Below are 57,671 nucleotides of genomic sequence, written 5' to 3'. Positions count from 1 at the left end.
CCCCGAGTCCACGAAGCATGGTCACTGCCATGCCTAACCTCGCATTCGCTAGCCCATGGCGGACAGCCACCGTCATTTGTGTGACGAAGCCGGTATCCGGGGCCTGCCTCATTGCGTGTGGCCCCCGACCGTCGCTGCGGTGGCGCCCTGAAGAAACTGCTACGTATGCGTGAACGTGGAGCGAGGCTGATAGCTGTCGTCAGGTCGTCGAAATCAACGTGATAACGGTGCGGACAGTCACCTGCTTTGAAAACCTTGAGTTTCAACATACGCGCCACAGTACCTTCGGTCAATGCAATTCTGGTAACAGTCTCGGCCGCCCGACGCTGTCCGTTCCACGGTATAGTGGGTCCGCCCCTAGGGAGTGAGTCCTCCCCTAGGGAGTGAGCACCATGCCGACACACCCGTTTCTTCTCTACAAGGGGTACGAACTTCATCCCTTCGTATTTCCCCGCACTTTCAGTCGGTCGCTTTGACGGACATTCCCGTTACGCCGAAGGTTATGACATTGCGGTGCGGATATGTCGTCCGGCGGTGACAGCAACCCCCGCCGCAAGCCGGGTCTTCAGGCTCAACCAGCCGCATGCGCTCTCCGACTTCGGTACGGCAAGGCGAGCCGCCCGGCAGCAGGGAAAGGACATCGTCGACGGAAAGGTGAGTGGCGCTTCGGTCATCGACATATGAAAACGCTGCTGAAGCGCGGCCCTAACTGATGTGCCCAGGCGACGGGTCGCTCTTTGCCTGGTCTCCGATCTAACTGTCGTTGCATCAGAAAGGTGGCCAGTGGCTGAGAGCAATCTTCTGCATGCCACGTGCTGGCCGTCGGCCGCGCGTCCGGAACGCTGACCGACATTTCCTGCGCCGCGAGGCAATCCTTCTGTCGCGAGCGTTCGCGAGAGCCTGACGCGGGCTCCGCTCAATTAGCACTCCATGCACACGGACATGCGGGTGTGCGCATCAGTTCGCATGCCTGAATGAATGTCAGGTCGAATTGGCCGCCGCCCCCTGACTGGGCCAGCGCGTAGTCCTTGTCGACGGGAAGCTCGTCCGCTGGCACGTGCACCCGTCGGTCGCCTCCCTGCGCGTATCGATCCATCAATCGGAGCGCTCGACAATGGCGTGGTCGTGGGTGCGTACGCGTGAGCCAGATGCGTCGTTTCGCGGTGGTTGAACAGTTGAGGTGGAGACTTCCTGACTCGCATGTCGAAATGGCGCATTGTGCGTCGCTACCTGACGAGCCCGAGAAGAGAAGCAGTCGGATGCGGATCATCGGACTACCACAGTCCACCGGCACTACGGTCATAAGTACCGACCTGACTTGCACGTTCCCCCGTGCTTTTCCGACGGCGCCCAAAGCACGGGTTCTTCTGTACAAATCTATCAATCGGCGTAGCATGAGATCTGCGCTCGACCTGCAGCCGTTCCCGGCATCCTGATAGTTGCTTCCCTCCGCGGAACGGGACTTTCCCGCTTTCACCCATGACCACTCGACGTGGCCGAACGTGTGAAGCGCTGCCGATGCAACGGCTCACATCTCTACGCTTTCTCTCCTGCGCCGTACGGTGATGCGGCCTTCAAGGTGCCTCATGACAACGCGGTCCCGTCTCTACCGCGGGCTGGACCTTCACCCGCTTGTCGTGGACAGCGCGCCATTGCACACATTGGAGTTTGATATGCAAAGGAATGACCTGCTGAAATGGATCCGGTGCAATGGCTCGGGCATCGTCGACCAGTTTCTGCCGCCCGGCGCGGAGGCGGAACTGGATAGCGTCATCCGTGACTGTCGTCACGAGGTCAATTCAGACGCGTTTCTGATGTTCGTGTCGATTCGTGCGTTGCTGCGTGAACACGGCATGACAAGCTGCGAGTCGGATTACGAGGCCGGACAGATCATGGCCAGGCTTAGCATCTGAGTCTCGCTTTTCGACGCCCCTATGCGACAGCGCAATCGGGCGACAACCCTGAAGGAACCCCTATGCGCTTCAATTCCACTTTGATCGTTGTCGACCCGACACCGCGTAGGGCCGACGGGGAGTACATGGCTCACGCGCGCATCAGCGGCAGCCGTGCGGACGGCACCGGGTACGAGATTCACTCGAGCGGCGATCTGGCCGGCTTTGACGCACGCGAGGACGCGATAGCCTATGCGAAGAACTGGGCGCAGGACTGGCTGGAGGCGCGCTTCGGCTGACAGACGCTACCATTCGATGAATGTATCGCAGTCGTCAGCTCGCGACAGCGGGCCTTTTCAACTGCTTCATCGGTTGATCGCTTAGCGAGTTCGTCAAATCAACCAACCGCTCAGGATGGGCAGGAGCACTGGGAGGATAAACGCCGACATAGTGCCGTTCATCGCCATGCCCAGTCCCGAGTAGGCGCCTGCTTCTTCGCTGATCTGAAACGCCCTGGCAGTACCTATGCCGTGGGAAGCAACACCCATTGCAAAGCCGCGCACGTCGTCACGCCGCACACCAACGGTATCCAGGACCACGTTGCTCAGCGTCGCACCGGTAATGCCGGTCAGGATGACGATCGCCGCGGTGAGCGAGGGCAAACCACCGATTTTTGCTGAGATCAGCATTGCTACGGCCGTAGTGACCGACTTCGGAGCGACCGACGCGACCGTCACAAACGGACAATGTAGCCAGACACATATCGCAATCGCAGAGGCAACAGCCGTGGCCGAGCCCGCGATCAGCCCGCCAAGCAGCGGCACAAGCGCGCGTCTGAGCCTGGGCGTCTGATGGTGTAGCGGAATAGCCAATGCAATGACCGACGGGCCCAGTAGAAAGTGAATCAGTTTCGCGCCCGCGAAATATGCGCTGTAGGAGGTGCCTGTCAAATACAGTATCGCGATCATGAGCAACACGGAGATCGCTACCGGGTTGGCCAGGGGATTCTTCCGCGCCAGAGTGTGAAGGCGGCAGGCAACGATGTAGACGCCGACGGTTGCCGTGAGCGCCGGCACAGGCGACGCGCCCACGATCGCATTGACAGACACGGGCAGTTCACCGATTGACATGGCCCCTCCTCCTTGCGGCGGCAGAATCTGCCTAACAGGCTGTTGAATTTGGATCCCGTGTAAACGGGGTTTGAAGGACGGGCGTTATGGATATCGTGTTCATGATCTTTGGCAGCGGATGCGATGCGCGGAATGGACGAGATGCAGGAACCCCTGTTCACGACGGTCAAGCTCGAGGACTTCGTCCCGGCAGATCACCCGTTGCGACCGATCCGGTTGCTGGTGAATGATGCGTTGAAACGGCTCAACGGGCTGTTCAGCGTCATCTACGCGGACACCGGTCGTGCCTCGATTGCGCCTGAGAAGCTGATGCGGGCGCTGCTGTTGCAGGTGTTCTACTCCGTACGCAGCGAGCGCATGCTGATGGAGCAGATGCGCTACAACCTGCTGTTCCGCTGGTTTGTCGGGCTGGCGATTGAGGACGCCGTGTGGGACCACTCGGTGTTCTCGAAGAACCGCGACCGGCTTCTGGAGCATGAAGTCGTGGAAGCGTTCTTCACCGAAGTCATGAGCACGGCGGACAAGCGGGGCTTGCTGTCGAGAGAGCATTTCTCGGTGGACGGCACGCTGATTCAGGCGTGGGCCAGTCACAAAAGCTTCCGCCGCAAGGACGGCCCGGACGATGGTCCGCCAGCCGGCGGTGGCCGCAACGCCGACACCGACTGGAAAGGCGAGCGACGTAGCAATGCCACGCACGAGTCGACTACTGATCCGGAGGCGCGATTGTTCAAGAAGAGCCACAAGAGCCCGGCCATCCTGTGCTACCACGGGCACATCCTGATGGAGAATCGCTCGGGGCTGGTGGTCGGCGCCGTGGTTAGTCACGCAGATGGTTTTGCCGAGCGGGCCAGCGCATTGCAATTGCTCGATTGCGTGCCAGGTACTCATGCGAAGACAGTTGGCGCCGACAAGGCGTATGACACCCGTGACTTCGTGAACGATTGCCGCGCTCGCAACGTGACACCGCATGTCGCGCGCAACGATGAGCGTTGGGGCGGCAGCGCCATCGACGGTCGCACTTCGCGGCATGCGGGCTACCGGACTAGCCAGATCATCCGCAAACGAATCGAAGAGCATTTCGGCTGGGGCAAAACCATCGGGCGGATCCGGCAGACGGTCTATCGCGGCCTCAAGCGCGTCGACCAGCACTTCAAGCTGACGATGGTTGCGAGCAATCTGACCCGCATGGCCCGAATGCCAGGGATGGTGCCGCGAGGAGCGACGCGATGAGCCGCCAATGCGCGAAGACTGCGCGCCAGACGAGCCGCATGCGTGCGCCTGCCCCGCGCAGATCGCGCGGTGAACCGTTAATTCAGCGCAATATCGCACGCGCAAGTCTCCTGAACATAGCTTCGGTCGTCATGACGGGGCGCTTTTCAACAGCCTGCTAAGCGCGTGGCGCCGTCGCAGCCTTGTGTTGTGATTGCTTTCTGTCGAGCCTCGTCAGCAACATGCCTGTCACTAGCGCAGCAATCGCCATCGAAAGAATCGTGCTGATAACGATGGCAAGGGCGAGTGCGGACAGTTGGCCTTTCAGCTGCGGCGCGAAGACCATGACGCCCACACCGGCGGGTACAAAAAACAGTGAAAGGTGATTCAACAGTCCGCGAGAGACCTGCTCGACGGCAGGCACGACAGAGGGTTTGGCCGAGAGCAGGCAAAGCAATAGCACCATGCCAAGCACGGGTCCGGGAACAGGAGCTCGCGTGACATAGGCGATCAACTCGCCGAGACACTGAAACCCAAGGAGGATTGCAAACGATCGCGCGACCCCACTATCTGGCGTCGACGCCTTTGGTGCAGCAGATACGCCGCTCTGCGTCGGTGCCGCCGGGCCGGTTTCTGTGCTCATGTCCATGGACTGTCCTCATTTTGCGGACCGTTCAGGGCCGAATCGAGCTGGTAGCTGTCGTACTATGTACAGCCATGACGCCCCGACGATCCAGAGGCACGTTACCCGGATCGTCGGCGCGGTGTCGGGCGGCCCATCAGCGGTCAATTACCGAAGAAAAGGTTGCAGTAACTTGCGGGACCAATGCACGAAGACGGCGAGGGCTTCGACACATGCTGGGCACTGCCGGAAGCTGAGGTGCCAACGGTCGTGCCGCCAACCTCATTGCTGCCCGCCTGCTGGCTTGCCTGTGCAGTGGCGTTGGTCGTCGCGCCGCCAAGGTCACTGTGGGCCGCCTGCTGGCTGTCCTGTGCAGCGATCTTCGCTTCGGCAGCCTGAATGTCCGCGGGATACTGGGCATCGAGCGCGTTGGCCGGGTTATAGCCATTCTGCTCAAGCTGCAGAATCTCCGCCTTGACCTGCGCGCGCGTGACCGGCTGCTCCGATTGTGCGAAAGACGCGATCGGCGCGACGATCGCGGCCGCAAGCCCTACTGCCTGCCAAAACGACTTCATGATGCACCTCCACACAGTTGTTTATCCGGTACTGCGGCGATGCGGGTGCGCATCGACGATGACCAGAAAGTCAAGAACGTCCTTTATCAGGACAGGCCCCGGCTCGGCGTTACGGACGAAAAGCGGGTCTGGCGGCCAGTCGTGTGCCAGACTGACGTAATTCGCCAGACCGACTCCCAGCAGCACTGCGACGAGTGTGAGCGCAACTACGGGTTTGAACTTGCGCATGCGACCTCCTCACGTAAGCACGGTCACCATTCCCGGCCGTAGCGTGCTTCGGAAACATCTGGTCAGCGTGCCAGTTTTCTCGAAGTGCTGGCTTGGGCGCATCAACCTCCTCGATACATGGGATCGATGGAGTCGCCCCCGGGGACGCGTTTGCCGGACTGCGACGGGGTCGGCAAGCCACCGTTGACGCCGCCATTGTTCTTGTGAACCACGCTGGCGTGGTGCAACGGCATCGTTTTACCGCTTTGCGTTGCTGTCGCTGCGCTGCCGGAGCGACATGGTACGTACGCGCCTGCGAAAGCAGGTGCAGCCAGCGATGCTGAGCATGCGACCAAAAGGTACGCGACAGTTTTCGCAACTGCGTGGTAAGGCGACTTCATCATGGCCCCCTCATAGTGGTCTATCCGGCACTGCGGCAATACGGGTGCCGACAGACGATAGACGGCAGACGATGGCAAAAAATGAACAACGTGCGCCACGAGGACAAATCCCAGAGCGGCGCTAAGGACGAAAACGACCCGCAGCGGCGGTATCGTCACGGCAGGCCGTTCACCACGCGTCATTGACCGTCCGGATTAACCACCATCGGATGTTGGCCAGAACCGGATTGCGACGAGCCGCCCAGCGGCGCCCCATATCCCGACGTATCCTGGCCATTTGCGCGCTGCGCGGCCACGCGCGCTTCGGCAGCCTGAATATCCGCGGGATATTGGGCATCGTTTTTGGCAGCAGGGTTATAGCCATTCTGTTCGAGCTGCAGCAACTCTGCCTTGACCTGGTCACGCGTGACCGGCTGATCCGATTGCGCGAAAGACGCCATCGGCGCGGCGATCGCGCCCGCTAGTGCAACTGCCTGGATAAGCCACTTCATGATGCACCCCCTCATGGTTGTCTATCCGGCACTGCGGCAATACGGGCGCCCGTACGCACTGCGTTTTCCGCGCCGGCCGGTTATGGAGACGTACTCACAATAGGAACTCGACAGGAGAAGAAGGCGGCCCAGTTGTGCAGTCATTAACGCCCTCCTTGTGCAAATTATGTTGCGTTATTTCGCCGTGAAACCGTGTCAGTTGTAATTGCGTCGATAGTTTGATGTTCGGTATTAAATGTTCCTTTGCTGGAGAACAAATGTTCGGTGTCGTTTTACGATTGTTCGGCATGATGCCGTTGTCAGAGTACGGAGCGTGCCCGGTTACGGAAGTAGTTCGACGCGGCATACATGAAGCGACCAATATCGCAACTGGCGAGCCGTGCTTGCTGGTACTGCGGGCGGTTGGAACCACCTGCGTGGATCACGAACATTTGTTCGGCCTAAAACAGCACACTTGTCATCGACTTGCTGGCGGACTGCTAGCACAATAGTCTGTAGCTGCCCCTGATTCCAGCCCGGAGGCCTTATGGCGTCCTGTTCTCGAACATCAAGTGATTCCGACGCGAGCGAAAATGTCAGGGCCAGTACACCAGTGGGCGTGAGTGAAACGATTCAGGAAATCGTGCGCCGCAGGTTCGCTGAATTCAGAAAATTCTTTGTCGGACCGGTTGCCGTTGCAGCACTCAGTGCTGAACAGAATCTCCTCGTCAAACGCAAGTTATTGCAATCGCTGTCCCGCCGGTCGGTATATTGGATCGCGCTTTTGTTGGTCGTCAGCCCGTTCTGGTTCGTAGTTGGAGCCTGGACCAAAACGTCGGATATCTATCCATGGTTCCGTGTCGTCTGGATCATGGGACTCTGGGGGCTGGCCGCTCCTTTCGCAGCATACTTACTGAAAAAAACAGTGATGCTCCCGAAGCACGCCGGCGTCAGCGCGGTCGGGCAGCTGCATTGGGCATGGGCTGCATTGGTCATGCTGACATCGTTCTGGTGGGCTGCGGCCAGCTTTGGGCTAATACCACCCACCTACGTGATCGGCGTCATCGTCCATAGCCACCACTTCAAATTTGCCAGGTATGGCTTCATGGAACTGACTATGATCGGCCAGGCAATTACGTTGCTGCTGCTCGCACCCAGTTTTCGTGCGGCTTTAGGTGCACTGCTGGTCGGCACGATCCCATTCGCATTTGACATGGCACCGGGGTTTTTTATTCACCGGCCGGGAATGTTTGACTGGTATACGGCTCAACTAATTGGCTATTGCGTCGTCGCCTGGTACATCTGCAACGATCAGCAACTCATATGTGTAAAAGAGGTTGTTCTCGAGGAAGCGCGAGCTCAGGCGGTAGCGGCAATGCTGGAAAAGAACCAGTTTATGGCTGCCATAAGCCATGACTTGCGCCAGCCGCTCACCACGCTCGGCCTGAAGTTAGGTTTTATCGAGCGATGCGTTAAATCGACCAGCCTGGCCGTAGACGTCTCAATTGCGCAAAGGCAAGTGGCTGCGATGGAAGGAATGATTAACGGGGCACTGGATATTTGCCGCCTCGAGTCCCGCACCTGGAGTGTGGAAATTCAGGAGGTAGCGCTGACTTCCCTTTTACGCGGCATAGTTGCGGATATGCAGCCGCTGGCTGAGGCGAAGGGGCTGAGGTTAAGACTCCATAGTCGCCCCTATCTGGTCCGCACCGATCGGCATGCGTTGGACAGGATCGTGCGGAATATGGTGACCAATGCGGTCCGTTACACGCCTTCCGGGCAGGGAGGAAAGAACGGACATGTTCTGTTGAGTTGCCAGAGGCGTGGCACCTGCGTAAGGATAAGTGTCTGGGACAACGGGATCGGTATCCCGGAAGGTAGACAGGCGGATATCTTCAAAAGCTATGTACAGGTCGACAATCCCGAAAGGAATCGCGATAAAGGGTTCGGACTGGGTCTGGCCATTGTCCAGGGGCTCGCGAACCTTCTTGGTCACAGACTGGATGTGAACTCGGCACCCGGGCGGGGATCGCGTTTTTCCGTGATGGTCCCCTTCGTGGAACGCATACCGCCGGAGTTGCTCGGCGAGGTTCAAACGGTTGAAGACGGCGAAGCGGACCTGACCGATATGGTCGTGGCGATCATCGAAGACAACAGCGACCTGAGAATCGAAATATCGATGCGCCTGATCGAGCATGGCTGCTACGTCGTGGCGGGGGAATCATCATCCGACGTCATCGAACAGTTGCGCATTGAAGCGCTGGCAAGTGGTCCTCACTTCATCCTCTCAGACTACCGGCTGGAAAACGAGGACGGTATTGCTGCGATTCTGGCGGTCCGCGCGGCTACCGACGCTTCGATCCCGGCAATCCTGTGGTCGGGGGACACCTCGTCAGCCGTGCTCAAAAAAGTCGCCGCCAGCGGCATGAAGCTTTTGTCGAAACCGGTTTCCGAACAGACCTTATTGACCTTACTTGCAGAATATAAGCCAAAAAAATTGACCGATGACGGGAGAAAGAGAGGGCAGGCAAACACGAAGCCAGCACAACGGAGCGAAGCCGCACCTGATTGCCGGCCTGTTATGGCTTCCTGTACTCGAACACCACGTGATTCTGACGCGAGCGAAACGCCGCCCCGGCCCAGAACATCACGATTAGTGGATGAAAAGGCCCACTCAACCGGGCGCCGCAGATTCGCTGATTTTGTGAATCTTTTTGTGGGACCTGTTGCAGCACTCAGTGCTGAGCAGAATCTCTACGTCAAACGCGAGTTATTGCAATCGCTGTCTCGGCGAGCGCTATGTTGGACCGCGCTGGTCTCGGTCGGAGCCTCGCTGCTGTGCGTGTATGGCTCGTGGATCAAAACGTCGGATAGCTATCTTTGGTTCCGCGTCGTCTGGCCCCTGGGACTGTGGGGGGTGGCGACTCCCATGGCAGCATACTTACTGAAAAGGACCATGGCGCTCCCGAAGCACGCCGGCGTCAGCGCGGTCGAGCAGCTAGATTGGGCATGGGCTGCATTGGTCACGCTGACATCGTTCTGGTGGGCAGCGGGTAGCTTTGGGCTAACCCCACCCGATTTCATCTCGCCGCAAGCTCGCTACGTCAAATTGGCCAGTTCTGGCTTCCTTGAGTACACGCTAATCAGCCATACATTTACCTTGCTGCTGCTCGCCCCCAGTCTTCGCGCGAATTTGGGTTCATTCGTGCTCGGCGCTATCCCGTTCGGATTTAGCCTTGGCCCCCCCCTGTTTATTCACCGGCCATTTATGCTGGTCTTTTATACGGCTCAACTAGTTGGCTATTGTTTACTCGCGTTTTTTGTTTTTTACAATGAGAAACACGCATATGTCAAAGAGATTATTCTCGATGAGGCGCGAGAGCGGGCTGAAACTGCGAAGGAGGAGAAGAGCCTGCTTGTCGCTGCGATAAGTCATGACTTGCGCCAGCCGCTCACCACGCTCGGCCTGAAGTTAAGTTTCATTGAGCGGAGCATTGAAGCAACCAGGATGGTCGATGACGTCTCGATGGCGCAAAGGCAGGTGGATACGATGGAAGGGATGATTAACGGGGCACTGGATATCTGCCGCCTCGAGTCCGGCACCTGGAGTGTGGAAATTCAGGAGGTAGCGCTGACTTCCCTTTTACGCGGCATAGTTGCGGATATGCAGCCGCTGGCTGAGGCGAAGGGGCTGAGGTTAAGACTCCATAGTCGCCCCTATCTGGTCCGCACCGATCGGCATGCGTTGGACAGGATCGTGCGGAATATGGTGACCAATGCGGTCCGTTACACGCCTTCCGGGCAGGGAGGAAAGAACGGACATGTTCTGTTGAGTTGCCAGAGGCGTGGCACCTGCGTAAGGATAAGTGTCTGGGACAACGGGATCGGTATCCCTGAAGATAGACAGGCGGATATCTTCAAAAGCTATGTACAGGTCGACAATCCCGAGAGGAATCGCGATAAAGGGTTCGGACTGGGTCTGGCCATTGTCCAGGGGCTCGCGAACCTTCTTGGTCACAGACTGGATGTGAACTCGGCACCCGGGCGGGGATCGCGTTTTTCCGTGACGGTCCCCTTCGTGGAACGCATACCGCCGGAGTTGCTCGGCGAGGTTCAAACGGTTGAAGACGGCGAAGCGGACCTGACCGATATGGTCGTGGCGATCATCGAAGACAACAGCGACCTGAGAATCGAAATATCGATGCGCCTGATCGAGCATGGCTGCTACGTCGTGGCGGGGGAATCATCATCCGACGTCATCGAACAGTTGCGCATTGAAGCGCTGGCAAGTGGTCCTCACTTCATCCTCTCAGACTACCGGCTGGAAAACGAGGACGGTATTGCTGCGATTCTGGCGGTCCGCGCGGCTACCGACGCTTCGATCCCGGCGATCCTGTGGTCGGGGGACACCTCGTCAGCCGTGCTCAAAAAAGTCGCCGCCAGCGGCATGAAGCTTTTGTCGAAACCGGTTTCCGAACAGACCTTATTGACCTTACTTGCAAAACATAAGCCTCAGGAAAATCGGCCGAAGGCGGGTCCTAGTGTTCGCAGCGCAACATAAATCGCGGTATAGCAGAGATCTTCATGACGGTCCCTTGTCTGGCCCGCTTCCACCGCCCAACTCGGCATTGACTCTAAGTGCCGCTTCTACGCGGTTTCTGACTCGAAGTTTGTCGTAGATAACACAGGATACCTGTCTGACATGTCCTTCGGTGACGTTAAGCTCTCTAGCGATCTGTTTCCCCGAGAGGCCACGTGCAATGCAACGCCCCACGTCCCACTCTCGAGGAGAAAGCCCAAGATGGTGCTCATTCCGGCTAGCTGAGGGCGCTTGTGTCGAGCGGGCAAAGCGGAGCAGGACTTCTTCCGGAATCCAGAGTTCACCTCCCAGGATCCTGCTCAGTCCAATGAACATTTTTTTGTGCGCGCCTCCTTTCAACAGGATTCCCCGAGCGGCGTAGTCACGCATGCACATGCGCAAAATTTCAACTTCCTGATCGTTCCCGGGAGTGAGTCCTGTGCAGACGACCACGGGAACTTTAGATGGATTTCCCGCCTGGAAATGCTCAAGTGTCGCGGCGCCACGGTTCTCATCATCCAGATTAAGATCCAGGAATACCAGATCGGGGGAAGGTGTCTTGTTGACTTCTTCAAGCGCGCGGGCAAGCGTAAAGACGGGCGTGACATCGATTGGGGTTGCGCTCAGCTCCGAAGCGTGTGTTTGTAAATATTCGGAAAGAGCGACGCAAAGAAGTTCGTGGTCATCGACCCACAGGATTTTCATGGTCGCTTCTCCTCTTCGGACATCCGAGAAAAGCAATCGATCGCCGCTACGTTTGTCCCCAGCACCACTCTGACAGCGTAGCCAGCGTTGCGGAGCAACGGTCTCTACCCCGCAGGATGTGCCATGTTCGCGCCGTGCGCCGCGGCGGAATTTCACGCGCTTCTCCCTTGGGGGAAAATCGGCGCAGGTAAGTCGTATTGCGCTGCTCGACCTGGGACGTGCATCCCTGCAAGGAAAATGCTATTGATTTTACAGCGTCCGCGATCGCGAATGACATCATCGCAAAGCGCCCAAGGGTGAAACGGTCTTGCGAAGTATAGGCTCGCGAAACTATGCCAGCGATGTTGCTTTGCACCATTCTTGCCTTTGGCGTGTCAGTACTGACTTGGGGAGCGTCATGCTGCCTGAGCAACCGAGGCTGGCCGGTGTGGTTGGGACTGCCGCGACGTACCGCTAACCGCCAAGATCAACGCTTTTCGCCTCGTCTGAGCGTGTGCCTCAAGCCTCGTGGGCCATTTCACATGAGCGGTTATTCGCGGTTGACCACACATCCGCTTGACAGTGAGCTGACGGTAAAGCGAACGGGTTCGAGCGGTGGAAAAGTCCAAAAGCAGCTGTGGACGGCGTGGGCGGACGTCCCGCTAGACTTCGACAAGCGACTTTTAAACCGTGGGCGCTGGGAGACGGCTTAGGGTCGAACTCGGCCGACTCCAGTATGCCTCGTTCGCCGATAAGCTTTCGCTCGCTCTTTCTGGCGAGCACCCACGCCCGGTGGTATTTCTGGTGGTATCTGCACAGGCAAAATTCCGCAAACGTGCTCCAGCAAGGCGATAGCAGGAATTTTTCGATTCCGGCCCCGGCACCAAACACTCTTCAACCGGTTTCAACGGTTCCCCACGAAGCCCCGACAGCCAGCGCTGACCGGGGTTTTTGTTTGCTATGGTCTCCAAGGGTTCATCAGCGATTGCAACCCCCTTCAGGGGGTCGTTTGGCACGTTGCCAAGATCCATAACACGAAACCGGGCGAAAGACTGCAGAAGCAGTACGGCGGCGGCCTGCTGCTCGTCACGCCAACGAGCAGCGAGCAATGCATTTTCAAGCACCGTTTTGCCGGAAAGCTACGGGTTCCCAGGCGCATGCGATATCAAGCGCCCGATGAGTGAAGCGGCTACCAATGCCGCGCTTCGGCGACTTGGCTACGATGCGCGCACGGAGATAACCGGCCGCCGCTTCCGGGCGATGGCGCGCACGATCCTGCATGAAGAACTGGAAGAGCCCTTTCCGTTTCTGCCTCAAGGCAGCGGAAGCTTGCTGTCATCGAGCCGGCGCGGAGGATTGGCTCCCCAACGTGCTCTTATCTGTTCCGGAGTCTCGGGAGGCCATTTCACGCCCATCCTGATGATGCGATCCCGGATTTCGACCAGCTTCCTGTAGGCCGGTGAATCAGGCGCGAAGGTATTAATGTCGTCCCAGATCCCTAATGGGAATGACTCGCCGTTAATGTTGTAGGTGTTGGGATTCGCCCCATGATCCAGCAAGTAGTCAATCTGATCTAGCGCGCGATTTGCCAGCGCCTCATACAGCACTGAATTACGCAACGAATCGCGCCGGTTCACATCTGCGCCACGCTCCACCAGCAGTTCGAGTGAGCCAGATGTCGACTCTTTTGCAACAAAGAAAATGATGGGTCTGCGGCCCTCGATCATGGTGTTGGGATCAACCCCGCCGTCCAGCATCGCGCTCAGGAATTCCGGGTGCGAGCTGTTGAGCACGACTCCGAGGGGACTACCAAAATCCGGTACGGTCTGCAAAGGATCGGCCCCGGCCCTCGCCACCTCCGACGCAACCGCAAGCCGATGCGGGTCGCGCTGCAACGCCTCCTGAAACGCAAAAAACAGCATCGTCATGTTCTTGCGCCCGGGCGTGTTCAGGTCCGTCTTCGGAGCCAGTCGCCGGACCTGCTGCATGTCAGCTCGCTCGATGGCCTGCGCCAGTTCGAGTTGCGGGCCGCTAAAAAAATCAGTGGCGGGAAATTTTTTCATTGCATGAACCACAGGGAATATCGCCAGTAACAGCACCGGCACGATAAGGATTCGGCTGAGTGCTTTCATCGCTTTCAGCCTCGCTATGACAGTGTTTCAAGTACGGTGATGTCCTCCGCCTTCTGCTGCTCGATGCCGTCTATTGCCTGCGTGATGAAGTGCCGCGACACGGGCGAGCCGCTGCCGGGAAGGAGATAGGGAGTACCGGCTGCACCGGGCAGCGGCGTCCACGTCTGTGCGACGGTCAGAATGTCGCCGTTCACATGGTAGGCATTGATGTTCGATGGCGTGACCTGGCCGCCGTAGTGTTCGACCGTCTTCGGGTGCAGGCCGGCGGCGTTGAAGCTCCAGCAGTCCTTGCCGCTGGCCAAAGAAGCGGCAGAACACAGACCGCCACCTAGCGAGTGTCCGGCAATATCAATTGGCGCCTGTGTGCGGCGCATCTTCCATCCAATATCTACGGCACGCTCATAGTAAGGCGATTTCCAATCCACGCTCTGGTTAAAGTTGTTCGACCAGTCGCTCAGGCTCGTCATTTCGGTTCCCTTGAACGCGAGTGTGGGCTTCATCTCTCCGCCAAAGACATCAGGATCGGGTTCATATAGCTGCGCCCGGAAATTTGAACCTTCTATTTTCAGATCAAGCGGATCAAGTCGATATTGATCCAGAAATCCCGTATCCCCGCTGCGGTTCGCCCACCCTTCGGGCACCGGACTGGACGGCTCGTAGACATGATCGGAGAGTCTGGCCTTCTCCACCGCGACATTGTTGCGCGCGAGCCGTTCAGCCGCTGCCCGCGCGCGCCCTGACATGGCCGCATTGCCCGTCGCAATCAGCGCCTTGCGCGTCTGCCACCGCTGCGCCTTGGTCAGTGCCTGTGGTATCTCGATGTGTGGCGATGTCGCCCTGGCTGCGCGCGCAGCGGCTAACTGGGCTTGCCAGGTGGCCGGATCATACTCGACGGACCGAATGGGTTCGCCGTCCGGATGAGTGCCGGTCCTCGCTACGGGATTCCTTAGCGGAATGCTGCGGTAAGGTGACGGAAACAGGCCATTACGCGGACCTCTAATGGCAAGCAGTTTGCCCCGGCGAACCTCTTCGAGAAGAGCCACGATAACCCACCAGCCATCGGTGTCAGGGTTGCGGTGCCGCGCGCTATGGAAAAACAGCCAGCCACTCTTCTGGATCCGCCTGACAAGCTTCCGGTCCTCCTCCCACTTCCTGTGATTCAGTGCGGCAATCTCAAGAAATTCCCGGGTCTCCGCCCTGGCCCTCTGACGGTCTGCGGCCTTTCCAAGGCACGCCTTATAGTGCCGCTCGTCACAGATGACAAAACAGGCACCTGGTGGCCGCTGGCAGAACAACTCCACGGAGTGCATCTCAAATACGGACAGGGACATAGGTGTGTCGTTGGTCTATCTGAAGTCGCTGCCGGGGTTGGCAGCATTCAGATAATTACCGTGCGACAGGCAGTCCGTACATGGGCGACCGCCCAAAATGTCCGCCTTCCGAAGAAACAGAAAAGCCCCCGCAAGAACATGGAGGCTCTCCGCGCCCGCAGGCTCACGAACTTTGCATCCTGCTCCGCGAGCAGTTCTCTGATTCCCATTGCACCTTCATGCAAAGCCCTTATGAGGAGCCGCGCCACACCAGGATCGTTCATCCAGGCTGGTAAGCCCGCTCTCGCCATCCCACCTCTGACGGTGGAAAGTATCTTGCAACACAGAGTCCGTAAATGACGAGCGCCGCGACCGTGTACGACACAAACCGAGCCGCAAAGAACAGCAAGACCACGACGACCGCGACCAGCAGCATCTCCAGTCTCGGACCGAGCGCCGACAACTGCACGTCGCGCGCTTCGAATGCGGTGCCCAGCAGAATCAGCAACGGGATCAACGCGAGCACCATGTGGATCGGCTCGAGGATCGGATAAGCCACGAGCATCGTCATCGAGGCGAGCGCGTAGTCGATGCGGCTGTCCCGATGGCGGCGAAACACCAGATACGCGGACAGCAGGCAGACAGCCAGCACCAACGCATGCGAGACAATCGACAGCAACGTACCGGACATCGGCATGCCGAGCATCGCCGATAGCGTCTGCAACGCGCCCCGCACGGCGTTGTTCATCGGCGCGCCGCCACCGCTCATCGCCAGTGCCATGCCGTTCAGGCGCGGCATGTCCGACACGAAGTAGTGCCACAGAACGTCGAAGCCGAGCCGCGCTCCGGTAATCAGCGTCAAGGCAATCGCAACGACGCTCGCCATCACGAACGTCCGCCATTCTCGGCGCAGCAACAGCAGACCGGCGACGGCGAGAGGCGTGAGCTTGATCGCGATCGCGAAGCCCAGAAAGAGCCCAGCGGCATAGCGTTTGCCACGCTCGATCAGCGCGAAGGTCGCAACCAGTAGGAAGAACAGCAGTTCGTTGGACTGGCCGTCGTAGGTATCTTCGACGAGCGGAAAGCTCAACAGCGCGACCGCCACCAGCAGCAGGCTAACGCTGCGCTCCGCGCCGCGGTACGCCATCGTGACGACGAGATACAAAGCCAGCGCGAACAACACGATCGACGCACTCACCCAGACGATTTTCGCGGCGAGCGGCGTCAGCAGCGCGAGCGGCGCAAACACCAGCGCGAACTGCGGCGGGTAGGCGTAGAAGATGTCGTCGCCCGTCGAGCGCGCGCCGATGCCCTGCAAGAACGCGATCAGCGCGTCGTGATCGTACAGGCGCGCCGGGTCGTGCAGCACGACGTTGAATGCGTACAGGTAGAAATTGAAATCGCCGAAGGCGTCGGGGACGTCGCCACGAAACTTCGCGACGACGTGCAGGATGCGCAGCGCGAGGCAGGCTACCGCAATCAGCAGAAGGAGCGCGGCACCCGCGCCGAAGTTCGACCTGGTCCGTACCGCGCCTGCGTTGAACATGGTGTCTCTCCGCGCCGGCTTCGTGCCGGACGACCGGACAGAGATTACCGGTTCGCAAAAATCGATCTGTGCGCTCGCCCACACGGGATCGACCTATGTGGGGAACTTCGCCGCGTGAAGATCAGCTCGCAATCCCCACGCTAGCGCGAGTCGCCTCGCGGCGCCGCTTGATCACGTAGCCGCCCCACATCAGCACGAGCCATGCCGGTACCAGCCAAACCGAGACCGACAAGCCCGGCGTCAGCGCCAGAATCACGAGGATCAGCGCCATGAACGCGAGGCAGATCCAGTTGCTGAGCGGAAACCAGAACGAGCGGAACACCAGCGTCTCGCCCGCGGCCACCATCGCCTTGCGCGACTTCAGATGCGTGAGGCTGATCAGCGCCCAGTTCAGCACCAGCGCCGCGACCACCAGCGACATCAGCAGACCGAGCGCTTCGGCCGGGATCACGTAGTTGATGATCACGCATGCGAACGTCGCGAGCGCGGACAGACCGATCGCCAGATACGGCACGCCGCGCCGGTCGACCTTCAGCAGCGCGCGCGGCGCGTTGCCCTGCTCGGCGAGACCGTACAGCATGCGGCTATTCGCGTAGACGCCGCTGTTGTACACCGACAGCGCCGCGGTCAGCACGACCACGTTCAGCACGTTGGCGGTCAGCGACGAGCCCATCTGCGAGAAGATCATCACGAACGGGCTGCCGCCCGCCGCCACCTCGTTCCACGGATACAGCGACAGCAGCACCGCGAGCGAGCAGATATAGAAAATCAGGATCCGCAGAATCACCTGGTTCACGGCCTTCGGGATGCTCTTCTGCGGTTCGGCGGCCTCGGCCGCCGTAATGCCGATCAGTTCCAGCCCGCCGAACGAGAAAATGATCACCGCTAGCATCATGAACAGGCCGTGAAAGCCGTGCGGGAAAAAGCCGCCGTGACTCCACAGGTTCGCGACCGTCGCCTGAGGGCCGCCGTGACCGCTGATCAGCAGATAGCCGCCGAACACGATCATGCCGATCACCGCCGCGACCTTGATGATCGCGAACCAGAACTCGGTTTCGCCGTAGGCCTTCACGTTGGCGAGATTGATCGCGTTGATGATCGCGAAGCACACCAGCGCCGACAGCCATGTCGGCACGCCCGGCCACCAGTAATGCACGTAGGTGCCGACCGCGGTCAGCTCGGCCATGCTGACGAGCACATAGAGCACCCAGTAGTTCCAGCCCGACAGGAAGCCCGGGAAATCGCCCCAGTACTTGTATGCGAAGTGGCTGAACGAGCCGGCGACCGGCTCCTGCGCGACCATCTCGCCGAGCTGGCGCATGATCATGAACGCGATGACGCCGCCGATCGCGTAGCCAAGGATCATCGACGGACCCGCGGCCTGCAGCACGCTGGCGGAGCCGAGAAAGAGGCCGGTGCCGATCGCGCCACCCAGCGCGATCAACTGGATGTGACGATTCTTGAGCCCGCGCTTCAGGCCCTCTTGCTGCTTTGCACTATTCATTACGCCCTGCTGTGTGGAGATCGCTGCGTGTGGCCGCTGCGTGTAGAGCGCCGTCGAAGGCAGCGCTGTGGCCGATTGCACGGCCGGACAGCACGTGTCCGGTCCGGCAAAACCGATAATTTTACCCGACCGATATTCCTCTGACGTCCGTAGCCGCCCGCCTTCGTTGTGCGCCGCACTTAAGCGCGCGGATTGTGATTGTCACGGGGATGGCACGCGAGTATGTTGCCGGAGTCCACTTTTCAAGCTGCGGAGCTTCAACATGTTGCCCAAACGTCTGCTTTGCGCCGCTGCGTTGTGTCTCTGTTTCGCGGGCGTCGGTACGCCCGCGCTTGCGCAAACGGGGGCGGCCCCCGCTACCGCCAGCACGCCGCCTGCCGCCGCGCTCGGCGGCCCGGTGCGCAACATCGTGCTCGTGCATGGCGCGTTCGTCGACGGCTCGAGCTGGAACGGCGTGGTCGCGAAGCTGCAGCAAAAGGGTTATCACGTGAGCTCGGTGCAGAACCCGCTGACGTCGCTCGCCGACGACGTTGCCGCGACCCGCCGTGTGCTCGATCGCGAGAACGGCCCGGTGCTGCTGGTCGGACATTCGTGGGGCGGCGTCGTGATCACCGAGGTCGCCGCCAATGCGCCGAACGTCGCCGGGCTCGTGTATGTTGCCGCGCTTGCGCCGCAACTGCACGAATCGGCGATGGACGTGATGAAGGCCGGCGGGCCGATGCCGGCCGGCCAGAGCATCAGCAAGGACGCGAACGGTTTTTTGTGGCTCGACCGCGCGCGCTATCACGCCGACCTCGCCGCCGACGTGCCCGAGACCGTCACCCGGGTGCTTGCCGCCGCGCAGGTACCGATCGCCGCGAGCGCATTCGACGAACCGGTCGATCAGGTCGGCTGGAAAGACAAACCATCGTGGTACGTGCTGACGACGAAAGACCGCGCGGTGTCGCCCGATTTGCAGAAAATGATCGCCGGGCGCATCGGCGCGAAGGTGGTGCCGGTCGCGTCGAGCCACCTCGCGCCGGTGTCGCACGCCGGGGCGGTGGCCGAGGCGATCGATCATGCGGCGCGCGAGTTGAGCCGGCAGCAGCAGCAGTAGGCCACCGCAATAAGCTGTCAGCGGCCGGCGTGCCGCGGCTCAGCGCAACATGAACGACATCGCCGACAGACAGTTCAGCATCCGCACCGCATGCTCGGCCGACGCCGCACTGAAACGCAACGTCACGCCATCGACACGCGTGAGCGTCGGCCATTGGCAGAACAGATCGGCAAGCCCGCTCGTTTGCACGCGCAGTTCGCAGTCGATTGCTTGCGGCTCACCACGCGTCGCGGCAGGCGCGCGGCCCGCTTCGATATGCTGACGGACCACGTCGCGCGCGGCAGCCCTCAGCGCCTCGCGCACGCTCGCGGGCGACTGCGTGACGCCGCTGGCCTGACCGGTCGCGGTCTTTGTGACGACGAAACGCGCGCCTGGAAAACGCGGCGCGGTTTCCTCGGCGAACACGTCGTCACCCGACAAAAGCGCGACACGTGCGCCATATTCTTCAGCGAGCGCGCCGTACAGCCCCGCTTCGCCTAGCTCCACGCCATTGAACGCGACGCGCGCGAACGCGAAGCTGTTGATCGTGTGCGCGAGAATGCCGCGCGTTTGCGCCTTCGCGTGATAGCCGATCATGAAGACGAGAGCCGCGCCGTATTCGAGCCCGGCCATCATGCCGAGCGTGCGCGGCTTGCCGAGCACGACCTGCGCGCGCGGATCGAGCAGATCGGGCAGCAGGTTGCGAAAGCCGCCGTGCGAATCGTTGACCCACACGTCGGTCGCGCCGCCCGCGAACGCGCCTTCGATGGCGGCATTGGCTTCGAGCGTCATCCAGCGTCGCGCGGCTTCGTATTCGCCGTTGCCCGCGCGCGTCTGCTCGGCATGAAACACGCCGGCGATGCCTTCGATGTCGGTGGAGATCAGGACTTTCATCGCGCGGAATTCCTCAGCAGTTGGGCAAGATCGGGCACGCTGTCGCGCAGCGACAGCCGCCGATGGCCGTCGCGGCCGGTGACGGATTCGGCGCTCCACAACGCATCGACGATCGCCTGTTCGACGCTGTCGGCGCACGCGCGAAACAGCGGGTCCATACAATGATCGGCGACGAGCGGCGGCAGCGCGACGAAGTCCGCGCCGTGCGGCACCGTGTACGCGGTCGAAAACGCCAGCGCGATATCGCCGCTGCCGTGGCCGTACACCGAGCCGGTACGCGCGAGACCCGCCGCCGCGCGCAACGACAGGCGTTTCAATTGGCGCGCGTCGAGCGGCGCATCGGTCGCGACGATCATGATGATCGAGCCTTGCTCGCGTTTGTCGGAGGTTGCGCTGGCAGCAGCATTAGCAGCATTTGCCGCCTCGGCCGCAGCCGCGCGTTCGGCCAGCACGGGGCCGAGCGGCGTGCCGTCGATCGTCAGCATCGGCAGACGGCCGAAGTTGGCCAGCACGAGCGCACCGAAGGTGTAGTCACGGCCCGCCGCACTGACCACCCTTGACGCAGTGCCGATGCCGCCCTTCAGATCGAAGCACGACATGCCGCGCCCCGCGCCGACCGCACCGCTCGCGACATCGGTACTCGCGGCATCGAACGCTTCGTTGAAATGCTGTTCGGTCACGGCGAGCGCCTGAATATCGTTCAGGTAGCCGTCGTTGCATTCGAACACTAGCGGATTGACGGTCGACCATTCGCGGCCGATGCGCGGATTCGCGCGAATCGCCGCGCGGATCTGCGCCTGCGCGACCGTACCGACGCCGAATGTGTTGGTCAGCGCGATCGGCGTCTCCAGCGCGCCGAGTTCGTCGAGTTGCACGAGCCCGACGCTCTTGCCGAAGCCGTTGATCACCGACGCGGCGGCCGGCACCTTGTCGACGAACGGATCGCCGCGGTGCGGTCGGATCACGGTGACGCCGGTTTGCAACGCGCCTTCGGCAAGCGTGCAATGACCGACGCTGACGCCGTCCACGTCGGCGATCGTGCCGAGCGCTCCGGCCGGCAACGTGCCGATATGCGGCGCACGCTCAGCCGAGTGATGGATATTCGTGCTCATGGCCGATCCAGCTTCGGGTCAAGCGCATCGCGCAGACCGTCGCCGAGCAGGTTGAACGCGAGCACGGTCAGAAAAATAGCGAGGCTCGGAAACAGCGCGATATGCGGCGCGGTCACCATATCGGCGCGCGCTTCGTTGAGCATCGCGCCCCACTCGGGCGTCGGCGGCTGCGCGCCCAGGCCGAGGAACGACAGGCTCGCCGCCGTGATGATCGACGTGCCGATGCGCATCGTCAGATACACGACGACCGATGAAATCGTGCCCGGCAGAATATGCCGCACGATGATGGTCCAGTCCGACGCGCCGATGCTGCGCGCCGCTTCGATGTAGGTGAGCTGTTTGAGCATCAGCGTATTGCCGCGCACGAGCCGCGCGAACGCCGGGATGCTGAAGATCGCCACCGCGCTGATCACGTTGATCATGCCGTTGCCGAGAATCGCGACCACGCCGATCGCGAGCAGAATGCCGGGGAACGCGAACAGCACATCGGCCACGCGCATCGTGATGCGATCCCACCAGCCCTCGTAGTACCCGGCAAGCAGACCGAAGAACGTGCCGATCACCGCGCCGATCGCAACGGACAGAAAGCCCGCTTCGAGCGAAATGCGCGAACCGACGAGGATGCGGCTGAAAATATCGCGGCCCAGCGAATCGACGCCGAACCAGTGCGCGGGCGACGGCCCCGCGTTCAGCGCGTCGTAGTCGAAGAAATTCTCGGGGTCGTACGGCACGATATGCGGCGCGATGATCGCGATCACGATCAAGAGCAGCACGAACACGCCGGCGGCCAGCGCGACATGCTGCTTGCGGAACTTGCGCCAGAACTCGCTCCACGGCGTGCGGATCGCGCGTTCGGCGAGCGCGGGATTGGCCGCGTTCGGCCCGGTGGCAGTGGTGCTCATGCGGGCCTCACTTGAAACGAATGGTCGGGTTGATCACCGCGTACATCACGTCGACGATCAGGTTGATGATGATGAATTCGAGCGAGAACAACAGCACCTCGGCCTGGATGATCGGATAGTCGCGCATCGACACCGCATCGATCAGCAGGCGCCCGAGGCCCGGCCAATTGAACACCACTTCGACGACGATCGAGCCGCCCAGCAGAAAGCCGAACTGCAGGCCCATCATTGTGACGACGGGAATCAGCGCGTTGCGCAGGCAGTGCTTGACGATCACGAGCCGCTCGGGTACGCCCTTCGCGCGCGCGGTGCGCACGAAGTCCTCGTGCAGCACCTCGACGAACGAGGCCCGCGTGAAGCGCGCCATCACGGCCGCGACCGCCGCGCCGAGCGTCAGTGACGGCAGCACGTAGCTGCGCCACGAACCGTCGCCGACGATCGGCAGCCAGCCGAGTTGCACCGAGAAAATTTCCATCAGCAGCATGCCGAGCGCGAACGCCGGAAACGAAATGCCCGATACCGCGAGCGTCATGCCCAGCCGATCCGGCCAGCGATTGCGCCACACCGCCGAGGCGATGCCGATCGCCATGCCGATCACGACCGCCCACACCATGCTCGCGATCGTCAGCCACAGCGTCGGGAAGAAGCGTTCCGCGATCTCCTGGCTCACCGGCCGCTTGCTGCGCGTCGAAACACCGAAGTCGCCGTGCGCCATCCGCCAGAAGAAGCGGACGAACTGCTGTGGCATCGGCTTGTCGAGGCCGAGGTCGGCGCGCACCAGCGCGACGGTCGCTTCGTCCGCTTCGGGACCGGCGGCGAGCCGCGCCGGATCGCCCGGCAGCAGATGCACGAACAGGAACACCAGCACGGCGACGATGAAGAGCGTCGGCAGCAGGCCCAGCAGACGTTTGACGAGGAAGTTCAGCATGAAACCAGTCCGGCAAATGAGCGGCGAATGAGCGGCAAACGAGGCGGGCCACGACGAAACGTGTGCCGCCTCGTCCGCTCATCACTTGATCGCGATCTCGTCGAAGTTGAACGAGCCGTCCGGCGCGACGTAAGCGCCCGACAGACGCTTGCTGCGCGCATACACGACCTTCTCCTTGACGAGGAAGATCCACGGCGCGTCGGCCCAGATGCGCTTCTGCGCGTCGGCGTACAGCGCGGCCTTCTGCGCGCGGTCGGTGGTTTCGAGTGCCTGCTTCAGATCGTTGTCCACCGCGTCGCTCTTGTAGTACGACGTGTTGACCATCTTCGGCGGCATCGAGTAACCCGCCAGCAGCGGGCTGATCGCCCAGTCCGCCTCGCCAGTCGACGACGACCAGCCCGCGTAGTACATGCGCACCGGCGCGGTCGCCGGGTCCTGCGCGCTTTCGACCTTGGCGACGCGCTGCCCCGCTTCGAGCGCCTCGACGCTCGCCTTGATGCCGACCTGCGCAAGCTGCTGCTGCACGAACTGGATCACCTTCTGCGCGGTCGAGTAGTTGTACGCGGACCACAGCGTCGTTTCGAAACCGTTCGGATAGCCCGCTTCCTTCAGCAGTGCGCGCGCCTTCGCCGGATCGTACGGCCACGGACCGAGCTTGACCGCGTAGTCGACGCCTTCCGGCACCACGCCGTCGGCCGGCGTCGCGTAACCGGCGAACGCGACCTTGGTCAGCGCTTCCTTGTTGACCGCGTAGTTCAGCGCCTCACGCACCTTCGGGTTGTCGAACGGCTTCTGGTTCATGTTCATGCTGATGTAGCGCTCGATGATCGACGGCGCCGCGATCAGATCGACCTTCGGACTCGACTGCAGTTGCGCGGCCTGCTCGAAGGGCACCTGGAACGCGAAGTCAGCCTCGCCGGTGCGCATCAGCGCGGCGCGCGTGTTGTTGTCGACGACCGGCTTCCAGTCGATCGCGTCGATCTTCGGATAGCCCTTCTTCCAGTAGCCGCCGAACTTCTTCACGGTCAGGTCGCCGGCCGGGTCCCACTTCACGAGTTCGAACGGACCCGTGCCGACCGGATGAAACGCGATGTCCTTGCCGTACTTCTTGAGTGCATCCGGCGAGATCATCACCGCCGACGGATGCGCGAGCACGTTGACGAATGCCGAGAACGGCGCCTTCAGTGTGACGCGCACCGTGTACGGATCGACCACTTCCGTCTTCTCGATGCGGCTGAACATGTTGTAGCGCTTCAGCTTGTTGGCCGGATCGGTCACGCGATCGAAGTTCGCCTTCACGGCGGCCGCATTGAAGTCGGTGCCGTCCTGGAACTTCACGCCGTGGCGCAGCTTGATCGTATAGACGCGCGCGTCGGGGCTCGCCTCATAGCTGTCGGCCAGCACGTTGATGAGCTTCATGTCCTTGTCGAAGCCGAACAGCCCCTGGTAGAACGACTTCGCGACCGCCTGCGACAGCGTGTCGTTCGCGTCGTACGGATCGAGCGTCGTGAAGGTCGACGCAACGGCCATCACGGCCGTGGTTTCGGCGTGCGCCAGATTGCCCGCAAGCATCGCGAACACCACCGCGCCGCCGCTGACGAGCGCGCGCAAACGAAACGGAGAGGACGGGAACAGCAGGTTCATGAGATTGCTCCAGGCTGCGAGTTAATGGTGTGACGGGGTCTTTATGGTTGGCTCGTGCTTCAGTTGGTTTGTGCCGCGGTTGCCGGTGCTGCGGTTTTGCTCCAGCTCTTTCTGCTTCAACGCGATGCGGCGCTTCCTCAATACGCGCCGCCGATGCGATGCTGTGCGACGAAGTGATCCGGTCCCACCGCGACGAGCGGCGCGACCACCGGCCCGTCGTGCAGCGCGCGGATCGGGCTCGGAATATCGTCGGCGGCAAGCAGGCGTTTCGCGTGACGGCGCGCGGGATCGGCGACCGGCACCGCGCTCATCAGCTTCTTCGTGTACGGATGCTGCGGCGCCTCGAACACCGCGCGACGCGGACCGATCTCGACGATCTGGCCGAGATACATCACCGCGACGCGATGACTGACGCGCTCGACCACGGCCATGTCGTGCGAAATGAACAGATATGCGACGCCGAGTTCGCGCTGCAGATCGAGCATCAGATTGACGATCTGCGCCTGCACCGAGACGTCGAGCGCGGACACCGATTCGTCGGCGATCACGACTTTCGGATTCAACGCGAGCGCGCGGGCAATCGCGATACGCTGACGCTGCCCGCCCGAAAACTCATGCGGATAGCGACGCGCGGCCTCGGCCGGCAAGCCGACTTTCTCGAGCAGCCACGCGACGCGCGCCTGCGCTTCGGCACCCTGCGCGACGCCGTGCACGAGCAGCGGCTCCATGATCGAGAAGCCGATGGTCAAGCGCGGATTCAACGACGCGAACGGGTCCTGGAAAATAAACTGGATATCGCGGCGCAGCGCCTGCAACGCGGGCCCGCTCAGCGAGCTGATTTCCTTGCCAGCGAATTCGATCGAGCCGCTCTGACTTTCGACGAGCCGCAGCAGCGAGCGGCCCGTGGTCGACTTGCCGCAGCCCGACTCGCCGACCAGCGCGAGCGTTTCGCCGGGCCGCAAATCGAAGCTGACTTTTTCGACCGCATGCACGCGGCCCGTCATGCGGCCGAACAGGCCGCTGCGAACCGGAAAGCGCGTGACCAGATCGCGCACGCGCAGAATCGGCGGCGTGTCGTCGCGCACCGGCGGCTGCGCTTCTTCGGCGACGGCGGCGGCTGGCTGCACCGCGGCATCGGCGCCGTTCGCGCCGGCCTGCTCGACGGTCAGGATCGGGAAGCGCGCCGGCCGATCGGTGCCGTGCATCGAGCCGAGCCGAGGCACCGCCGCGAGCAGCGCCTTCGTGTACGGATGCGACGGCGCGGCGAACAGCGCGTCCGATGCGCCTTCCTCCACCTTCTCGCCGCGATACATCACGAGGACCCGGTCGGCCACTTCGGCGACCACGCCCATGTCGTGCGTGATGAAGATCACGCCCATGTTCATCTCATCCTGCAAGCCGCGGATCAGTTGCAGGATCTGCGCTTGGATCGTCACGTCGAGCGCGGTGGTCGGCTCGTCGGCGATCAAGAGCGCGGGCTTGCACGACAATGCCATCGCGATCATCACGCGCTGGCGCATGCCGCCCGACAGCTGATGCGGGTAGCGCGCGGCGACGCGCCTCGCCTCCGGAATCCGCACGAGTTCGAGCAGACGCAAGGTTTCGGCGCGCGCGGCCTCGCGGCTCTTGCCCTGGTGCAGCGCGGTCGCCTCGCTGATCTGGTCGCCGACCGTGAAGACCGGATTGAGCGAGGTCATCGGCTCCTGGAAGATCATCGCGATGTCGGCGCCGCGCACCGTGCGCATCGTGCCGGAAGACGTCTTCGCGAGATCGAGCACACTGCCGTCGCGCCGCCGGAACGCGATGCTGCCGCCGGCAAGTCGTCCGCCGCCGTGCTCGATCAGCCGCATCAGCGCCAGCGACGTGACCGACTTCCCGGAGCCCGATTCGCCGACGATCGCGAGCGTCTCGCCGCGCTCGACCGTAAAGGACAGATTGCGGACCGCGTTGAATATTGAGTCGCCGCGGCGGAATGCGACCGTCAGATCCTCGACCGCGAGCACGCGCTGCGGCGGCAGGGTTTCGATGAGCGGGCTGGCGGTGTGCGAGGGAGTCGGCACGGTGATTCCTTTGCTTTGAATTCGAACGCGGTTAGCGATAGATCGCCGTCACCGGCGCTTCGCCCAACCGCGCGAAACCGCGGTACATGCCTTCGGTGTTGAACGGCAGCGTGACGTTGCCATGCACGTCGACGGCGACGAGTCCGCCGCGTCCGTCGATCTTCGGCAAGCGGTTCATCACGACGTCGTGCGCGGCCTGTTCGAGCGACACCTGGCGATAGGCCATCTGCGCGGCGACGTCGTAGGCGGCGACCATGCGCATGAACATTTCGCCGGAGCCGGTGGTCGATACCGCGCAGGTCGCGTCGTCGGCATAGCAGCCGGCGCCGATCAGCGGCGTGTCGCCGATACGGCCCACCTGCTTGTTGGTCACGCCGCCCGTCGAGGTCGCGGCGGCGAGATGCCCGTGACGGTCGAGCGCGACCGCGCCGACGGTGCCGAATTTGCGGTTCGGATCGATCGGCTCGTGCGGCATCGGGTCGCCGTTGCCCGAAGCCGCGGACGCGAGCGTCGCGGCGTCGTGATCGAGCATCGGACGCTGCTGCTCGCGCGCGAGCTGCCATTGGCGATAGCGCGCGTCGGTACCGAAGTAGCTGTTATCGACGAACTCGAGCCCCTGCGCGGCCGCGAACGCTTCCGCGCCTTCGCCGGTGAACAGCACGTGGTCGCTGCGCTCGAGCACGCGGCGCGCGGCGAGAACCGGATTGCGCACGCGCTTCACGCAGCAGATCGCGCCCGCGTCGAGCGTGCGGCCGTCCATGATCGCGGCGTCGAGCTCGTGCGTGCCGGCCGCCGTGTAGACCGCGCCGTGACCCGCGTTGAAAAGCGCGCAGTCTTCAAGCAGCCGCACCGCTTCACTGACCGCGTCGAGCGCGCTTCCGCCGTCGGCGAGCACGCGCTGGCCGGCGCTCAGCACCGCGTTGAGCGCCGCGTGATATTCGGTTTCGGCGCTGGCCGACATCGACGTGCGCAGGATCGTCCCTGCCCCGCCGTGAATGGCAATGACTGCGTTGGAGTTCATCGTTTGGATTGTGGAGTGCGGTTGGTTCGGGGAGTGCGGACCGCCGGGATGGCTTTTGCTTCGGTATCCGTTGCTTCGATGCCCTTGGACTGGCTGTCGTCGGCCTTTGCGCGCGCGGCTTTGCTCGCGGCGCGCGCCGGTTCCGGCGCGGCGCCGGCCGCGCCGGACTGCGGATCGAACAGCCACGGCAGCACGAACTCGCTGACCTCGGCGGCCGCCTTGACCGAGCGTTGCGCGCGATACGCGACCGCGTCGCACAACGCCTCGATGACCGCGAGCACGGCCGAATCGGCATTCGACGCGAGACGCCGGTCGGTGCGGACATACAGCGCCAGGTCCGCGAACCGCACGAGCGGCGAGCGCGGACCGTCGGTGAGCGCAAGCACGCGCGCACCGCGTTCGGACGCGCGGCGCGCAAGCTCGATCGTGTCTTCGACATAGCGCGGAAACGCGATGCCGATCACGAGATCGCCTGCACCGGAACGCACGAGGTGCCGCGCCGCATGCGACGGCCCGCCGCTCAGCGCAAGCGAATGCACGTTGTCGTGATAGGGCAGCAGCCCGTGCTCCATCAGGCTCGCGAGAAACGCGCTGGCGCCGAAGCCGATCACGAAGACGCGGCGCGCGGCGATGATCGCATCGACGGCGGCGTCGGCGGTCGCGCGATCGATCGAGGTACGCGTTGCGTGCAGATTGTTGGCGGCGTGCTCGAGCGACGCGTCGATCAGGTCGTCACCGGCCGCGAGCGTTTCCTGCGCGCTGCGCAACCGCTCGACCGGCGCGAGCGTCGCCTCGAAGCCACGCACGAGCGCCTCGCGAAACTGCGGATAACCGTCGAAGCCAAGCGCGCGCGCAAAACGATTCGCGCTCGCCACCGACGCGCCGACCACGCTCGCGAGTTCGTCGATACGCATCGTCGCCGCGCGGAACAGATTGGCGAGCACGTACTCGCCCATGCGCTGGTGGATCGGCGTGAGCGTCGGCATCGCGGCGCTGATGCGCGCGGCAATGGCCTGCTCGGCGGGGTTCGACACAGCGGACGGGTGATGGATCATGCGTGCGGACAGGCGCGGTTGGGCTAGGGGGACTCGATGAAAACATATTTACATGAAACCCGCGCCGAAAAAAATTCATTTTCATACTTTGAGGGTTTTCACCGACCAAAGCCCTTCGGACAAGGGTATCCAGCATCCCCGATATGCTGCGCCCCGATGAAAATGAATTTTCATCGGGGCGCCTGGAAGGCTTCAGCGCGCGCTTGGCGCCGCGCTCAGCACGCCGCCGCGCTCTGTTCGGGAATGTCGGTCAGCCGCGCCACCGGCGACATCACGATGATCAACGCCTGCACGAGAAACGCAAACGCCGCCGCAACCAGACACACGTCGATGCTCCAGCGCGCGCTGAGCGCAGCGCCCAGCAGCGCGCCCACCGGCCGCGCGCCATAGGTCGCCGTGCTGATCAGCGCGGACACGCGGCCGATCATTCGTTCGGGCGTGATCGCCTGACGCAGCGTGGTCGAGGCGACGACCCACAGAATCGGTCCCACGCCGAGCAGGAAGAAACTCGCGAGAGCGAGCCAAAAGGATGGCGCGACGAGCGTCGCGACCATCGCGAGCGACGCGAGCAGCCCGCACGACGGCCCGATGATCAGCAGACGGCCGAACGCCACACGCCGCGCGACCGCGGGCGCCGCGAGCGCACCGCACACCATGCCGACGCCGTACGCGCCGAGCGTCACGCCGACCGCCGACGCGTCGAGCCCGAGCCGATGCACCGCGTACGGCACATAGACCGCCTGCAGGATGAAGAAGCCGAGGTTGAAGAACACGGCGGTCAACAGGATCGGCAGCAGCAGCGGATCACGCAGCACGAAGCGGGTGCCGTCGCGCAGCTCCAGCATGAAGTGCCGCCGCGGCGCGGCCGCGCGCGGCGGCTCGCACAATCCCGCCAGCAACGCGACCGCGAGCGCCGACAAACCCGCCGCGGCGCCATACGCCCAGCCCGCGCCGATCCAGCCGACCAGCACGCCGCCCAGCGCCGGCCCCGCCGAATACGCGACGCTGCGCGCGAGTTCGAGCCGGCCGTTCGCGCTCGCATAGGCTTCGCGCGGCACGATCGACGGCACCAGCGAAGGCGCCGCGACGTTGTAGGCAACCGTGCCCGTCGCCGCGACGAAGCCGAGCGCGGCGAGCAGCGGCAGGTTCAGCGCATGTGTGAGCACCAGCAGCAGCACGCACAGCATCGCGCAGACCCGCACGCTCTCGGCGAGCGTCATCAGCACGCGGCGCGAGCGGCGGTCGGCCCAGACGCCGAGCGGCATCGACAGCAACAGGAAGGGCAGCGTCTGCGCGGTTTGCAGCAGACCGGTATCGCGCGCGTTCGCGCCGAGCGCGAACACCGCGACGAGCGGCGCGGCGGCGAGGCTGATCTGCTCGGCCGATTGCGCGCACAGGTTCGACCAGGCGAGGCGCTGGAAGGCGCGGGGCAGCCGTTGCGCGTTGGACGGCGAAGACGACGAAGACGTGGTGGCGGACATCGATGCACTCCCGAGATGTGACGTGAGGCATTCATCGTCGGCGCTTGGGGCCTGCGGGGCGCTCCGGTTCTTGCGGTGTTATTCTTCGCTCGCCATGAATCTCGAAAGCATCCTCTTTACTCAAGGTTTCGGTTCGCGCCGCCAGTGCCGCGCGCTGATCGGCGACGGCCGCGTCGGCATCGACGGCGCCATCTGCACCGATGCCGACGCCGATTTCGCCGTTGATAGCGGCGCGTTGCGCTTTAGCGTCGACGGCGTCGAGTGGCCGTATCGCGAGCACGCGTATCTGCTGCTGAACAAGCCGGTCGGCTACGAATGCTCGCGCGATCCGCAGCATCATCTGAGCGTGTTCAGCCTGCTGCCGCCGCAGTTCTCGGAGCGCGGCGTGCAGTGCGTCGGCCGCCTCGATCAGGACACCACGGGCCTGCTGCTGCTCTCCGACGACGGCAAGTTCGTGCATCAGTTCACGTCGCCGAAACGCAAGGTGCCGAAGCTCTACGTCGCGACCACGCGCCATCCGCTCGATGACGCGCAGCTCGCCGCGCTGCGCGCCGGCGTACTGCTGCACGGCGAGACCAAACCGAGCGCCGCGCTCGACGCACAGGCGCGCGACACCCACACGCTCGCGCTCACCGTGCTCGAAGGCAAATACCACCAGGTCAAGCGGATGATCGCGGCCTCGGGCAACCGCTGCGAGGCGCTGCATCGCGAGCGGATCGGCGGCCTCGCGCTGCCCGCGACGCTCGCGCCAGGCGCATGGCAATGGCTCGACGAAGCGGGCCTCGCCGCGCTGCGGGCCGGGTAAACGACTAGCGCGCGGTGAGCACCACCTAAGCCCTTGATGCGCCGAAGAAAGCCCGCGCGCATTGCGGTGCACCGCACATAGGCCGCTGCGTTGCAGCATGCCGTTGCTTACATGTCGCCCTATACTCGTCTAAACAAACGACTACAAAGGTTTCAAGGAGGGGCGCCATGAATATCGACAGCACGATGGCGTTTTCGCGCGCGATGATCGCGTTTATCTGCTTCGCGCTGCTGCTGGTCGGTGGATTGCTGGTCATCATGCGGCGGCGGCACCAGTACCATCCGAACCTGATCGGCGCGTTGATCGGCGGCATGCTGTGCTTCCTGTTGCTGGAAGTGCTGCCAACGCTGACCTGATGCCGGTTGGACCGCGGCTCGTTTTGCGCGGTGCATTGATGCGGTGCGGCGCAGGTGCAATTTCTCCGGGGCCAAGTGGCCTCGCGAGGCGGCATTTTTGTTTCCGTGGCTGGCCTAGCCGCCCTTGCCCTTCCCCTTCGCTTCGCACAAGAACCCGTCGACGCTCGGATAGCGCAGACGTACTCCCAATTCCTCCTTCAGACGCCGGTTCACAAGGCGGCGCGACTCGCGCATGAACGACAGCAGCATCGGATCGATTTGCTGCTCTGCCTGCTCGCGCGTGATGCGCGGCGCTCGCGCGAGCCCGAACGCATCGGCGACAGCGTCGAAATACTCGCCCATCTTCAGCGACGAATCGTCGGACGCGTGCAGCGCGCGCCCGGGCCGGCCATGCGTGGCGAGACGCACGAGGATCGCGGCGAGGTCGTCGGCGTGGATGTGATTCGTGTAGACGTCGTCGGCATCGACGAGAGCCGGCGTGCCTTTTTCGAGCCGCGCGAGCGGCAGGCGGTTGGCCGCATAGATGCCCGGAATCCGCGCGATGCTCGCGGCGACGCTGCCGCGCGCAGTCGCGCGCCGCAACTGCCGCTCGGCCGACACGCGACGTTTGGCGCGCGCATTCGCGGGCCGCGTCGCGCGCGTTTCGTCGATCCACGCGCCGCCGCAATCGCCGTAGACGCCCGTCGTGCTTGCGTAAACGATGCGCACCGGTGCCCGCGAAGCGCCGGTCTGGCACACCCCGTCGGGTACAATAGCGGGTGTTTCAGCGTTCAGACCTGAAGCGCGCGCGCGGCGCAGCCGCGCGATCGGCGCGACCGACGGCCTCGCCGCGCTAGCGTTCATGCGGCCCGCTGCACCTAGCGTCGCAAGCAGCGCGCGAGTGCGCCGGTCGTCGTCGCCGGACTTCTGCGGTGGCGCGAGATGCAGCACCGTCGGCGCGAGGCGCGCGAGCCGTTTGAGGCTGCGGCGCGCGTCGAGATCGCCGACGAGCGGCGTCACGCCCGCGGCGCGCAACTCGTCGCAGCGCGCGGCGTGGCTGGTCAATGCGAAGACATGCGCGCGCGGCCGCAACAGAGGCACGCAGCGCATGCCGACGTCGCCGCATCCTACGATCAGCACGCGCGGCCGGCGGAAATTTCGTGTCGCTTTCATGGTGGGCGCATTGTAGCGGTCACGCACAACAGGTACCGCGCGGTTGATCCGGCGGGTCCGATTTCGATTCCGTTTTTTCGATTCCGAACACTTTATGGCATTTAACGTCACGCTCCGGCAAACCGGCCGGCAGTTTCAGGTAGAACAGGACGAACCGGTGCTCTCCGCAGCCCTGCGTCAAGGCATCGGCCTGCCGTACGGCTGCAAGAACGGCGCGTGCGGTTCGTGCAAGGGCACGGTCGTGAGCGGCGAGGTCGAACAGCGCGCGCACTCGTCGTCGGCGCTGTCGAACGACGAAAAGACCCGCGGCATGGCGCTCCTGTGCTGCGCGACCGCGTGCTCCGATCTCGAAGTCGACATCCGCGAAGTGGCTGGCGTCGGCGACGTGCAGGTCAAGAAGCTGCCGTGCCGCGTGAACGCGATCGAGCGCAAGGCCGACGACGTGATCGTCGTTAAGCTGCAACTGCCCGCGAACGAGCGCCTGCAATATCTGGCCGGCCAGTACCTCGAGTTCATCCTGAAGGACGGCAAGCGCCGCAGCTATTCGATGGCGAATGCGCCGCACGTCGAAGGCCCGATCGAGCTGCACATCCGCCATATGCCCGGCGGTGCGTTCACCGATCACGTGTTCAGCACGATGAAGGAGCGCGACATCCTGCGCTTCGAAGCGCCGCTCGGCACGTTCTTCCTGCGCGAAGATTCGGACAAGCCGATCGTGCTGCTCGCATCGGGCACCGGCTTCGCGCCTCTGAAGGCGATCGTCGAGCATGCGGTGTTCAAGAACATCACGCGCCCCATGACGCTCTACTGGGGCGCGCGCCGCAAGAAAGACCTCTATCTGCTCGAACTCGCCGAACAATGGGCGCGCGAGATTCCGCACTTCAAGTTCGTGCCGGTGCTCTCCGAGCCCGACGCGGGCGACGCATGGACGGGCCGCACGGGCTTCGTGCATCGCGCGGTGATCGAGGATCTGCCCGATCTGTCGGCCTACCAGGTGTACGCATGCGGCGCGCCGGTGATGGTCGAATCGGCGCTGCGCGACTTCACGCAGCATCACCAACTGCCGGAAGACGAGTTCTACGCGGACTCGTTCACGAGCGCGGCCGATCTCGCGAACGCGGTCTGATTGCACGCCGGCAATTTCGCCCCGATGCAGCACCAGTGCAAATTCATGGTTTACACCGGTGCTTTTCTTATCGTATTCTTTCGCGCATGAACCGCATCCAGTCCGAACTCCGACGTCGCCGCTCGCCGCTCCCCTAGGGACGCCGCTGGCTTCGTCACGGACTCGCGCCACACACATACCTGGGCGCAAGCTGTTCGAATCATGAAAGCCACGGCATGCCGTGGCTTTTCTGTTTTTCCGGCCGCCGTTTTTATTGGCCAAACCGTCACCGTTTCTTCACCCTGCTCTTACCCTTTGCCTGGAGCCTGCCGACATGAATTTCAATGAGTATCCAATCGATTCGCTGATGTACATCACGAACCGACCCGAAATCGTTTTCACGCACGGCAAAGGCTCGTGGATTTACGACAACGACGGCAAGCGCTACCTGGATTTCATTCAGGGCTGGGCAGTCAACAGCCTCGGCCACTGCAACGACGGCATGATCGAAGCGCTGAACAGCCAGGCGAAGCTGCTGATCAACCCGTCGCCGGCGTTCTACAACGAGCCGATGGCGAAGCTCGCGGGTCTGCTCACGCAGCACAGCTGCTTCGACAAGGTGTTCTTCGCGAACAGCGGCGCGGAGGCGAACGAAGGCGCGATCAAGCTCGCGCGCAAGTGGGGCAGGAAGTTCAAGGACGGCGCGTTCGAGATCATCACGTTCGACCACAGCTTCCACGGCCGCACGCTCGCGACGATGTCGGCCAGCGGCAAGCCGGGCTGGGACACGATCTACGCACCGCAGGTGCCGGGCTTCCCGAAGGCGGACCTGAACGACATCGCATCGGTGGAAAAGCTGATCAACGCGAAAACCGTCGCGGTGATGCTCGAGCCGATCCAGGGCGAAGGCGGCGTGATTCCCGCAACCCGCGAATTCATGCAGCAACTGCGCGAACTGACGAAGAAGCACAACATTCTGCTGATCGTCGATGAAGTGCAAAGCGGCTGCGGTCGCGCCGGCACGCTGTTCGCGTATCAGCTGTCGGGCATCGAGCCGGACATCATGACGCTCGGCAAGGGCATCGGCGGCGGCGTGCCGCTCGCGGCGCTGCTGTCGAAGGCGGAAATCGCCGTGTTCGAAGCGGGCGACCAGGGTGGCACCTACAACGGCAATCCGCTGATGACGGCGGTCGGCTACTCGGTGATCTCGCAGCTGACGGCGCCGGGCTTCCTCGAAGGCGTGCGCTCGCGCGGCGAATATCTGCGCACGAAGCTGCTCGAGCTGTCCGAGGAACGCGGCTTCAAGGGCGAGCGCGGCGAGGGTCTGCTGCGCGCGCTGCTGCTCGGCAAGGACATCGGCAACCAGATTGTCGAGAAGGCGCGCGAAATGCAGCCCGACGGCGTGCTGCTGAACGCCGCGCGTCCGAACCTGCTGCGTTTCATGCCGGCGCTGAACGTGACGACCGAAGAGATCGACCAGATGCTGGCGATGCTGCGCTCGGTTCTCGACTCGCTGTAATCAGCCACGGAGCGCACCGATGACGACGAACACGACGCTGTCGATCCGCCGCTTCGACGCGAGCGATACCGAAGCGGTGATCGCGCTATGGCAGCAGGTCTTTCCCGAATATCGCGACGTGACGCGACCGCGGCGCAATCCGCGTCTGTCGATCGCGAACAAGCTCGCGACGCAACCGGAGCTGTTCTTCGTCGCGGAGCTCGATGGCCGCATCGTCGGCACCGTGATGGGCGGCTATGACGGACACCGCGGCTGGCTGTATTCGCTTGCGGTCGACGCATCGCTGCGACGTCATGGCATCGGCGCGCGGCTCGTCGCGCACGTCGAGAGCGAGCTGACGAAGCTTGGTTGTCCGAAGCTGAACTTGCAGGTATTGTCGTCGGCCTCGGCTGAAGTGCACGCGTTCTACGATGCGCTCGGCTATCGCGCCGATGCGGTGATCAGCCTCGGCAAGCGGCTCGGCCAATACGCGGACGCAGCCCCGGCGGGTTGATTCGCGTCGTACACCTGATTAAAGAAGGCCGCATGCGCTGGTTGGCGCATGCGGCCTTTTTCATGGTTCTCTCATGTGCGGCGCACATATCGGCGGATTCGGACAAATAGCAGATGGTGGGCAGACGGATTGCCTAGAATCGTTTACGCAAGAGACGACGCCGGGCTGGATGAGACGTTCGCGGCGGTTCGCGACGCTCCCCGCGGCGGCTCATGCATCTGAGTCCCAACGCGTTTGAATCCTAAGGGGAATCTTCATGGCGACTTATGTGGTGCTCCTGCAATTCACGGATCAGGGGATCCGCGCGATCAAGAACACAGCGCAGCGAGCCGGGCAGACGGCGGAGATGGCGAAAACTTTTGGCTGCGAGATGAAGCAGATCTACTGGACCTTGGGGGAATACGACATTGTCTCGGTCGTCGAAGCGGCAGACGAGCAGAGCTTCCTCGCCTTCGGCTTCGCGCTCGGCTCGGCCGGCAATGTCCGCTCGCAAACACTGCGTGCGTTCACCAAAGACGAAATCAGTGCGGTTATCGGGAAACTCCCATAATTCATGCACGGGTCAGCAAGAAAAAACGCGCCGCACGATGTTGCATCGTGCGGCGCGTTGCAAGAAGGAGGTGTGCGAGAAAGCGGCACACGTCCAACTCATCAGCTACTTATTCACCGACTCGTTCACCCACTCATTCACCCAGGTAAGCGGCCCGAACCTTCGGATCGTCGAGCATCTGTTTCGCGTCGCCCGACATCGTAATCAGACCGGAGTCCATCACGTAGCCACGATTGGCCGCCTGCAGCGCGAGACGCGCGTTCTGCTCGACGAGCAGCACCGTCATACCTTCAGCGGAAATCGAGCGCACCACTTCGAAGATCTTCTCGACCATGATCGGCGACAGACCCATCGACGGTTCATCGAGCAGCAGCAGCTTGGGCCGCGAGATGATCGCACGCGCCATCGCGAGCATCTGCTGCTCACCGCCCGACAGCGTGCCCGCGTATTGCGAGGCGCGCTCCTTCAGACGCGGGAAGAAGCCGAACATGCGCTCGACGTCCGACTTGATACCGTCGGCATCGTTGCGCAGATACGCGCCCATCTGCATGTTCTCGACGATCGACATACGCGCGAAGATGCCGCGACCTTCCGGCACCATCGCGAGACCGCGCTTGAGCAACTCGTGCGCGGGCAGGCCTTTGATCGACTGGCCCATGTACTCGATGTCGCCGGCCGCGTACGCCTTCAGGCCGGTGATCGCCTTCATCGTCGTGGTCTTGCCCGCGCCGTTCGCGCCGATCAGCGTGACGAGTTCGCCCTGCCCGACTTCGAGGTCAACACCCTTTACCGCCTGGATGCCGCCGTAGTTGACCTGCAGGCCCTTGATTTTCAACATTGCTTGCGTCGTGGACATCAGTGGACCCCCGCACCCAGATAAGCTTCGATCACCTTCGCATCCTTCTGCACGTCCTGCGGCAGACCCTGTGCGATCACCTTGCCATAGTCGAGCACCGTCATCTGGTTGCACAGGCCCATCACGAGCTTCACGTCGTGTTCGATCAGCAGAATCGTCTTGCCGTCCGCGCGGATCTTGTCGAGCAGCTTGGTCAGCTCGACTTTCTCGGTGGCGTTCATGCCGGCCGCCGGTTCGTCGAGCGCGAGCAGCTTCGGATCCGTCGCCAGCGCACGCGCGATCTCCAGACGACGCTGGTGGCCATACGACAGGTTGCGCGACGTGTAGTCCGCGTATTGCGTGATGCCGACGTAGTCGAGCAGTTCGAGCGCGCGCTCCTTGATCTCGCGCTCTTCCTGGCGTTCGGCCGGGGTCTGGAACACCGCGCCGAGCAGACCGTGTTTGGTGCGCACATGACGGCCGACCATCACGTTTTCGAGCGCGGTCATGCCGCCGAACAGGCGAATGTTCTGGAACGTGCGCGCAATGCCCGCCTTCGCGACCTGATAGACCGCGGTCGGCGTGTAGTTCTCGCCGTCGAGCTTGAACTCGCCCGAATCCGGCGTGTACAGACCCGTGATCACGTTGAAGAAGGTCGTCTTGCCGGCGCCGTTCGGGCCGATCAGACCGTAGATTTCACCCGCGCGGATCTGCAGGCCGACCTCGGAAAGCGCCTGCAAACCGCCGAAGCGCTTGTTGACGCCCTTCACCGACAGACGGATCGCCGCGTTGTTGCTTACGTTATCGCTCATGTCTTTTTCTCCACCGGACCTTATGCGCGCACCGGCTTCTTGCCGCTACGCTTCGCCAGCTTCGCAATCTTGTCTTCGTGCTTCGGCGCGGGCCACAGGCCTTCCGAGCGATACAGCATGATCACGACCATCGCCAGACCGTACAGCAGCTGACGGATCACTTCGGTATCGACGACTTCATGGCCGAAGATCATGTTCTGCAGCGGACCCATCGTGGAGCGCAGGAACTCGGGGAACACCGCGAGCAGCACCGCGCCGAGAATCACGCCGGGAATGTGGCCCATGCCGCCGAGCACCACACAGGCGAGCACCACGACCGATTCCCAGAACGTGAACGATTCCGGCGACACGAAGCCCTGGAACGCACCGAACATCGCGCCCGACAAGCCGCCGAACGACGCGCCCATCGCGAACGCGAGCAGCTTCACGTTGCGGGTGTTGATGCCCATCGCCTTGGCGGCAATTTCATCTTCGCGGATCGCGGCCCACGCGCGGCCGATACGCGAATGCTGCAGACGCGTACACGTCCAGATCACGAACAGCGCGCACAGCACGAACAGGTAGTAGTACAGGTACACCGCCGGGAACTGCATGCCGAACAGCGAGTGCGACTGCGCGAAGCTGAAGCCGCCGATCTGCACCGGCGCGATCCCGGTGATCCCCTTCGGACCATTGGTGATGTTCACCGGACGGTCGAGGTTGTTCATGAAGATCCGCACGATTTCCCCGAAGCCGAGGGTCACGATCGCCAGGTAGTCGCCGCGCAGACGCAGCGTCGGCGCGCCGAGCAGGATCCCGAACATCGCGGCCAGCGACATCGCGATCGGCACGATGATCCAGATCGGCACGTTCAAACCGTGCGGCGCGAGCGCCGCGATCCATTCGAATTGCGTCGACAGGTGCGGCGAGCTCAGCAGCGCGGCCGTGTAGGCACCGATCGCGTAGAACGCGATGTAGCCCAAGTCGAGCAGGCCGGCAAAGCCCACCACCACGTTCAGGCCCAACGCGAGCATCACGTACAGCATCGCGAAGTCGAGCACGCGGACCCAGTAGTTGCCGCCCGCCGCGCCGATGATCATCGGCGCGGCGATCACGAAGATCGTCGTAAGGATGCCGATGGTCAGCGTCTTCGTGCGGTTCTTTTCGGGGATGAGCGTTGTGGACGGCTCGATCGGTTGAATTGAGGTCATGATTGTTGACTCCTTGTGGCCCGGGATCAGGCGCGATCCGCGACACGTTCGCCGAGCAGACCCGACGGACGGAACACGAGCACGACGATCAGCACGATGAACGCGAACACGTCCTGGTAGTTGCTACCGAACACGCCGCCCGTGAGGTTGCCGATATAGCCGGCGCCCAACTGCTCGATCAGGCCGAGCAGCACGCCGCCGACCATCGCGCCGCCGAGATTGCCGATACCGCCGAGCACCGCCGCGGTAAAGGCCTTCAGGCCAGGGATGAAGCCCATGTAGAAGTGCGCGTTGCCGTATTCGGACGCGATCATCACGCCGGCGAGCGCCGCGAGCGCCGAGCCGATCATGAAGGTCGCCGAAATCACGAAGTTCGGGCTCACACCCATCAGGCTCGCGACGTTCGGATTCTCGGCGATCGCGCGCATCGCGCGGCCGAGCCTGGTCTTATGCACGAGCAGCAGCAGGCCGCCCATCACGATGAACGCCACCACGATGATCACGATTTCGGTCATCGAGATCACGGCGCCGGGCGTCGTGTCGGTGGCCTTGATCACGTTGATCGGGTCAGTGGGCAACAGCTGCGGGAACGGCAGCGGATTGCGCGACCAGATCATCATCGCGAGCGTCTGCAGCAGAATCGACACACCGATCGCGGTGATCAGCGGCGCGAGACGCGGTGCGCGGCGCAACGGCCGGTAGGCCACGCGTTCGATCGTGTAGCCGACCACCGCGCAGACCGCCGCCGCGATGAGCAGCGCGATGACCAGCGTCAGCACGTTGCCGAGGCCGGGGAAGTGGTTCTGCAGCACACCTATGGCGGAGAGCGCAACCATCGCGCCCACCATCAACACATCGCCGTGAGCGAAGTTGATGATGCCCAGAATGCCGTAAACCATCGTATAGCCCAGTGCGATGATGGCGTAGACACTGCCAAGCACCAGTCCATTCAGGATCTGCTGGATGAAGATATCCATTTATTGCTCCTTAGCCCGTGCGACTGGATTCGCGTTTTTCATCTGCCGGTGGGCGGTGATGCACTACGAATCTCAACGGCACTGCGGGTACTGATGTAAAAGACCGGTAAGGGTTATCCGCTGCCGGCTTGCCCTGACGACCGTGATGCGGTCGCGAGCTCCCCTTGGGCGGATGCAAAAACGGCACCGTTGGATGGTGTCGGTGCCGTCAGGCCGAACTTCCCGTCATCACATCTTTACGACGTCGAGCACTGCTTTCTTGCCGTCCTTGAAGTCGTAAAGTGTAATGGCGCCCTCTTTCAAATCACCCTTGTCGTCGAACGCGATGTGGCCGATTACCCCGTTGTAATCGGTCGAAGGCATCGCAGCCAGCACCTTGGGCGCCTCGATCGAATTAGCGCGCTTCATTGCATCGACGATCACGTACACAGCGTCATACGTGAACGGCGCGTAAATCTGCACCGGCGTGTGGAAGCGGTCCTCGTACTTCTTTTCGAAGTCCGCTCCATTGGTCATTTTCGAAAGCGCGAGTCCTGCTTCCGAACAGACCAGGTTTTGCACGGCGGTACCCGCCAGCTCACCTACCTTGTCGGTACACACACCGTCGCCGCCAAGGATTTTTGCCCTGATACCGAGCGCCGCCGCCTGCTTCGTAAACGGCCCGCCCGTCGCGTCCATGCCGCCGAACATAATCGCGTCCGGCTGAACACTCTTGATCTTCGTGAGAATGGCCCGGAAATCCGTGGCCTTGTCGTTCGTCGCCTCCCGCGCGACGATCTTCGCGCCGCTCGCCTCGGCGGTCTTCGCGAATTCGTCCGCGAGACCTTTGCCGTAGGCGGTCGCATCGTCCACGATCGCGATGCGTTTGGCGCCCAGCGCCTTCGTCGCGTAATTGGCGAGCGCCGGACCCTGCTGCGCGTCGGTCGCGACCACTCGATAGGTCGTCTTGAAACCCTGCTGCGTATACGCCGGATTGGTCGACGACGGCGAGATTTGCACGATGCTCGCGTCGCTATAGATCTTCGAAGCCGGAATCGAGACCCCGGAGTTCAGGTGCCCGATCACCGCGACCACGTGATCGTCCACCAGCTTCTGCGCGACGGCGGTGCCCGTTTTCGGGTCCGCCGCATCGTCCTGCGCGTCGAGTTTCAGCTGGACCTTGCGACCGTCGATCGTCAGGCCCTGCGCATTGATTTCCTCGACCGCGAGGCGCGCCCCATTTTCGTTGTCCTTGCCCAGGTGCGCGATGCCGCCCGTCAACGGGGCCGCGTGACCAATCTTTACGATAGTCGCTTCGCTCGCGGCGGCGACCGCAGCGGACGAAGCCGCCGATGCGCCCGCTCCCGCTTCGCCATCCTGTTTCTTGCCGCACGCGGTCAGCATCGCAACCGCGGCCGCGATGGACACGGCGTAAGCAAATTTGACTCGCATCAAGTAAGGTCTCCTGCGCCTTGCAAAATCCACTGTCCAGGACCTCAAGGCCTTGAGAACGCGCGCATTGTAACTCCAATTATGCGGGTGGCAATATTGTTGAACCGGTGGGGTTTTCCTGCATTGCAACCTGATATTGAAAGCAAAATCCGCAGAAAAGAGCAACCCGGTTGCGATCCGTTTGCGTGCATCAGTTGCACCGTCGCCGAACCCGATGGCACCAAGTGTTGCGGTCCCTCGGCGTGAATGCCGGCTAGGCCGGGGCTTGCGTCCGATATGTCCTTTTATCCCACGCGCGGCAAGAGCACCAATTCAGTGCATGATTAAATCGTCTTAAGCTCTTGGCCTAGATTAAAACAGGGGCGCATCGCTCGAAAATCAATAAAACACCCGATCACAATTTCAAAAAAGTTTGTGCGCGAGAGCACTGAAACGTGCGAATTCATTCGATCCGGCACCTAATTTTCTCAGTGCCCCCCCCAGACTCGCGCCATAAAAAAAGCGCGCCCGAGGGCGCGCTTTCCTTTCAGCGATGCTAACGGATTGTCAGGCTGGCAGACCGAGCCCGCGCGGCAGCGGAAACGCGATGTTTTCCTCGATGCCTTCGAGCGCGCGCACGCTGCGCACACCCAGTTCACGCAGACGCGCGATCACTGCCTGGGCGAGCACCTCGGGCGCCGACGCACCGGCGGTCACACCGATGCGGCGCTTGCCCTCCACCCAGACCGGATCGATCTGATCGGGCGAATCGACCATGTAGGCCGGTACGCCGAGCTTCTCGGCGAGTTCGCGCAAGCGGTTCGAATTCGAGCTATTCGGACTGCCGACGACGATCACGACGTCGCACTTCGGCGCCATGAACTTCACGGCGTCCTGGCGATTCTGCGTGGCGTAGCAGATGTCCTGCTTCTTCGGCTCACGGATGGACGGATACTTGGCCTTCAGCGCGCCGATGATTTCGGCGGCGTCGTCGACCGACAGCGTGGTTTGGGTGACGAACGCGATCCGCTCGGGATCGGCGAGCTGCAGCGCCTGCACGTCTTCGATGTCCTCGACCAGATGCATGCCCTCGGCCGCTTGACCCATCGTGCCTTCCACTTCCGGGTGGCCTTTGTGGCCGATCATCACGATGTCGAAACCGTCCTGGCGCATCTTGGCGACTTCGATATGCACCTTGGTCACGAGCGGACAGGTCGCGTCGTATACCCGCAGCCCGCGTGACTCCGCCTCCGAACGCACGGCCTTCGACACGCCATGCGCGCTGAAGATCACCGTGTTGCCAGCCGGCACTTCCTCCAGGTTCTCGATGAAGATCGCACCCTTCTTGCGCAGGTCTTCGACCACATAGGCGTTATGGACGATTTCGTGACGCACGTAGATCGGTGAGCCATACAGCTTGATGGCCCGCTCGACGATCTCGATCGCCCGGTCGACGCCGGCGCAGAAACCGCGTGGCTGGGCCAGCAGGATCTCCGCTTCGGCAAGAGTCGTATCCGTGATGCTCATGTTTACAAAATCCCGATGATTTTCACTTCAAACGCCAGCGCCTGGCCGGCAAGCGGGTGATTGAAATCGAACAGGGCCGACGTTTCGCCGACTTCCTTCAGCACGCCGGCGTAGCGCCCGCCGCCCGGCGCGTTGAATTCGACCAGGTCACCCGGGGAAAAATCCTCGCCGATCATGCTGTTCTCCCGCAGCGTGGCGAGGGACACGCGCTGGATCAGATCCGGATTGCGTGGGCCGAACGCCTGACCCGGCGCTAGCTGAAAGGTCGAATGGTGGCCCACCTTCAAACCCAGCAAAATATCTTCCAGCGGCGGCGCCAGTTGACCTGCACCGAGCAGCAACGTGGCCGGCTTGTCGTTGAACGTGTTGATCACTTCGGCGCCATCGGCAAGGGAAAGCCGGTAATGCAGCGTGACGTGTGAACCGGGTTTCACCTCGGAAATATCGATGATGCTCATGCAATGCTCGCTCAGTCGAAGCGCGCTGCACGCGTGCGCCGCGGGCGCAGTCGACGCGTGTGGCAAACCGTCGGGGTGCCGTGCGCAAAGCGTCTATTGTAAGCCACCTAGCGGGCGCCGGCTTGAGTCCGTCGCGCGTGAGGGTGGCACGGCACTCCGGCGCGTTGCGCCGCGTGTGCGCCGACAACCTTACGCGGAGGACTCTATATATATGGCTGATTTCGCCAGCACAATCGACGAAACACCTGCGGCAAAACTGCGACCGAAGGCGCGCCCACGCGCCACGGGCGGCGCGAAAGCCGCCTCCAATCGGTCGGCCAGGACTCCCTCAGAAACCGCCGACTCGGCGGTCCGCAGCCGGCGGCAACTGTTCCGGGGCAAATGGCTCCGGCGCGACATGCCGCGCGAGCGACTGATCGACCAGGGCCCCGACGTGCTGTCGGACACCGAAATGATCGCGCTCGTGCTCGGCTCCGGCCTGCCCGGTCACGACGTGTTCAGCGTCGCGCGGACGCTGCTCGATCGCTTCGGCTCACTGCGCGCAATGCTCGACGCCACTTATCAGGATTTCGATGGCATTCGCGGCATTGGCCCGGCAAAAAAGGCGCAATTGCTCGCGATCATGGAAATGGCGCGCCGCTCCCTCGTGGACAAGATGCGCAAGCGCCAGCTGATGAATTCGCCCGAAGCGGTCGAAAGTTATCTGCGCCTTCTGATCGGCGGACAGCCGCAGGAGGTGTTCGTGTCGCTGTTTCTCGACGCGCGGCATCGGCTGATCCGCTGCGAGGAAAGCGCGCGCGGCTCGCTCACGCGGATGGCGGTGTATCCACGGGAGATCGTGCGGCGGGCGCTCGCCGCGAACGCGGCCAGCCTGATCGTTGCGCACAATCATCCGTCCGGCGCCGTCGAGCCGAGCGCGAGCGACTGCCGCCTCACGCAGACACTGCGCGACGCGCTCGCGCTCGTCGATGTGCAGCTGATCGATCATCTGGTGATCGGCGCGGACAGCGTATACTCGTTCGCCCGCGCCGGCTGGCCGGAGCTCGCACGCAAGCCCGCTGGAGCGCGGGAAGCGGAAGGGCCACCGCACGGCGCCGTGCCCCGCGTCGCAAATAAGGTTTGATTTTGCGGCTTTTTTTCTGCTAGAATTCCGGTTTGCCTATTTCCAACCCCCTGTTCCGAAGCCATCAAGGCGTTCCGCAAAGGTCAGGCGGCTGTGGTAGCGAAGTGCCTCGATGCAAATTCGGCGCAAGTTCGCACACCCTCAGCGCGGCTCTTTTCGGGAAACTTTCACGGCGTTCGAACTCAGAATTAGCGTATTAGGAGTGCTCTCATGGCACGCGTATGCCAAGTAACTGGGAAAGCGCCGATGAGCGGCAACAACGTTTCCCACGCGAACAACAAGACCAAGCGCCGGTTCCTGCCGAACCTGCAAAGCCGCCGTATCTGGGTGGAAAGCGAAAACCGTTGGGTGCGTCTGCGTATTTCGAACGCCGGCCTGCGCCTGATCGACAAGAACGGTATCGACGCTGTGCTCGCAGACCTGCGCGCACGCGGTGAAGCCTAAGGAGTAAATCATGGCGAAAGGCGCACGCGACAAGATCAAGCTGGAATCGACCGCAGGCACGGGTCACTTCTACACGACCACGAAGAACAAACGCAACATGCCGGAAAAGATGCTGATCAAGAAATTTGATCCGGTCATCCGCAAGCACGTTGACTACAAGGAAACCAAGATCAAGTAATCTTGGCTCTCCAGCCTGACGAAGGCAAAAATACGAAAAGCCTCGCATCCGTGCGAGGCTTTTTTGTTTTTGGGCGGGCTTCGCGATAGCGCAGCAATGCGCGCGCAAATCGCCCTATTCCGTTCGGCCTGCTTTCGCTAGTGCGTCGTGGCGCGTATCCTTTGTCGTTTTCGCGGCGTGCGGTTCGCACGCCGTCATCGCAAAATGAAAGACGGAGATGTGGGTAATGGAATTCGATGTGGCGATTGTCGGTAGCGGTCTGGCTGGTTTGAGCGTCGCGCTCAACCTCGCGCAGACACGGCGCGTTGCTGTGATCGCCAAGCGATCGCTGACCGAGGGCGCGAGCGACTGGGCGCAAGGCGGTATCGCCGCGGTGCTGGATTCCGCGGACAGCGTCGAAAATCACGTGCGCGACACGCTGATCGCGGGTGGCGGTCTGTGCGACGAGGCTGCGACGCGCTTTATCGTCGAGCATGGGCGCGATGCGATCGAATGGCTGATCGAACAGGGCGTGCCATTCACGAAAGACGACGCCGCCGAGCTGGGCTTTCATCTGACGCGCGAAGGCGGCCATAGCCATCGCCGGATCATTCACGCGGCCGACGCGACCGGCCATGCGGTCGTCGCCACGCTCAGCGAGCAGGTGCGCCATCATCCGAACATCACGCTGTTCGAAGATCATCACGCGATCGATCTGATCACGTCCGAACGCCTCGGCCTACCTGGCCGGCGCTGCCATGGTCTGTATGCGCTCGATCTGCAAAGCGGCCGCACCGTTACGATCGAAGCGCCGCATACGGTGCTCGCGACCGGCGGCGCGGGCAAGGTGTACCTGTACACGACCAACCCTGACACCGCGACCGGCGACGGCATCGCGATGGCATGGCGCGCCGGTTGTCGCGTGGCGAACATGGAATTCATCCAGTTCCACCCGACGTGCCTGTTTCACCCGTACGCGAAGTCGTTCCTGATTTCGGAAGCAGTGCGCGGCGAAGGCGGCATTCTGAAGCTGCCCGACGGCACACGCTTCATGCCCAATCACGACGAGCGCGCGGAGCTTGCGCCGCGCGATATCGTCGCGCGGGCGATCGACTTTGAGATCAAAAAACGCGGCATCGACTGCGTGTACCTCGACATCAGCCACCAGCCGGCCGCGTTCCTGCACGAGCATTTCCCGACGATCCTCGCCCGCTGCCTCGAGTTCGGCATCGACATCACGAAAGAGCCGATTCCGGTGGTGCCGGCCGCGCATTACACGTGCGGCGGCGTCGTCACCGATCTGGCGGGGCGCACTGACCTCGCGGGTCTCTACGCGGTCGGCGAAACGTCCTGCACCGGCCTGCACGGCGCGAACCGGCTGGCCAGCAATTCGTTGCTCGAATGCCTCGTGATCGGCCGCGCCGCTGCCGAGGCGATCGAAGCGGAAGGCTTCGCCGCCGCCGTGCACGCGCCGCTGCCGGCTTGGGACGAAAGCCGCGTGTCCGATCCGGACGAGGAAGTGGTGGTCGCGCACAACTGGGACGAACTGCGCCGGCTGATGTGGAACTACGTCGGCATCGTGCGCACCGACAAACGGCTCGAGCGCGCGAAGCACCGGCTCGCGCTGTTGCGCGACGAAATCCACGAGTACTACGCGAACTTCAAGGTAAGCCGCGATCTGCTGGAGCTGCGCAATCTGGTCGACGTGGCGTCCCTGATCGTGGACGGCGCGCGCTCGCGGCGCGAAAGCCGCGGCCTGCATTTCAGTCGCGACTGGCCGGCCACATTGCCCAAGGCGCTGCCGACGGTGCTCACGCCAAAGTATGTCCGCAGGCCGAATGCCTGATGGCATCGCGCCGGAGCATACGCTGAAACGGCGCCGCAAATAACAAGGCCATTGCCGGCAAACTCCGGCAATGGCCTTGTTCAGTCGTCATGGGCGTCGATCGATGCGCTAAGACGCGCGACGCTCAAACGATTCGCATCGAGTAGTCGGTCGCGCGCACGTCCTTGGTCAGCGCACCAATCGACACGCGATCCACGCCCGTCTCCGCGATCGTGCGCACGGTCTCGAAATTGACGCCGCCGGACACCTCGAGCACCGCGCGGCCGGCCGTGACGCGAACCGCGTCGCGCATCATGGCGAACGAGAAGTTGTCGAGCAGAATCGACTCCGCCCGATGCGCGAGCGCGGTTTCAAGTTGTTCGAGCGTTTCGACTTCGATCTGGATGGGCACGCCCGCATTCAACGCGAGAGCCGCGTCCATCGCCGCACCCACTCCGCCGGCCGCCGCAATGTGGTTCTCCTTGATCAGAATGCCGTCGTACAACGCGAGTCGCTGATTGGCACCGCCGCCGACGCGCACCGCGTACTTCTGCGCGAGCCGCAAACCCGGCAGTGTCTTGCGCGTATCGAGAACGCGGGTGCTCGTGTGGGCAATCGCGTCGACATAGCGGCGGGTTGCGCTTGCCACGCCCGACAGCAGTTGCAGGAAATTCATCGCGTTACGCTCGGCGGTCAGCAGCGCGCGTACCGGCCCGCGCAGATCGCAGACCGTCGTATCGGCGCTCATGCGGTCGCCCTCGCGGTAACGCCATTGAACTTCGATGCGCGGATCGACCGCACGCATCACCGCGTCGAACCAAGGCACGCCGCATAGCACCGCTTCCTCGCGCACGATGATGCGCGCGTTGCGAACGTCATCGGCAGGCACGAGGCGGCCGGTCTCATCGCCGCTACCGATATCTTCGGCGAGCGCATCGGCGACGTTGCGCGCGAGCGCAGCGTCGAACGCCTCGCCGTAGTGCGCGTGAATCTCCGCGAAAAGCGGCGATGTTGCGTTGGCCCCATCGCGCGCCACTGCCTGCTCAGGCGCCTTCTGCACCACCGTCATTACGCTGCTCCCACGTTCGAATAGAGTTGCGCGTCGCGCGCGAGATCGCCGCTCGCCTGCACACGCTTCTTGTGACGCGCCGCGAAATCGAGCATACGGTCGATCGGCAGACGCGCCCGCTCGCCGATCGCGCGATCGACGAAGATCTCGTTATGGCCGCGCTCGAGCACATCGGCCAGATTCGCGAGGCCGTTCATCGCCATCCACGGGCAATGCGCGCAGCTCTTGCAGGTCGCGCTGTTGCCGGCCGTCGGCGCGGCAATCAGCGTCTTGCCGGGCGCGGCGAGTTGCATCTTGTGCAGGATGCCGAGGTCGGTCGCGACGATGAAGTGCGTCGCGTCGAGCTTCTGCGCAGCGTCGATCAACTGCGTGGTCGAGCCGACGACGTCCGCCAGCGCGACCACGTTGGCCGGCGACTCCGGATGCACGAGCACCTTCGCGTGCGGATATTCGGCGCGCAGCAGATCGAGCTCGATGCCCTTGAATTCGTCGTGCACGAGGCACGAGCCCTGCCACATCAGCATGTCCGCGCCGGTCTTGCCCTGGATGTAGCTACCGAGATGACGGTCCGGTGCCCAGATGATCTTCTCGCCGCGCGCATGCAGATCGGCGACGATCTCCAACCCGATCGACGACGTCACCATCCAGTCCGCGCGCGCCTTCACGGCTGCGCTCGTGTTCGCGTACACGACCACCGTGCGGTCCGGGTGTGCGTCGCAGAACGCCGAGAACTCGTCGGCCGGACAGCCGAGGTCGAGCGAACAGGTCGCGTCCAGATCCGGCATCAGAATGCGCTTGTCCGGACTGAGAATTTTTGCGGTCTCACCCATGAAGCGCACGCCCGCGACCACCAGCGTCTGCGCTTCGTGATCGCGCCCGAAGCGCGCCATTTCCAGCGAATCGGCCACGCAACCGCCGGTTTCGTCTGCGAGCTCCTGCAATTCAGCGTCGACATAATAATGCGCGACCAGCACCGCTTTCTCGCGCTTGAGCAATTCGCGGATGCGCGCCTTCAGCGCCCGCTTCTCTTCCGCGGACGGCGTCTCGGGCACCTTCGCCCACGCCTGCCCGATCCCGCAGGTCGTGCCCTGCGCCTGAGGCCGATCGAATTCGACGGTCCTGATCGCCTGCTGCTCCATCATCTCCTCTGCCCTCACCTGGCCGCCGCGGCTTGCCACTCGCGCAACACGCGCAATGCATTTCCACGGCCCAAAAACGCAAAACCCCGCCAACGCGGGGTTTTGTGACGTCCTGAAATTTTAATAGATTTCAGGCATATCGACGCAGTCGCATCGCGAAGTCTTGCAGCGCCTTGATGCCGCTCTGCTCGGCGCGATGGCACCAGTCCTGCAATTGCGCCAGCAATTGCTCGCGCGACGCGTTGGAGCGCTCCCACATCGCCGCCAGTTCGTTGCGCATATCGATGTAGGTCTTCAGCTTCTGGCTGCTCGCAAAAATCTGCGGCAGCTGGAGCCTCTGCGGCTCATTAAGGCCCGCCTCTTCCTTGTGGAACCAGCTACGCGCGCCGCGCATCACCTGATACTTCTCGCGCGCTCCGACTTCCTTCAGATGCGCGAGCTCCTGACGGTACGCACGCTTGATCGCCTTCGCGTAACGCTCCATCACTTCGTAGCGGTTCGCGAGCACGGCCTGCAGCGTATCTTGATCGAGCACGAGCTTGCCGGTGGTCAGGCGCGGCGTCGGCGCGATCTTCTTCACCTTGGCCAGACGAAACGCCTGCATGATGCGGATGTACATCCAGCCGATGTCGAACTCGTACCACTTGTTCGACAGCTTCGCGGACGTCGCATACGTGTGGTGATTGTTATGCAGTTCCTCGCCACCGATGATGATGCCCCACGGGAAAATGTTGGTGCTCGCATCCGACGAATTGAAGTTGCGATAGCCCCAGAAGTGCGCAAGACCGTTGACCACGCCCGCGGCCCAGAAAGGAATCCACACCATCTGCACGGCCCAGATGGTCAGACCGACGACGCCGAACAGCGCGACGTTGATCACCATCATCAGGCTTACGCCGAGAATCGGGTATTTCGTGTAGACGTTGCGCTCGATCCAGTCATTCGGCGTACCGTGACTGAACTTGCGCATCGTTTCTTCGTTTTTCGCTTCGGTGCGATAGAGTTCGGCGCCTTCGAGCAGCACTTTCCAGATGCCGCGTGTCTGCGGGCTGTGCGGATCTTCTTCGGTTTCGCACTTCGCGTGATGCTTACGGTGAATCGCCGCCCACTGGCCGGTGAGCATGCCGGTGGTCATCCACAGCCAGAAACGGAAAAAATGGCTCGCGATCGGGTGCAGATCCAGCGCGCGGTGCGCCTGGCAGCGATGCAGATAGACGGTCACGCCGATAATCGTGATGTGCGTCACGATCAGCGTGTACACGACGAGTTGCCACCACGAGAAATGCAGCAGTCCGTGGGCAAGGAAATCGAGCAAAGAATTCAACAAGGTAAGTTACCTGCAGAACGAGAGATACGAAGCACACGCGGTGCGCGTGTCATGAAAGTGAAAGCATACAGCGGGATAGGACGATATTCTACTGGAAGCGTTCCAAGTGTTTGTAACAAATAGGGATTTTTTGTGCGCTATCAAGCCGATAGCGATTGACTCGGCACTGGCGCATCACTTGCGACGGCCAAAAGCTGGCTCTAACGATCGCCGTTGGCGGCCCCGTCGGCGGCCCCGGGCGCTGAATCGGTCGCGGCGTCGTGCGCCGGATCGGTCATTGCTGCCGGGTGCGGCATTGCGCCGCCTGCCCGACCGACGATGCGCACCTCGCGTTGCGCAAGCGGAATCCTGATGCCGTGCTCGGAAAAGAGACGCCAGATGTTGCGGTTGACCGCCGAGAGCACGCCACGTGTGCCGCTCGCCGCGTCTTCGATCCAGAAGCCCAACTCGAGATTGACGCCGTCCGGGCCGAAACCGACCAGAAATGGCGTCGGCGCCGGCTCGCTCAACACCCGCGGCACGTCGGCGGCGGCCAGGGCGAGCAGCGTCATCGCCTGTTCGACGTCGGATGTGTAGGCGATCTGCACGGGCACCCTCGCGTGGCCACGAGTCAGAAACGACGACTGGTTCTGCACGACGTCGGTGATCAACTTCTCGTTCGGAATCAGCGTTTCGATACCGTCGAGTCCGCGCACGACGGTATAGCGCGTGCGAATCTGCGTGACGCGGCCCTGCAGGCCGCCCACGTTGATCGTGTCGCCGATCCGCAACGAGCGGTCGAGCAGGATGATGAAGCCCGACACGTAGTTGCTCGCGATCTTCTGCATGCCGAAGCCGAGCCCGACGCCGAGAGCGCCCCCGAACACACCGAGCACCGTGATGTCGATGCCGACGATCGACAGGCTCATCAGGAGCGCCGCGAGCACGAAGGCCGCGCGGCCGACGCGCGCGACCACCACCTTCAGATTCGCGTCGAGCGTCTTCGAGCGCATCAGGCGGTCTTCGAACGACGAGCCGAGCCACATCGCGACGATCATCGTGACCGCGACCCACAGCAGCCCGGTGATCAGCGACAGCAGCGTCATATGCGCATTGCCGACGCGGAAGCTCACGCTGTCCATCCATGCGATCACGGCGTTCTGAATGCCCAACAGCGTGAGCACCATGCCGACCCAAACGACCACCGACACGATTTTCTCGACCAGAAACAGCCACGGATGCTCGCCCCCTTCGCGGTTGAACACCCGCCGCGCGAAGAAGAACACGATGTAGATCAGCCCGATGCCGACGAGCGGCACCAGCGCCAGATCGAGCAGCGCGGTGTCCATGAACTGGCCGGCGATCGCCCGCGCGAGCCACACGAGCGCCGCGCCGATCAGCGGAAAAGCCGCTCGATCCAGACTTTCCATGCCGAAGCGCAGGCTCTCGTAGCGCGGCGATTGCGACCGCTTGATCCGGCGGCGCAGCGTCCGCGCGAGCAGCCACGCGACGAGCAGCGTCCCGAGCAGGATCGCGACCTGCCACAGCATCACGGGCTGACCGAAGTCGCGCGCGATATCGCTGAACATGTGGGGAAAAGTCGTGTGCATGGACGTCGCCGAAATCGCCGGCACGTGCGGATTCATCAGCCAATCCGTGCGCGCCGGCCTGCAGCCGGTTGCCTAGCTCTGGCGCTCGAGCACGGCGGCGAAGAAGCCGTCGGTCGCGTGGCGGTGCGGCCACAGCGACAGGTAGTCGCCCATCTCCAGCTCGATGCGCTGCTCGGCGAGCACGTCGCGCACGGGCACCAGCGCGAAATCAGTGTGGTCGGCGAGGAACTGCTGCACGACCGCCTCGTTTTCCGCGTCGAGAATCGAGCACGTGGCATAGACGAGCCGCCCGCCCTTCTTCACGAGACGCGCCGCGCTCGCGAGAATCGACGCCTGCTTCGGCGCCAGCTCGGCGATCGACTCCGGCGACTGACGCCACTTCAGATCCGGATTGCGGCGCAGCGTGCCGAGGCCGCTGCACGGCGCATCGACGAGCACGCGGTCGATCTTGCCAGCCAGACGCTTGATCTTCGCGTCGTGTTCGCTGTCGATCAGCACCGGATTCACGTTCGACAGGCCGCTCCTCGCGAGCCGTGGCTTCAGCTTCGCGAGACGACGCTCGGAGATGTCGAACGCGTAGAGTCGGCCGGTCGAGCGCATCGCCGCGCCGAGCGCCAGCGTCTTGCCGCCCGCGCCCGCGCAGAAATCGACGATCATCTCGCCGCGCCGCGGCGCGACCAGCGAGCACAGCAGCTGGCTGCCCTCGTCCTGCACTTCGAGCCAGCCCTGCTGGAACGCGTCGAGCTTCGTCAACGCCGGCTTGCCGACCACGCGCACGCCGAGCGGCGCGAACGGCGTCGCGCCCGCCTCGATGCCGGCCTTGGACAGCGCGCCCAGCACGTCGTCGCGGCTCGCCTTGATTGGATTCGCGCGCAGATCCAGCGGCGCCGGGTAGTTCAGCGCGGCGGCCAGCTGCGCGAGTTCGGGACCCTCGAAACGCGTGCTCAAAGCCTGGCAGATCCAGTCGGGCAGATTCAGGCGAATCCGCAGCGGCAGGCTTTCCGGATCGATCTTCGACACGTGTTCGAGCCACGTCGCCTCGGCCTCGCTGACGAACGGCTTCAACGCCGAGCGTCCGACCGTTTGCATCAGGCCCAGCAGGGCCATGCGGCGCGCCGGGCTGCCGGTGCCGCTTTCGGCCAGATGCGCGAACTCCATCCGGCGGCGCAGCACGGCGAACACCGCCTCGGCGATCACACCGCGCTCGGCGTGGCCGAGCTTCGGATGCGCGCGGAAGAAGCGGCTCGTGGTGGCGTCCGCGGGGCCGTTGAGCCGCAGTACTTCGGCCAGCAGCGTTTCAGTTTGTCCAATCAGGAAACCATGCAATCTCATGCGCCCTCTCCGGCGGTGTGACCGGCAAAGAGCCATTGCGGCTCCGACGGCGTAAGCGTGACGCGCGAGCCGTCCAGAGCGAGACGCCCTTCGACGAACCAGCGCACCGCGCGTGGATAAATGATGTGCTCGGTGGCGAGCACGCGTGCGGCGAGCGTCTGTGCGGTATCGCCCGCCTCGACGGGCACGGCCGATTGCACGACGATCGGCCCGTGATCCAGCTTTGATGTGACAAAATGCACCGACGCGCCGTGGAACCGCACGCCGGCGTCGAGCGCCTGCTGGTGAGTCTTCAGGCCCGGAAAGCTCGGCAGCAGCGACGGGTGCACGTTCAGCATGCGCCCGGCGTAATGGTCGACGAAGCGCTCGGTCAGCACCCGCATGAAGCCCGCGAGCACGACGAGGTCCGGCGCGATAGCGTCGATCTGCTCGGCCAGCGCCGCGTCGAAGCTGTCGCGATCCGGAAACTGGCGGTGGTCGACCACCGCCGTGGCGATACCATGCGACGCCGCGAACGTGAGCCCCGCGGCATCGGGACGGTTGGCAATCACGGCGGCGACCCGCGCCGGCCAGCCTTCGCTCGCGCAAGCGCGCACGATGGCTTCCATGTTGCTACCCCGCCCGGAAATCAGGATGACGAGTTTTTTCATGCGCGGATTTTATCATTCGGCAATCGCCCGACCGCGACCGCGCAGCCGTCTATTGCGCCAAGCGTTTATAATCGATTGTTTTGCGGCACCCTGCCCGCGTCCCTATTGCAATCGCAGCAACCCGCTATCGTGAGAGTCTTCCGCGGTCTTCCCAATGCCGAGAGCCGCGCGCCGTGCGCGCTGACCATCGGCAACTTCGACGGTGTCCACCGCGGCCACCAGGCTCTGCTCGCGCACGTGCGCGCGGCCGCCAACGCGCGCGGCCTGCCCGTCTGCGTGATGACCTTCGAGCCGCACCCGCGCGAGTTCTTCAACCCGGCCGGCGCGCCGCCGCGCATCGCGATGCTCCGCGACAAGCTCGAGGCGCTGCGCACCAACGGAGTCGACCGGGTCGTCGTCGAGCACTTCAATCACACGTTCGCGAGCCAGTCGCCAGATGCGTTCGTCGAGCGGATCATCGTCAACGGCTTGCACGCGCGCTGGATCATGATCGGCGACGACTTTCGCTACGGCGCGAAGCGGGCCGGCGATTTCGCGTCGCTGCGCGAGGCCGGCAAGCATTACGGCTTCGAGGTCGAACAGATGGCGACGGTCGCCGATCCGTCGGGCGCGCGCATCTCGAGCTCGGGCGTACGCGCGGCGCTGGTCGCGGGCGACCTCGACTCGGCGCGCGCCGCGCTCGGCCGCGACTATCTGATCAGCGGCCACGTTACCCATGGCATGAAGCTCGGCCGCGATCTCGGCTTTCCGACGCTTAATCTGCCGATCGCGCACAAGCGTCCGGCTCTGGCCGGCATCTTCGTCGTACAGGTGCACGGCATCGCCGAGCACCCGCTGCCGGGCGTCGCGAGCCTCGGCCTGCGCCCCACCGTCGACGATTCCGGCCGCGTGCTGCTGGAAGTGCACCTGCTCGATTGGCACGGCGACGCGTATGGCAAGCTCGTGCGCGTGGAATTTCTGAAGAAGCTGCGCGACGAGGAGAAGTTCGTCGACCTCGAAACGCTTACCGCCGCGATCGCGCGCGACGTCGCCAATGCGCGCGCATGGTTCGCCGCGGTCGGCGCCGGCACGCCGGGCAGCCGTTCCACCGGTTTCGCCACCTCGGCCACCGACCGAATTAGATAACCGCCGCGGTTCGGGCCGGCGCGCCGCGCCGCACGAACCGTCGCCGCGCATCGAAGGGCATCCGGGTTTCACGCGGAGCCGCCCGCCGGGCGCGCCCCGCTCCTCGCGCAGCGCGTAATCCGCGCGCCGCTACGCATAGAAACGAATTCACCGCCACCCACATCATGAGCAACAAGAAAGCCGATTCGAAACCGCAGTCCCGCTACCCGGTCAACCTGCTCGACACGCCGTTTCCGATGCGCGGCGACCTGCCCAAGCGCGAGCCGCAATGGGTCAAGGACTGGCAGGAACGCAAGGTGTACGACAAGATCCGCGCCGCCTCCAAGGGCCGCACGAAGTTCATCCTGCACGACGGGCCGCCGTATGCGAACGGCGACATCCACCTCGGCCACGCGGTGAACAAGATCCTGAAGGACATGATCGTCAAGGCGCGCAATCTGGCGGGCTTCGACGCGGTCTACGTGCCGGGCTGGGACTGCCACGGCATGCCGATCGAAATCCAGATCGAAAAGCAGTTCGGCAAGTCGCTGCCGGCGGCCGAAGTGATGCAGAAGGCGCGCGCCTACGCGACCGAGCAGATCGAGAAGCAGAAGGCCGGCTTCCGCCGCCTGGGCGTGCTCGGCGACTGGGACAATCCGTACAAGACGATGAACTTCGCGAACGAAGCCGGCGAAATCCGCGCGCTCGCGAAAATCATGGAAAAGGGCTACGTGTTCCGCGGCCTGAAGCCGGTCAACTGGTGTTTCGACTGCGGCTCGGCGCTCGCTGAAGCGGAAGTCGAGTACAAGGACAAGACCGATCCGACCATCGACGTGCTATTCAGCTTCGCCGAACCGGAGAAGACCGCGCAGGCGTTCGGCCTTGCCGCGCTGCCGCGCAACGAAGGCGGCATCGTGATCTGGACCACCACGCCGTGGACCATTCCCGCCAACCAGGCGCTGAACCTGCATCCGGAAATCGTTTACGCGCTCGTCGACACGCCGCGCGGCCTGCTGATCCTCGCCGAGGAACGCGTCGAGGCCTGCCTGAAGCTGTACGGCCTCGAAGGAAACGTCATCGCGACGACGCCGGGCGAAAAGCTCGTGAACCTGCGCTTCAACCACCCGCTCGCGTCCGCGCATCCGGGCTACAAGCGCACCGCGCCGGTCTATCTCGGCGACTACGTGACGACCGAAACCGGCACCGGCATCGTGCACTCGTCGCCCGCGTACGGCGTGGAAGACTTCGTGTCGTGCAAGTCGCACGGCATGGCCGACTCGGACATCATCAACCCGGTGATGGGCGACGGCCGCTACATCGAATCGCTCGCACTGTTCGGCGGCCTGTCGATCTGGGCGGCGAATCCGCAGATCGTCGAGGCGCTGCAAGGCGCCGGCGCGCTGCTGCGCACCGAAAAGTACACGCACAGCTACATGCACTGCTGGCGCCACAAGACGCCGATCATCTACCGCGCCACTTCGCAGTGGTTCGCCGGCATGGACGTGAAGCCGAACGACGGCGACAAGACGCTGCGCGAGACCGCGCTCGAAGGCATCGAGAACACGGCGTTCTATCCGTCGTGGGGCAAGCAGCGCCTCTTCAGCATGATCGCGAACCGCCCGGACTGGACGCTGTCGCGCCAGCGCCAGTGGGGCGTGCCGATGGCGTTCTTCGTGCACAAGGAAACCGGCGAGCTGCATCCGCGCACGCTGGAGTTGCTCGAACAGGTCGCGCAGCGTGTCGAGAAGGAAGGTATCGAGGCATGGCAATCGCTCGATCCGCGTGAGCTGATCGGCGACGACGCCAACCTGTACGAAAAGAACCGCGACACGCTCGACGTGTGGTTCGACTCGGGCACCACGCACTGGCACGTGCTGCGCGGCTCGCACAAGGACGAGCTGCAGTTCCCGGCCGACCTGTACCTCGAAGGCTCGGACCAGCATCGCGGCTGGTTCCATTCGTCGCTGTTGACCGCGTCGATGCTCGATGGCCGCCCGCCCTACAATGCGCTGCTCACCCACGGCTTCACCGTCGACGGCGAAGGCCGCAAGATGAGCAAGTCGCTCGGCAACGGCATCGATCCGCATGAAGTGGCGAACCGCCTCGGCGCGGAAATCATCCGCCTGTGGATCGCGTCGACCGACTACTCGGGCGAACTCGCGATCTCCGAGGAAATCCTGAAGCGCGTGACGGAAGGCTATCGCCGTATCCGCAATACGCTGCGCTTCCTGCTCGCGAACCTGTCGGACTTCGACTTCGCGCAGCACGCGCGTCCGGTGGAAGACTGGCT

50 protein-coding genes and 2 pseudogenes (1 of these 52 only partly in view) are annotated in these 57,671 nt (G+C 63.0%); 19 read left to right on the top strand and 33 right to left on the bottom strand.

Going from position 1 to position 57,671, the window contains the following annotated elements; genetic code table 11:
- Positions 1-392 precede the first annotated feature (392 nt).
- The 3 genes and pseudogenes from G5S42_RS44010 (at position 393) to G5S42_RS01855 (ending at position 2,191) form a co-directional block, all read left to right on the top strand.
- Positions 393-684: pseudogene (locus G5S42_RS44010) on the top strand (hypothetical protein).
- Positions 685-1,673: 989 nt separating this feature from the next.
- Positions 1,674-1,913, top strand: coding sequence for a hypothetical protein (locus tag G5S42_RS01860; RefSeq protein ID WP_013090251.1), 240 nt, complete (start codon positions 1,674-1,676; stop codon positions 1,911-1,913).
- Between the two features lie 62 nt (positions 1,914-1,975).
- Positions 1,976-2,191, top strand: a complete 216-nt coding sequence (locus tag G5S42_RS01855) for a hypothetical protein (protein ID WP_008919201.1) — start codon at positions 1,976-1,978, stop codon at positions 2,189-2,191.
- Between the two features lie 93 nt (positions 2,192-2,284).
- On the opposite strand, the gene G5S42_RS01850 is transcribed toward G5S42_RS01855, so the two are convergent.
- Positions 2,285-3,022: an LrgB family protein gene (locus G5S42_RS01850; protein WP_176105283.1), complete on the bottom strand. Its 738-nt coding sequence runs from the start codon at positions 3,020-3,022 to the stop codon at positions 2,285-2,287.
- Between the two features lie 123 nt (positions 3,023-3,145).
- Between G5S42_RS01850 and G5S42_RS01845 the strand changes: the two genes are divergently transcribed.
- Positions 3,146-4,252 carry an IS5 family transposase gene (locus G5S42_RS01845; RefSeq protein ID WP_376776857.1) on the top strand — a complete coding sequence of 369 codons (1,107 nt, stop codon included), beginning with the start codon at positions 3,146-3,148 and terminating at the stop codon, positions 4,250-4,252.
- Between the two features lie 157 nt (positions 4,253-4,409).
- Here the strand turns inward: G5S42_RS01845 and G5S42_RS01840 are convergent, their stop codons facing one another.
- The 4 genes from G5S42_RS01840 to G5S42_RS01825 all read right to left on the bottom strand — a co-directional run bounded on the left by G5S42_RS01840 (position 4,410) and on the right by G5S42_RS01825 (position 6,527).
- Positions 4,410-4,880 carry a CidA/LrgA family protein gene (locus G5S42_RS01840; protein WP_246391776.1) on the bottom strand — a complete coding sequence of 157 codons (471 nt, stop codon included), beginning with the start codon at positions 4,878-4,880 and terminating at the stop codon, positions 4,410-4,412.
- 137 nt (positions 4,881-5,017) lie between these two features.
- Entirely contained in the window at positions 5,018-5,428 is a 411-nt protein-coding gene (locus G5S42_RS01835; protein WP_176105281.1) for a DUF4148 domain-containing protein, read from the bottom strand.
- A gap of 21 nt (positions 5,429-5,449) precedes the next feature.
- A complete protein-coding gene (locus G5S42_RS01830) occupies positions 5,450-5,656 on the bottom strand; it encodes a hypothetical protein (protein WP_176105280.1) in 207 nt (68 codons plus the stop codon).
- Between the two features lie 559 nt (positions 5,657-6,215).
- Positions 6,216-6,527, bottom strand: coding sequence for a DUF4148 domain-containing protein (locus G5S42_RS01825; RefSeq protein ID WP_176105279.1), 312 nt, complete (start codon positions 6,525-6,527; stop codon positions 6,216-6,218).
- A gap of 598 nt (positions 6,528-7,125) precedes the next feature.
- Here G5S42_RS01825 and G5S42_RS01820 point away from each other — a divergent pair.
- Positions 7,126-11,067, top strand: a complete 3,942-nt coding sequence (locus G5S42_RS01820; RefSeq protein WP_176105278.1) for an ATP-binding protein — start codon at positions 7,126-7,128, stop codon at positions 11,065-11,067.
- Positions 11,068-11,088: 21 nt separating this feature from the next.
- Here G5S42_RS01820 and G5S42_RS01815 read toward each other — a convergent pair whose 3' ends face one another.
- Entirely contained in the window at positions 11,089-11,790 is a 702-nt protein-coding gene (locus G5S42_RS01815) for a LuxR C-terminal-related transcriptional regulator (RefSeq protein ID WP_176105277.1), read from the bottom strand.
- 1,119 nt (positions 11,791-12,909) lie between these two features.
- Here G5S42_RS01815 and G5S42_RS44005 point away from each other — a divergent pair.
- Positions 12,910-13,065: pseudogene (locus tag G5S42_RS44005) on the top strand (integrase); the annotation flags it as partial.
- 17 nt (positions 13,066-13,082) lie between these two features.
- Here the strand turns inward: G5S42_RS44005 and G5S42_RS01810 are convergent.
- From G5S42_RS01810 to G5S42_RS01795, 4 genes are all read right to left on the bottom strand, one after another.
- A complete protein-coding gene (locus tag G5S42_RS01810) occupies positions 13,083-13,901 on the bottom strand; it encodes an ankyrin repeat domain-containing protein (RefSeq protein WP_176105276.1) in 819 nt (272 codons plus the stop codon).
- Positions 13,902-13,915: 14 nt separating this feature from the next.
- On the bottom strand, positions 13,916-15,232 hold the full coding sequence (locus tag G5S42_RS01805; protein WP_176105275.1) for a Tle-like phospholipase domain-containing protein: 1,317 nt from the start codon (positions 15,230-15,232) through the stop codon (positions 13,916-13,918).
- 259 nt (positions 15,233-15,491) lie between these two features.
- The gene (locus G5S42_RS01800) at positions 15,492-16,757 is read right to left on the bottom strand and encodes a glycosyltransferase family 87 protein (RefSeq protein WP_176105274.1); all 1,266 of its coding nucleotides are present in this window, start codon (positions 16,755-16,757) and stop codon (positions 15,492-15,494) included.
- A gap of 121 nt (positions 16,758-16,878) precedes the next feature.
- Positions 16,879-18,261: an amino acid permease gene (locus G5S42_RS01795; RefSeq protein ID WP_176105273.1), complete on the bottom strand. Its 1,383-nt coding sequence runs from the start codon at positions 18,259-18,261 to the stop codon at positions 16,879-16,881.
- Between the two features lie 262 nt (positions 18,262-18,523).
- On the opposite strand from G5S42_RS01795, the gene G5S42_RS01790 reads away from it, so the two are divergent.
- Positions 18,524-19,357, top strand: coding sequence for an alpha/beta fold hydrolase (locus G5S42_RS01790; protein WP_176105272.1), 834 nt, complete (start codon positions 18,524-18,526; stop codon positions 19,355-19,357).
- Between the two features lie 39 nt (positions 19,358-19,396).
- Here the strand turns inward: G5S42_RS01790 and G5S42_RS01785 are convergent, their stop codons facing one another.
- The 9 genes from G5S42_RS01785 to G5S42_RS01745 all read right to left on the bottom strand — a co-directional run bounded on the left by G5S42_RS01785 (position 19,397) and on the right by G5S42_RS01745 (position 30,433).
- Complete coding sequence (locus G5S42_RS01785) at positions 19,397-20,230, bottom strand: M55 family metallopeptidase (RefSeq protein WP_176105271.1); 834 nt, start codon at positions 20,228-20,230, stop codon at positions 19,397-19,399.
- Positions 20,227-21,342 (bottom strand): DmpA family aminopeptidase, encoded by a 1,116-nt coding sequence (locus tag G5S42_RS01780; RefSeq protein WP_176105270.1) that lies wholly within the window; start codon positions 21,340-21,342, stop codon positions 20,227-20,229. Before G5S42_RS01780 ends, G5S42_RS01785 begins: the two co-directional genes overlap by 4 nt.
- Positions 21,339-22,244 (bottom strand): glutathione ABC transporter permease GsiD, encoded by a 906-nt coding sequence (gsiD, locus tag G5S42_RS01775; protein ID WP_176105269.1) that lies wholly within the window; start codon positions 22,242-22,244, stop codon positions 21,339-21,341. The genes G5S42_RS01780 and gsiD overlap by 4 nt, the downstream gene beginning before the upstream one ends.
- A 7-nt stretch (positions 22,245-22,251) precedes the next feature.
- Positions 22,252-23,172, bottom strand: a complete 921-nt coding sequence (gene gsiC / locus G5S42_RS01770) for a glutathione ABC transporter permease GsiC (RefSeq protein WP_176105268.1) — start codon at positions 23,170-23,172, stop codon at positions 22,252-22,254.
- Between the two features lie 81 nt (positions 23,173-23,253).
- The gene (gene gsiB, locus G5S42_RS01765) at positions 23,254-24,816 is read right to left on the bottom strand and encodes a glutathione ABC transporter substrate-binding protein GsiB (RefSeq protein ID WP_176105267.1); all 1,563 of its coding nucleotides are present in this window, start codon (positions 24,814-24,816) and stop codon (positions 23,254-23,256) included.
- Between the two features lie 137 nt (positions 24,817-24,953).
- Positions 24,954-26,876 carry a dipeptide ABC transporter ATP-binding protein gene (locus G5S42_RS01760; RefSeq protein WP_176105266.1) on the bottom strand — a complete coding sequence of 641 codons (1,923 nt, stop codon included), beginning with the start codon at positions 26,874-26,876 and terminating at the stop codon, positions 24,954-24,956.
- A gap of 31 nt (positions 26,877-26,907) precedes the next feature.
- Positions 26,908-27,897, bottom strand: a complete 990-nt coding sequence (locus G5S42_RS01755) for an isoaspartyl peptidase/L-asparaginase family protein (RefSeq protein WP_176105265.1) — start codon at positions 27,895-27,897, stop codon at positions 26,908-26,910.
- On the bottom strand, positions 27,894-28,952 hold the full coding sequence (locus G5S42_RS01750; protein ID WP_176105264.1) for a MurR/RpiR family transcriptional regulator: 1,059 nt from the start codon (positions 28,950-28,952) through the stop codon (positions 27,894-27,896). Before G5S42_RS01750 ends, G5S42_RS01755 begins: the two co-directional genes overlap by 4 nt.
- Before the next feature lie 215 nt (positions 28,953-29,167).
- Positions 29,168-30,433 carry an MFS transporter gene (locus G5S42_RS01745; protein ID WP_176105263.1) on the bottom strand — a complete coding sequence of 422 codons (1,266 nt, stop codon included), beginning with the start codon at positions 30,431-30,433 and terminating at the stop codon, positions 29,168-29,170.
- Between the two features lie 94 nt (positions 30,434-30,527).
- Here G5S42_RS01745 and G5S42_RS01740 point away from each other — a divergent pair, with 94 nt between their 5' ends.
- Positions 30,528-31,238, top strand: a complete 711-nt coding sequence (locus G5S42_RS01740; protein ID WP_176105262.1) for a pseudouridine synthase — start codon at positions 30,528-30,530, stop codon at positions 31,236-31,238.
- Positions 31,239-31,405: 167 nt separating this feature from the next.
- On the top strand, positions 31,406-31,594 hold the full coding sequence (locus G5S42_RS01735; RefSeq protein ID WP_176105261.1) for a hypothetical protein: 189 nt from the start codon (positions 31,406-31,408) through the stop codon (positions 31,592-31,594).
- 114 nt (positions 31,595-31,708) lie between these two features.
- Here G5S42_RS01735 and G5S42_RS01730 read toward each other — a convergent pair whose 3' ends face one another.
- Positions 31,709-32,746 carry an NAD-dependent epimerase/dehydratase family protein gene (locus tag G5S42_RS01730; RefSeq protein WP_176105260.1) on the bottom strand — a complete coding sequence of 346 codons (1,038 nt, stop codon included), beginning with the start codon at positions 32,744-32,746 and terminating at the stop codon, positions 31,709-31,711.
- Between the two features lie 94 nt (positions 32,747-32,840).
- Between G5S42_RS01730 and G5S42_RS01725 the strand changes: the two genes are divergently transcribed.
- The 4 genes from G5S42_RS01725 (at position 32,841) to G5S42_RS01710 (ending at position 36,413) form a co-directional block, all read left to right on the top strand.
- The gene (locus G5S42_RS01725; RefSeq protein ID WP_176105259.1) at positions 32,841-33,872 is read left to right on the top strand and encodes a CDP-6-deoxy-delta-3,4-glucoseen reductase; all 1,032 of its coding nucleotides are present in this window, start codon (positions 32,841-32,843) and stop codon (positions 33,870-33,872) included.
- A 313-nt stretch (positions 33,873-34,185) separates the two neighbouring features.
- Complete coding sequence (locus tag G5S42_RS01720; protein ID WP_176105258.1) at positions 34,186-35,370, top strand: acetylornithine transaminase; 1,185 nt, start codon at positions 34,186-34,188, stop codon at positions 35,368-35,370.
- 19 nt (positions 35,371-35,389) lie between these two features.
- Positions 35,390-35,863, top strand: coding sequence for a GNAT family acetyltransferase (locus G5S42_RS01715; protein WP_176105257.1), 474 nt, complete (start codon positions 35,390-35,392; stop codon positions 35,861-35,863).
- Positions 35,864-36,119: 256 nt separating this feature from the next.
- Positions 36,120-36,413, top strand: coding sequence for a GYD domain-containing protein (locus tag G5S42_RS01710; protein WP_176105256.1), 294 nt, complete (start codon positions 36,120-36,122; stop codon positions 36,411-36,413).
- Between the two features lie 133 nt (positions 36,414-36,546).
- Here the strand turns inward: G5S42_RS01710 and G5S42_RS01705 are convergent, their stop codons facing one another.
- From G5S42_RS01705 to G5S42_RS01675, 7 genes are all read right to left on the bottom strand, one after another.
- Entirely contained in the window at positions 36,547-37,251 is a 705-nt protein-coding gene (locus G5S42_RS01705; protein ID WP_375792148.1) for an ABC transporter ATP-binding protein, read from the bottom strand.
- 17 nt (positions 37,252-37,268) lie between these two features.
- Positions 37,269-38,060 carry an ABC transporter ATP-binding protein gene (locus G5S42_RS01700; protein ID WP_027198609.1) on the bottom strand — a complete coding sequence of 264 codons (792 nt, stop codon included), beginning with the start codon at positions 38,058-38,060 and terminating at the stop codon, positions 37,269-37,271.
- A 20-nt stretch (positions 38,061-38,080) separates the two neighbouring features.
- Positions 38,081-39,250 (bottom strand): ABC transporter permease subunit, encoded by a 1,170-nt coding sequence (locus tag G5S42_RS01695; RefSeq protein ID WP_176105254.1) that lies wholly within the window; start codon positions 39,248-39,250, stop codon positions 38,081-38,083.
- A 26-nt stretch (positions 39,251-39,276) separates the two neighbouring features.
- Complete coding sequence (locus G5S42_RS01690; RefSeq protein ID WP_176105253.1) at positions 39,277-40,227, bottom strand: branched-chain amino acid ABC transporter permease; 951 nt, start codon at positions 40,225-40,227, stop codon at positions 39,277-39,279.
- A 228-nt stretch (positions 40,228-40,455) separates the two neighbouring features.
- Positions 40,456-41,658, bottom strand: coding sequence for a branched-chain amino acid ABC transporter substrate-binding protein (locus G5S42_RS01685; protein ID WP_176105252.1), 1,203 nt, complete (start codon positions 41,656-41,658; stop codon positions 40,456-40,458).
- A 546-nt stretch (positions 41,659-42,204) separates the two neighbouring features.
- Positions 42,205-43,164, bottom strand: coding sequence for a 4-hydroxy-3-methylbut-2-enyl diphosphate reductase (gene ispH / locus G5S42_RS01680; protein ID WP_176105251.1), 960 nt, complete (start codon positions 43,162-43,164; stop codon positions 42,205-42,207).
- Between the two features lie 2 nt (positions 43,165-43,166).
- The gene (locus tag G5S42_RS01675; RefSeq protein ID WP_062128641.1) at positions 43,167-43,622 is read right to left on the bottom strand and encodes an FKBP-type peptidyl-prolyl cis-trans isomerase; all 456 of its coding nucleotides are present in this window, start codon (positions 43,620-43,622) and stop codon (positions 43,167-43,169) included.
- 211 nt (positions 43,623-43,833) lie between these two features.
- Between G5S42_RS01675 and radC the strand changes: the two genes are divergently transcribed.
- From radC to nadB, 4 genes are all read left to right on the top strand, one after another.
- Complete coding sequence (gene radC / locus G5S42_RS01670) at positions 43,834-44,745, top strand: RadC family protein (protein WP_176105250.1); 912 nt, start codon at positions 43,834-43,836, stop codon at positions 44,743-44,745.
- 210 nt (positions 44,746-44,955) lie between these two features.
- Positions 44,956-45,189: a 50S ribosomal protein L28 gene (rpmB, locus tag G5S42_RS01665; protein WP_006050117.1), complete on the top strand. Its 234-nt coding sequence runs from the start codon at positions 44,956-44,958 to the stop codon at positions 45,187-45,189.
- Positions 45,190-45,199: 10 nt separating this feature from the next.
- A complete protein-coding gene (gene rpmG, locus G5S42_RS01660; RefSeq protein ID WP_008919555.1) occupies positions 45,200-45,367 on the top strand; it encodes a 50S ribosomal protein L33 in 168 nt (55 codons plus the stop codon).
- Positions 45,368-45,593: 226 nt separating this feature from the next.
- Entirely contained in the window at positions 45,594-47,192 is a 1,599-nt protein-coding gene (gene nadB / locus G5S42_RS01655; RefSeq protein WP_176105249.1) for an L-aspartate oxidase, read from the top strand.
- A 124-nt stretch (positions 47,193-47,316) separates the two neighbouring features.
- Here the strand turns inward: nadB and nadC are convergent, their stop codons facing one another.
- From nadC to purN, 6 genes are all read right to left on the bottom strand, one after another.
- Entirely contained in the window at positions 47,317-48,240 is a 924-nt protein-coding gene (gene nadC, locus G5S42_RS01650) for a carboxylating nicotinate-nucleotide diphosphorylase (RefSeq protein ID WP_176105248.1), read from the bottom strand.
- Positions 48,240-49,379, bottom strand: coding sequence for a quinolinate synthase NadA (nadA, locus tag G5S42_RS01645; protein ID WP_176110268.1), 1,140 nt, complete (start codon positions 49,377-49,379; stop codon positions 48,240-48,242). Before nadA ends, nadC begins: the two co-directional genes overlap by 1 nt.
- Positions 49,380-49,509: 130 nt before the next feature.
- Entirely contained in the window at positions 49,510-50,706 is a 1,197-nt protein-coding gene (locus tag G5S42_RS01640) for a DesA family fatty acid desaturase (RefSeq protein ID WP_176105247.1), read from the bottom strand.
- Between the two features lie 200 nt (positions 50,707-50,906).
- Positions 50,907-52,274: a mechanosensitive ion channel family protein gene (locus G5S42_RS01635; protein WP_176110266.1), complete on the bottom strand. Its 1,368-nt coding sequence runs from the start codon at positions 52,272-52,274 to the stop codon at positions 50,907-50,909.
- A gap of 93 nt (positions 52,275-52,367) precedes the next feature.
- Positions 52,368-53,627 carry an RsmB/NOP family class I SAM-dependent RNA methyltransferase gene (locus G5S42_RS01630; protein WP_176105246.1) on the bottom strand — a complete coding sequence of 420 codons (1,260 nt, stop codon included), beginning with the start codon at positions 53,625-53,627 and terminating at the stop codon, positions 52,368-52,370.
- Positions 53,624-54,277, bottom strand: a complete 654-nt coding sequence (gene purN / locus G5S42_RS01625; protein ID WP_176105245.1) for a phosphoribosylglycinamide formyltransferase — start codon at positions 54,275-54,277, stop codon at positions 53,624-53,626. Before purN ends, G5S42_RS01630 begins: the two co-directional genes overlap by 4 nt.
- Before the next feature lie 129 nt (positions 54,278-54,406).
- On the opposite strand from purN, the gene G5S42_RS01620 reads away from it, so the two are divergent.
- Positions 54,407-55,402 (top strand): bifunctional riboflavin kinase/FAD synthetase, encoded by a 996-nt coding sequence (locus tag G5S42_RS01620; RefSeq protein WP_176105244.1) that lies wholly within the window; start codon positions 54,407-54,409, stop codon positions 55,400-55,402.
- A 164-nt stretch (positions 55,403-55,566) separates the two neighbouring features.
- A protein-coding gene (gene ileS, locus G5S42_RS01615; RefSeq protein WP_176105243.1) for an isoleucine--tRNA ligase crosses the window boundary here: on the top strand, positions 55,567-57,671 show its 5' portion. It continues 733 nt past the right edge of the window; only the first 2,105 of its 2,838 coding nucleotides appear in the window; the start codon lies at positions 55,567-55,569; the stop codon falls past the right edge of the window.

Source organism: Paraburkholderia youngii, from assembly GCF_013366925.1.
Taxonomy (GTDB): domain Bacteria; phylum Pseudomonadota; class Gammaproteobacteria; order Burkholderiales; family Burkholderiaceae; genus Paraburkholderia; species Paraburkholderia youngii.
The sequence above is the reverse complement of the archived record's forward strand: the minus strand, read 5'-3'. Positions and strand labels throughout refer to the sequence as shown.

Bases quoted from the DNA above. Each gene is read 5' to 3' on its own strand.
- G5S42_RS01675 (WP_062128641.1), bottom strand. From the start codon at position 43,622: ATGAGCATCATCGATATTTCCGAGGTGAAACCCGGTTCACACGTCACG.
- G5S42_RS01835 (WP_176105281.1), bottom strand. From the start codon at position 5,428: ATGAAGTCGTTTTGGCAGGCAGTAGGGCTTGCGGCCGCGATCGTCGCG.
- G5S42_RS01740 (WP_176105262.1), top strand. From the start codon at position 30,528: ATGAATCTCGAAAGCATCCTCTTTACTCAAGGTTTCGGTTCGCGCCGC.
- G5S42_RS01855 (WP_008919201.1), top strand. From the start codon at position 1,976: ATGCGCTTCAATTCCACTTTGATCGTTGTCGACCCGACACCGCGTAGG.
- nadC (WP_176105248.1), bottom strand. From the start codon at position 48,240: ATGACGGTGGTGCAGAAGGCGCCTGAGCAGGCAGTGGCGCGCGATGGG.
- gsiD (WP_176105269.1), bottom strand. From the start codon at position 22,244: ATGAGCACCACTGCCACCGGGCCGAACGCGGCCAATCCCGCGCTCGCC.
- G5S42_RS01860 (WP_013090251.1), top strand. From the start codon at position 1,674: ATGCAAAGGAATGACCTGCTGAAATGGATCCGGTGCAATGGCTCGGGC.
- G5S42_RS01825 (WP_176105279.1), bottom strand. From the start codon at position 6,527: ATGAAGTGGCTTATCCAGGCAGTTGCACTAGCGGGCGCGATCGCCGCG.
- G5S42_RS01840 (WP_246391776.1), bottom strand. From the start codon at position 4,880: ATGGACATGAGCACAGAAACCGGCCCGGCGGCACCGACGCAGAGCGGC.
- G5S42_RS01635 (WP_176110266.1), bottom strand. From the start codon at position 52,274: ATGTTCAGCGATATCGCGCGCGACTTCGGTCAGCCCGTGATGCTGTGG.
- G5S42_RS01845 (WP_376776857.1), top strand. From the start codon at position 3,146: ATGCGCGGAATGGACGAGATGCAGGAACCCCTGTTCACGACGGTCAAG.
- purN (WP_176105245.1), bottom strand. From the start codon at position 54,277: ATGAAAAAACTCGTCATCCTGATTTCCGGGCGGGGTAGCAACATGGAA.
- G5S42_RS01730 (WP_176105260.1), bottom strand. From the start codon at position 32,746: ATGAAAGCGACACGAAATTTCCGCCGGCCGCGCGTGCTGATCGTAGGA.
- ispH (WP_176105251.1), bottom strand. From the start codon at position 43,164: ATGAGCATCACGGATACGACTCTTGCCGAAGCGGAGATCCTGCTGGCC.
- G5S42_RS01780 (WP_176105270.1), bottom strand. From the start codon at position 21,342: ATGAGCACGAATATCCATCACTCGGCTGAGCGTGCGCCGCATATCGGC.
- G5S42_RS01715 (WP_176105257.1), top strand. From the start codon at position 35,390: ATGACGACGAACACGACGCTGTCGATCCGCCGCTTCGACGCGAGCGAT.
- G5S42_RS01785 (WP_176105271.1), bottom strand. From the start codon at position 20,230: ATGAAAGTCCTGATCTCCACCGACATCGAAGGCATCGCCGGCGTGTTT.
- G5S42_RS01830 (WP_176105280.1), bottom strand. From the start codon at position 5,656: ATGCGCAAGTTCAAACCCGTAGTTGCGCTCACACTCGTCGCAGTGCTG.
- G5S42_RS01705 (WP_375792148.1), bottom strand. From the start codon at position 37,251: ATGTTGAAAATCAAGGGCCTGCAGGTCAACTACGGCGGCATCCAGGCG.
- G5S42_RS01630 (WP_176105246.1), bottom strand. From the start codon at position 53,627: ATGAGATTGCATGGTTTCCTGATTGGACAAACTGAAACGCTGCTGGCC.
- G5S42_RS01790 (WP_176105272.1), top strand. From the start codon at position 18,524: ATGTTGCCCAAACGTCTGCTTTGCGCCGCTGCGTTGTGTCTCTGTTTC.
- G5S42_RS01685 (WP_176105252.1), bottom strand. From the start codon at position 41,658: ATGCGAGTCAAATTTGCTTACGCCGTGTCCATCGCGGCCGCGGTTGCG.
- G5S42_RS01815 (WP_176105277.1), bottom strand. From the start codon at position 11,790: ATGAAAATCCTGTGGGTCGATGACCACGAACTTCTTTGCGTCGCTCTT.
- nadB (WP_176105249.1), top strand. From the start codon at position 45,594: ATGGAATTCGATGTGGCGATTGTCGGTAGCGGTCTGGCTGGTTTGAGC.
- gsiC (WP_176105268.1), bottom strand. From the start codon at position 23,172: ATGCTGAACTTCCTCGTCAAACGTCTGCTGGGCCTGCTGCCGACGCTC.
- G5S42_RS01800 (WP_176105274.1), bottom strand. From the start codon at position 16,757: ATGTTCAACGCAGGCGCGGTACGGACCAGGTCGAACTTCGGCGCGGGT.
- G5S42_RS01805 (WP_176105275.1), bottom strand. From the start codon at position 15,232: ATGTCCCTGTCCGTATTTGAGATGCACTCCGTGGAGTTGTTCTGCCAG.
- G5S42_RS01745 (WP_176105263.1), bottom strand. From the start codon at position 30,433: ATGTCCGCCACCACGTCTTCGTCGTCTTCGCCGTCCAACGCGCAACGG.
- G5S42_RS01720 (WP_176105258.1), top strand. From the start codon at position 34,186: ATGAATTTCAATGAGTATCCAATCGATTCGCTGATGTACATCACGAAC.
- G5S42_RS01690 (WP_176105253.1), bottom strand. From the start codon at position 40,227: ATGGATATCTTCATCCAGCAGATCCTGAATGGACTGGTGCTTGGCAGT.
- rpmB (WP_006050117.1), top strand. From the start codon at position 44,956: ATGGCACGCGTATGCCAAGTAACTGGGAAAGCGCCGATGAGCGGCAAC.
- rpmG (WP_008919555.1), top strand. From the start codon at position 45,200: ATGGCGAAAGGCGCACGCGACAAGATCAAGCTGGAATCGACCGCAGGC.
- radC (WP_176105250.1), top strand. From the start codon at position 43,834: ATGGCTGATTTCGCCAGCACAATCGACGAAACACCTGCGGCAAAACTG.
- G5S42_RS01695 (WP_176105254.1), bottom strand. From the start codon at position 39,250: ATGACCTCAATTCAACCGATCGAGCCGTCCACAACGCTCATCCCCGAA.
- G5S42_RS01850 (WP_176105283.1), bottom strand. From the start codon at position 3,022: ATGTCAATCGGTGAACTGCCCGTGTCTGTCAATGCGATCGTGGGCGCG.
- G5S42_RS01725 (WP_176105259.1), top strand. From the start codon at position 32,841: ATGGCATTTAACGTCACGCTCCGGCAAACCGGCCGGCAGTTTCAGGTA.
- G5S42_RS01735 (WP_176105261.1), top strand. From the start codon at position 31,406: ATGAATATCGACAGCACGATGGCGTTTTCGCGCGCGATGATCGCGTTT.
- G5S42_RS01755 (WP_176105265.1), bottom strand. From the start codon at position 27,897: ATGAACTCCAACGCAGTCATTGCCATTCACGGCGGGGCAGGGACGATC.
- G5S42_RS01750 (WP_176105264.1), bottom strand. From the start codon at position 28,952: ATGATCCATCACCCGTCCGCTGTGTCGAACCCCGCCGAGCAGGCCATT.
- gsiB (WP_176105267.1), bottom strand. From the start codon at position 24,816: ATGAACCTGCTGTTCCCGTCCTCTCCGTTTCGTTTGCGCGCGCTCGTC.
- G5S42_RS01710 (WP_176105256.1), top strand. From the start codon at position 36,120: ATGGCGACTTATGTGGTGCTCCTGCAATTCACGGATCAGGGGATCCGC.
- G5S42_RS01700 (WP_027198609.1), bottom strand. From the start codon at position 38,060: ATGAGCGATAACGTAAGCAACAACGCGGCGATCCGTCTGTCGGTGAAG.
- G5S42_RS01795 (WP_176105273.1), bottom strand. From the start codon at position 18,261: ATGAATAGTGCAAAGCAGCAAGAGGGCCTGAAGCGCGGGCTCAAGAAT.
- nadA (WP_176110268.1), bottom strand. From the start codon at position 49,379: ATGGAGCAGCAGGCGATCAGGACCGTCGAATTCGATCGGCCTCAGGCG.
- G5S42_RS01810 (WP_176105276.1), bottom strand. From the start codon at position 13,901: ATGAAAGCACTCAGCCGAATCCTTATCGTGCCGGTGCTGTTACTGGCG.